Here is a 57,671-nt window from a genome sequence, read left to right on the forward strand (position 1 = left end):
TTTGTACTCTCAATAATTTCTTATCAGTAAAACAGGGATTAAAGAAAGAATCGTTGCCCAATAGTTTTTGTACTCTCAATAATTTCTTATCAGTAAAACACATGTTGATTCACTTCATCGCAGAATTTTGTTTTTGTACTCTCAATAATTTCTTATCAGTAAAACAATAAGGAAGTAGGTTGGATGTACGAACTCGCTTTTATACTCCCAATAATTTTCAAAAAAGCCATCCCCACTAAATTCTTAAATATAGTCATCTTTCTAGCATAATTATTTGTATCTGAAGCAACAGCCAAATTGGCTTCTTCAGATACTTTTTGTTATTTAATTTAAGAGTTTTCTCAGTTGTACCAACAAATTGATAACTTATAATTTTCAAGTCCTACATATAATGGTAAAATAGAATAGATTGAAATTAATTGGAGGAATAATGAATCGATGAAAAAAAGATTGCTATTATTTATTGGTTTGGCAAGTATACTTACATTGACAGGATGTGCAAAATGGATTGATCGTGGTGAATCCATCACAGCGGTAGGCTCATCAGCTTTACAACCATTAGTAGAGACAGCGAGTGAGGAATATCAAAGCCAAAATCCAGGAAGATTTATTAATGTCCAAGGTGGCGGAAGCGGAACAGGTCTGAGTCAAGTCCAATCTGGCGCGGTAGACATTGGTAATTCTGATTTATTTGCAGAAGAGAAAAAGGGCATCAAAGCGGAAGACTTAATTGATCATAAAGTTGCTGTTGTTGGGATTACACCAATCGTTAACAAAAATGTCGGTGTCAAAGATATCTCAATGGAAAATTTAAAGAAAATCTTTTTAGGTGAAGTAACAAACTGGAAAGAACTTGGCGGGAAAGATCAAAAAATTGTTATTTTGAACAGAGCGGCCGGTAGTGGTACGCGTGCGACTTTTGAAAAGTGGGTCTTGGGAGATAAAACAGCCATTCGTGCGCAAGAACAAGATTCCAGCGGCATGGTTCGTTCCATTGTTTCTGATACACCAGGAGCGATTAGTTATACCGCATTTTCATATGTTACTGATGAAGTAGCTACGTTAAGTATTGATGGTGTTCAGCCAACAGATGAAAATGTAATGAACAATAAATGGATTATTTGGTCTTATGAACACATGTACACTCGTAAAAATCCAAGTGATTTAACCAAAGAGTTTTTAGACTTTATGTTGTCAGATGATATCCAAGAACGTGTGATTGGTCAATTAGGGTATATTCCTGTTTCGAAAATGGAAATTGAACGGGATTGGCAAGGAAATGTCATTAAATAATTCTCTTAACACAAAATTTACAAACTTAACATAAAATTTACATGTTATTAAAAACAAATTGATGTAAAAAAGGTACACTATTTTTATCTGTAAAAGTTGGATTGTTTGAGGAGGAAATATTCTTGGAAGATGTACAGAAAAAATTATTAACAAAATCGAAAAGAGCCAAGATGGAGCAACGAGGAAAATTTATTAGTTTCCTATGTATTGCCTTAATTGTAGCAGTGGTTGTTTCAATTTTCTATTTTGTTGCAAGTAAAGGACTTGCTACATTCTTTAAAGATAAGATTAACGTGTTTGATTTCTTATTTGGAACAAACTGGAACCCAAGTGATATCGGCGCAGACGGTAAACCCATGGTTGGGGCTTTACCAATGATTGCGGGTTCCTTTATTGTAACGTTTTTGTCAGCGATTGTTGCGACGCCATTTGCGATTGGAGCGGCTGTTTTTATGACAGAAATTTCACCTAAAAAAGGAGCGAAATTTTTACAACCAGTTATTGAATTACTTGTAGGGATTCCCTCTGTTGTTTATGGATTTATTGGTTTATCTGTCATTGTTCCTTTTGTCCGTTCAATCTTTGGCGGAACAGGCTTCGGTATTTTAGCTGGTACATTTGTACTATTTGTTATGATTTTACCAACGGTCACTACAATGACCGTGGATGCGCTAAAAGCTGTGCCTAGACATTATCGTGAAGCGTCGTTGGCGCTTGGTGCTACGCGTTGGCAAACGATTTATAAAGTTGTCTTGCGGGCAGCTGTGCCTGGTATTTTAACTGCGGTTGTCTTTGGTATGGCTCGTGCGTTTGGTGAAGCCTTAGCAATCCAAATGGTAATCGGAAATGCAGCTGTGATGCCAACTAGTTTGACAACACCAGCTTCGACACTAACAAGTATTTTGACAATGGGGATTGGGAATACGATTATGGGAACAGTTGAAAACAACGTTCTTTGGTCTTTAGCCTTGATTCTATTGTTGATGTCTTTACTATTCAACATTGTTATCCGAATTATCGGTAAGAGAGGAGCCTTAAAATAATGAATGCAAAAAAAGCAGATAAAATCGCAACAGGTATCTTATATGCCGTATCTGGCGTCATTGTTTTAATTTTGGCGGCCTTACTGATTTACATTTTAGCTAGAGGAATTCCACATATTTCGTGGGAATTTTTAACACAACCATCCAGAGCCTATCAAGTTGGTGGTGGGATTGGTATTCAGCTTTTCAATTCACTATATTTACTATTGATTACAATGATTATTAGTATTCCAATTTCATTAGGTGCTGGAATTTACTTATCGGAATATGCGAAAAAGAATTGGTTAACTGATTTAATTCGTACCTCGATTGAAATTTTAAGTTCATTGCCTTCCGTTGTTGTGGGGCTGTTCGGCTTCTTGATTTTCGTTGTACAAATCGGATATGGCTTTTCAATCTTATCAGGTGCGTTAGCATTAACATTTTTTAACTTACCATTATTGACTAGAAATGTTGAGGAATCTTTGAAAGCCATTCATTATACACAGCGTGAAGCGGGGTTAGCCTTAGGTCTTTCACGTTGGGAAACAGTAAAAAAAGTTATTTTGCCAGAAGCGTTACCAGGAATTTTGACAGGGGTTATTTTGAGTTCTGGTCGGATTTTCGGTGAAGCCGCTGCGTTAATTTATACAGCAGGACAAAGCGCACCTGCCTTAGATTTCAGTAATTGGAATCCGTTGAGCGTTTCAAGTCCAATTAGTATTTTCCGTCAAGCGGAAACGTTGGCTGTGCATATTTGGAAAATTAATACTGAAGGTACGATGCCAGATGGCGCTGCGGTCTCAGCAGGTGCCTCCGCTGTGTTAATTTTAGTAGTTTTACTTTTCAATTTCGGCGCTCGTTTTATCGGCAACCGTCTTTATAAGAGAATGACATCAGCTTAATGTTAGGGGAATTAGCATGAAAGAATACAATTTAAATGATACCCATTTACTTCAACTAGATAGCCAAAAAGACCCAATTGCGTTACACACGGAAGACTTACATGTCTTTTACGGGGACAATGAGGCTATCAAAGGTGTTGATTTACAATTTGAAAAGAACAAAATAACCGCCTTAATTGGACCTTCTGGTTGCGGTAAATCCACGTATTTACGTTCGCTAAATCGTATGAACGATGGCATTGCCAATACACGTGTTACTGGAAAAATCATGTATAAAGATGTCGATGTCAATACGAAAGAAGTGGACGTCTACGAAATGAGAAAACGCATTGGCATGGTTTTTCAGCGGCCCAATCCATTTAGTAAATCTATCTATGAAAATATCACATTCGCATTGAAACAGCATGGTGAAAAGGATAAGAAAAAATTAGATGAAATCGTTGAAACAAGTTTGAAGCAAGCCGCACTTTGGGATCAAGTGAAAGATAACTTAAACAAAAGCGCCTTGGCTCTTTCTGGTGGGCAACAACAACGTTTGTGTATCGCTCGGGCAATTGCGATGAAACCAGATATTCTATTGTTAGATGAACCGGCAAGCGCGTTAGATCCGATTTCAACAGGAACGGTTGAAGAAACGTTAGTGAATTTAAAAGATGATTACACGATCATCATTGTGACACATAACATGCAACAAGCGGCGCGGATTAGTGACTATACAGCTTTCTTCTATATGGGCAAAGTCATTGAATACGACCATACAAGAAAAATCTTTACACGACCAAAAATTCAAGCAACGGAAGACTACGTTTCAGGACATTTTGGTTAGGAGGAGCAAGATGGGCAAAGAAATTATTTCATCAAAAGATTTACATTTATATTACGGGAAAAAAGAAGCATTGAAAGGCATTGATTTAACTTTTAATCAAGGAGAATTAACTGCCATGATTGGTCCTTCTGGTTGCGGGAAATCAACGTATTTACGTTGCTTGAATCGTATGAATGATTTAATCCCAGACGTAACTATTACTGGAAGTGTTGTCTATAAAGGAAAAGATATTTATGGACCGAAAACAGATAACGTTGAATTACGTAAAGAAATTGGCATGGTTTTCCAACAGCCTAATCCATTTCCATTTTCAGTTTATGAAAATGTGATTTATGGCTTGCGCCTAAAAGGAGTCAAAGACAAGCAAGTCTTAGATGAAGCAGTTGAAACCAGTTTGAAAGCTGCTGCCGTTTGGGAGGATGTCAAAGATAAACTTCACAAAAGTGCACTTTCACTTTCTGGTGGACAACAACAGCGGGTTTGTATCGCTCGTGTGTTAGCTGTGGAACCAGATATTATTTTATTAGATGAACCAACTAGCGCCTTGGACCCAGTTTCTAGTGGTAAAATTGAAAACATGCTGTTAACATTAAAAGAGAAATATACCATGATTATGGTGACACATAATATGTCACAAGCATCACGGATTTCTGATAAAACGGCCTTCTTTTTACAAGGTGATTTAATTGAATTTAATGACACGAAAAAAGTATTTTTAAATCCAAAAGAAAAACAAACAGAAGATTACATTTCTGGTAAATTTGGTTAAAAGGGGGAAAAAGAATGTTACGGACACAATTTGAAGAAGAACTATTGAATCTGCACAATCAATTTTATGAAATGGGTATGATGGTTAGTAGTGCCGTCCATAAATCCGTGAAGGCATATATTAATCATGATAAAAAATTAGCTCAAGAAGTGATTGATCGCGATATTGAAATCAATGATATGGAAGTCAAACTTGAGAAAAAGAGTTTTGAAATGATTGCGTTACAACAACCAGTGACAACAGACTTACGTATGATTATCACTGTTATGAAAGCTAGTTCGGATTTAGAAAGAATGGCGGACCATGCCGTTTCAATTGCTAAATCAACGATTCGCTTAAAAGGAGAAACACGTATTCCTGAAATTGAAAAAGAAATTTCAGATATGTCTGATTATGTGAAAAAAATGGTGGATAATGTTTTAATCGCCTATGTTAAAACGGATCAAAAAGATGCACGAATGATTGCACAAATGGATGATCGTACTAATGAATATTTCGATAGTATTTACAAACATGCCGTAGAAGCAATGAAAGCTAATCCAGAAACGGTTATTAGCGGAACTGATTATCTACATGTGGCACAATACTTGGAAAGAATTGGCGACTATGTCACAAATATTTGTGAGTGGATTGTTTACTTGGCAACTGGTAAAATTACCGAATTGAATAGTAATCGTGACGAACAATTTTAAGATAAACAAATAAAAAAAACTAGGAGACGGCCTTTTTTAGACCAATTCCTAGTTTTTTTAACGTAAAATGAACTGATTTTATAAAACTAGTCCTTACTAATGAGAAGAAATCGTTCTTAAGTCCTATGACAAATGATCAAAAACAAGGCATAATAATGCATGTAAGGAAAACACTATTGAGTGAAAAATTTGCTAAGGAGGCAATATCCATGAAAGAAAGAGAACGCGTATTAGAATTAGTGAAAAAAGGTATTCTAACGTCAGAAGAAGCGTTAATTTTATTAGAAAATATGGCAACTGAAAAAGATGAAAAACAAATCGAAAAAGCTGCTGAAAAAGTCGATACACAAAATATTGGAACAACAAATAAAGAAGATCAAGTCGCAGATTTAATGGATGCATTAGAAAAAGGCGAATCAGAAGGACCTACTGTTGATTCGTTTGAAGAAAATACACAGGACAGTGCAGAAAAAGATCGTGAAAACTTAGAAAGAATTCTTGATGAGTTAGCAACAAAAGCCAATCGCGCTTCGGCTGAATTGGACGAAGTCAACGCAGAAATTGCCGGCATCAAAGAAGAAATTAAAGAAGTCGCAGAAGAAATTGGAACATTAGATACAAAAGAAGAATTAGATGCATTAACAGAAGATGAACAAGTCCAACGAAAAGACTTGCACGTTTTACTTGCACAATTAGAAGAAAAATTAGCGACTCAAAGTACTGAAAAAACAGCATTGGAAGAAGAACTAAAAAACATTCGCAAAGAACAATGGAAGGGTCAATGGAATGATACAAAAGAAAAAGTTTCTTCTCAATTCTCTGAAGAGTGGAAAGATCAAGCCACAGACACCTTTAACCAAGTCGGCGGCAAAGTTGCCGAAGTTGGCGGCCAAGTGGGAGAATTCTTGAAAAAAACATTTAATTCTTTCAGTGATACCATGAATGATAATGTGGAATGGAAAGACATTAAAATGAAAGTTCCTGGTGTGGCAACAACTAAGTTTGAACATGAGTTTAACTATCCAAATCCACAAGCAAGTTTAATTGATGTCAAGGTAGCAAATGGTACCGTGGTTTTCAAAACTTGGGATCAAGAAGATGTGAAAGTCGAAGCAAAAATCAAATTATATGGTAAAATGGCAGGAGATTCACCAATGGAAGCTTTCTTAGAACGAAGTGACATTGATGTGGATGATGAAACGATTTCTTTCCAAGTGCCAAACAAACGGGTGAAAGCAGATTTAACGTTCTATTTACCAAAACGCACTTACGATCATGTATCTGTTAAATTATTAAACGGAAATGTCTTAGTAGAAGAGTTAACAGCGAAAGATGTTTACACAAAATCAACGAATGGGACGATTACGTTTAAAAAAATTGATGCAACTATGTTAGAAATTGAAGGCGTGAATGGTGAAATTAAAGTCCTAGAAGGAACAATTTTAGATAACATTATTGAAACAGTCAATGGTGATGTGTCTATTTCCGCGGCACCAGAAAGTCTAAGTGTTTCTCTGATTAATGGAGATATCCGCATTACAGCTAAAGAAAAAACGCTTCGCCGTGTTGAAGCAAGCTCTGCAAATGGGAATATCAAGTTGGCCTTGCCAAATGACTTAGGCGTTGAAGGGCAAGTGAAAACTAATTTAGGTAGTATTAACAGCCGTTTAACAGATATTGAAGTTGTTCGTGAAAAGAAAGATCGCGGCAATCAACAATTACATTTTAGACGTGTACTGGAAGAATCAATGGCTCAAATTAATGCTTCTACAACAACGGGAAGTATTTTCCTAAAAGATACGGATAAATAATTAATAATTTTAAGCTAGATGGGCTGACGAATCAGCCTTTCTAGTGTAAAATTTAGTAGACGAGGTGAAAACATATGAAAAGAAAACTAACAAAATCTCCGAATAACGTGGTTTTAACAGGAAGCTTAGCTGGGATTGCTGATTGGCTAGGAATTGACCCAACAATTATTCGTGTCGTTTATGTCTTGCTCAGCTTTTTCTCAGCAGGATTTCCAGGCATTCTCTTATACATTGCCTTAGCAGTCTTGATCCCTTCTGGAAGAACAGGAAGTGATCGCGGCTACGGCCATCAAAATCCTTATAATAGAAATGTTCGCAATGAAAATCCTTATGCTGCCAATAAAAAGCAACGTAAAGAAGCGGAAAAAATTGATGATGACGAATGGAGTGACTTTTAATGACATATTTTCAGCGATTGGTTGTTAATACACTGACATTCATTTCTTTATCAGTTGTTTTTCCTGGCATGATTCATGTGAGAGGCATAATGCCTGCAATTATTGCCGCCTTTGTTCTCTCAATCCTAAATATGTTGGTGAAACCAGTCTTAACAATCTTGTCGCTCCCATTTACTTTATTAACGTTTGGTCTATTTAGCTTTGTTGTCAATGCAGCGATTTTACAAATGACCTCGTTTTTTGTGGGGGAAATGAACTTTGGCTTCTCAAGTTTTTGGGCAGCGGTGCTAATGGCTGTAATTATGTCAATTGTCAATACGATCGTTACGGATCACAATTTATCTAAATATGAATAAAAAAGCCTGAAGAACGTAGCATAAAATGCGTTCTTCAGGCTTTTTCGATGGTTAAATTTTCTAGGTGACATTCTGGATGGCGGCTGATATAGCCATATAAAATGTTTAAAAAATCAACTTGTTGCTTCGAGTAATGCTCAATTGTTTTCGGTGTTTTTTTGGGCATAATTTTTTTTGCTAGTTCAAGCGGTGAATATTTTTGAAACGTTTGTTTAGTTACAACACGTGTTGCTACCACCAAGCCTTGGTAAATTAAATAGTATTTGATTTTTTTCTGACAAGGTAACCACATCAGTTGCCAATCTCGTTGGTTAGCTTGACTAATTCGTTGATTTTGGTTTGCAAAGCGCGTCAAAAAGAGCCAATCTTCTTTGAGTTTTGCTGCTTTTTCGAAGGCTTGTTTTTCAGCAGCTTCTTGCATTTGTTGAGCAATTCGTTTGATTGGTTCTCGTCCTTGATTATGGAAAAAGTCGAACAATTCTTGTTGAAATAGTTCGGTCGGAATGGCACTCTCTTTTTGAAAGGTTTGATGCCAATAGTTGGTTGGGACGAGATCGTAGATACTATCCAAAATTATTTTTAAACGGTTTAATTTTCGACGAATCGAATAAGGACCAAAACAGTTCTCTTTAGTGGGCATATTTAAGAGTTTAATCTCTAATTGCCGCTCATTAACGGCTACTGATACATAAGAATATTGTTCATAAGCATTCATTTGGCGATTATAGCGCGGCCGGTACTGTTGAATCAGTTGACATTCTAGGAGGAGCGCATCCAATTCTGTGTCAGTATGGAGAACATCGAAGTCTATAATTTGTTTGACTAAGCGCATCGTCTTTCGAGAATGTTGATGACTATTAATAAAATAGCTCGACACGCGATTTTTCAATTTTTTGGCTTTGCCCACATAAATAATTGTGTCGGTTGCGTCTTTCATTAAATAAACACCAGGCGTTAACGCTAATTGATGGGCTTTTTCCTTTAAATATTCTTTCATAAGTTTCCTCTTTTCTTAAAAGGATCGGCTTCAAGTATACAAAGTTTTCTGAAATAGTCAAGTAACAGAAATAGCATAGATAATTTCACTGAAAAATAGTTTCATTTTTTTGAAATATGATAATTCTAGGAATTATCTAGTGAATAGCTAGAAACTTGTATTTTTAAATGATAAAATATAACAAGTAGCAGAAAGGACTGACATTCGATATGACAGAAGTGGTAAAGATTTATCAACTGGTAGAAAATCTTTCTTTAGAAGTAGTCTACGGAGATGAAGAAAGCTTAAATAGAACAATTAAAACTGGTGAAATTTCCCGGCCAGGCTTAGAATTAACTGGGTATTTTAATTATTATTCCCATGATCGTTTACAATTATTTGGGAGCAAAGAAATTACCTTTGCGGAACGAATGATGCCTGAAGAGCGTTTATTAGTGATGCGCCGTTTATGTGCGAAAGATACTCCAGCCTTTATAGTATCCAGAGGACTAGAAATCCCCGAAGAATTGATTACAGCAGCAAAAGAAAATGGGGTTTCTGTATTACGTTCACCGATTTCAACTTCCCGTTTACTAGGGGAACTATCCAGTTATTTAGATGGCCGTTTAGCTGTTCGGACAAGTGTCCATGGGGTTTTAGTTGATGTTTATGGACTTGGTGTTTTGATTCAAGGAGATAGCGGTATTGGTAAAAGTGAAACAGCTTTAGAGCTTATTAAACGTGGCCATCGGCTAATCGCAGACGATCGTGTCGATGTTTATCAGCAAGATGAATTAACCGTGGTGGGAGAGCCACCAAAAATTTTGCAGCATTTAATTGAAATTCGTGGTATCGGGATTATTGACGTCATGAACCTGTTTGGAGCTAGTGCGGTCCGCGGCTTTATGCAAGTTCAATTGGTCGTTTATTTAGAGGCATGGGAAAAAGACAAGAAATATGATCGCCTCGGTAGTGATGATGCAATGGTTGAAATAGCTAACGTTGATGTCCCTCAGATTCGCATTCCTGTTAAGACTGGCCGAAATGTGGCCATTATCATTGAAGTAGCAGCAATGAACTTCCGCGCGAAAACAATGGGCTATGATGCAACAAAAACGTTTGAAGAGCGCTTAACCCGTTTAATTGAAGAAAATTCAGGAGAATAGAAGGAGAAGATGTGATGATGTTAGCTCAAGTGAATTCAATTGCATTTCGCCTTTTCGGTATTCCCGTCTATTGGTATGCAATTATTATTGTTTCAGGGATTGCTTTAGCTGTTTGGCTAAGTAGTCGTGAAGCCGTTCGTGTTGGTTTAAAAGAAGATGATGTCTTTGACTTTATGCTCTGGGGATTACCTGCAGCAATTGTTGGCGCGCGCTTGTATTACGTCGCTTTTCAATGGCAAGATTATGTAGACAATCCGATTGAAATTTTCTTTACTCGAAATGGTGGCTTAGCGATTTATGGTGGTCTTATTGGTGGGGGACTGGCGCTGTTTTTCTTTACGCGTCATCGTTTCATTTCTACATGGACTTTTTTAGATATTGCCGCACCAAGTGTGATTTTAGCGCAAGCAATTGGTCGCTGGGGCAACTTTATGAATCATGAAGCCTATGGGCCAGCGACCACCAGACAATTTTTAGAAAATCTCCATTTACCAACGTTTATCATTGATAACATGAATATCAACGGAACGTATCATCAGCCAACATTTTTATATGAATCTGTCTGGAATGTTTTAGGCTTTATCGTTTTATTGTTATTACGCAAAAAGCCACACTTTTTAAAAGAAGGCGAAGTCTTTTTAGGTTATATAATATGGTATTCTTTCGGCCGTTTCTTCATCGAAGGCTTACGGATGGACAGTTTGTATGCGTTTAGTAACATTCGTGTCTCACAATTGTTGTCTTTAGTGATGTTCGTGGCAGCAATTGTTATTGTGATTGTTCGTAGAAGGAATCCCAATTTGAAATTTTACAATCGGGAGAAACAAAAGAAAAAAATAACAACTTCTTAATCCAACTTGATCGAAGAATATGGTAAACTAGAGAAGTAACGTTGTTTAGCGAAAGGAGAGTTTCACCGATGAAACAAAAAGTCGCTGTTTTAGGTCCAGGCTCCTGGGGGACAGCTTTAGCTCAAGTATTAGCCGAAAATGGACACGAGGTCTGTATTTGGGGAAATAAACCAGAGCAAATCGATGAAATAAATACAAAACATACCAACAAACATTATTTACCAGAATTAATCTTACCTACTTCAATTCAGGCAACCACTGATTTAGCCACTGCTTTAGTAGATGTTGATGCGGTACTGTTTGTGGTACCAACTAAAGCCATTCGTTCAGTAGCACAAGAAGTGGCCCAACATTTAAAAACAAAACCAATTATTATTCATGCAAGTAAAGGGCTCGAACAAGGTACACATAAGCGGATTTCAGAAGTGATAGCGGAAGAGATTCCAGCAGAAAAACGGCAAGGAATTGTGGTTTTATCTGGTCCAAGCCATGCAGAAGAAGTCGCTGTTCATGACATTACAACCATTACAGCAGCAAGCGAAAATTTAGCAGACGCTGTGTATGTGCAAGAGTTGTTTATGAATGATTACTTTAGAATTTATACGAATGATGATGTGATTGGTGTAGAAACAGGGGCGGCCTTAAAAAATATTATTGCTTTGGGCGCCGGAGCGATTCATGGCTTAGGCTTTGGTGATAATGCCAAAGCGGCAATTATGACTCGTGGTTTAGCAGAAATTAGTCGTTTAGGGGTTGCGATGGGAGCAAACCCATTAACATTTATTGGTTTAAGTGGTGTTGGGGATTTAATTGTTACTTGTACAAGTGTCCATTCTCGAAATTGGCGTGCGGGTAATTTATTAGGAAAAGGTCATAAGTTAGATGAAGTCTTAGAAAACATGGGCATGATTGTGGAAGGTGTTTCAACAACTAAAGCAGCCTATGAATTGGCACAACAACTAGAAGTCGAAATGCCAATCACAGAAACAATCTACAATGTCTTGTACAATGACGAAGATGTACAACAAGCAGCAAAAGAAATCATGTTGCGCGATGGCAAAACCGAAAACGAATTTACACTTGATTTTTAGGAGGAAAAAAGATGAAAGTTAAAAAGGCAGTTATTCCAGCAGCTGGGTTAGGAACACGTTTCTTGCCGGCTACTAAAGCGATGGCAAAAGAAATGTTACCGATTGTTGATAAACCAACGATTCAATTTATTGTAGAAGAAGCACTAGCTTCAGGAATCGAAGATATTTTAATTGTGACAGGTAAAGCCAAACGTCCGATTGAAGATCATTTCGATTCAAATGTTGAATTAGAAAATAATTTAAAAGAAAAAAATAAAACCGATTTATTGAAATTAGTCGAAGAAACAACGGATGTTAATTTACATTTTATTCGTCAATCCCATCCGAAAGGCTTAGGACACGCTGTTTTACAAGCGAAAGCATTTGTTGGCAATGAACCTTTTGTCGTGATGTTAGGCGACGATTTAATGGAAGATAAAGTGCCATTAACGAAACAATTAATGGATGATTACGAACAAACACATGCTTCGACAATTGCGGTAATGAAAGTACCCCATGAAGATACTTCAAAATATGGTATTATCAATCCAGAAAAAGAAATCGAAAAAGGACTATACAATGTCGAGAACTTTGTTGAAAAACCAAAACCTGAGGAAGCACCAAGTGATTTAGCGATTATCGGCCGTTATTTATTAACCCCTGAAATTTTTGATGTACTTGAAAATCAAAAACCAGGCGCTGGTAACGAAATTCAGTTAACAGATGCGATTGACACTTTAAATAAAACACAACGCGTTTTTGCTCGTGAGTTTAAAGGAGAACGTTACGACGTTGGCGATAAATTTGGGTTTATGAAAACAAGCATTGAATATGGTTTGACTCATCCAGAAGTAAAAGATAATTTACGAGAATACATTATTAATTTAGGTGCTCAATTAGCGAAAAAAGAGCAACCAAAAGAAAAATAAATAAAAATAAGCGTAAAATTTCAATTCGTTAGAAGGAAATTTTACGCTTATTTTCTTAAAGAAAAGGGCATGAGAATTTTATAAAATAAATTGTCATTCTTAGCTTTATGAGTTGTGAAAAATATAAGTTGGTGTTATCCTAAGATTATAAATAAAATTTCAGAGGGGAGTAATGATATGTCAGGTGGGGAAATTGCTGCCTTAATTGCAGCGGTAGCATTTGTTGTTTTAGTCATCTTTTTAGTACTTGTGTTATATAAAGTTTCTCAAGTTGTTTCAAAAATTGAAGATACAATTGATGAAACAAATACAACAATCAAAGTCGTGACTAGCGATGTGAATGTATTGAGTCGCCAAGTGGAAGGCTTGCTTGTTAAAAGTAATGAACTATTGACAGATGTGAATCAAAAAGTAGCAACGATTGATCCGTTGTTTACGGCCGTTGCTGATTTAAGCGAAAGTGTCTCTGAATTGAACACCTCAAGTAAACATTTGATTACGAAGGTAGGAACCGTAGGGAAAGGCACAGCGAAAGCTGGTTTAGTGAGTAAAGTAGGCGGTTCTGCTTTTAGAGCAATGCGTTCAAAAAATAAAAAAACAAATAACTAATTGGAGGAGATTTTTATGGCTAAAAAAGGCGGATTTTTCTTAGGAGCAGTAATTGGTGGAACAGCAGCAGCCGTTGCCGCATTATTACTTGCACCAAAATCAGGTAAAGAATTACGTGATGATTTATCAAATCAAACAGATGATTTAAAAAACAAAGCGCAAGATTACACAGATTATGCTGTTCAAAAAGGAACAGAATTAACAGAAATCGCAAAACAAAAAGCCGGCGTTTTATCAGATCAAGCCTCTGATTTGGCAGGTTCTGTCAAAGAAAAAACAAAAGATTCATTAGATAAGGCACAAGGTGTTTCTGGCGACATGCTTGATAACTTTAAAAAACAAACAGGTGATTTATCTGATCAATTTAAAAAAGCAGCTGACGATGCTCAAGATCACGCGGAAGATTTAGGTGAAATCGCCGAAGATGCAGCAGAAGATATCTATATTGACGTTAAAGATTCTGCGGCAGCGGCCAAAGAAACTGTTTCTGCTGGTGTCGGTGAAGCAAAAGAAGCCACCAAAGATGTTCCTGAAAAAGCTGCAGAAGCAAAAGAAGATGTTAAAGATGCAGCGAAAGACGTAAAAAAAGAATTTAAAGGGTAATAAGCGTTTAGTTCATGAAAGCTAGCAACATATCGCGCTGCTTTTGTTCAGCGGCTTGCCTTAAAATTTAGAAATGAGGCCATCAGTCCGGTTGACTGATAGCCTCATTTTATTTTTATGCTATTGAATAATTTGCAATTCTTTAGTTGTCTTAGTGAATGGTTCGGAACCTGTTTTGGTTACGTGTAAACAATCTTCAATACGAACGCCTACTTTTCCAGGAATGTAAATACCGGGCTCAATAGAGAAACACATACCTTCTTCAATGACTAAATCATTGCCATGAACCAGCGATGGGTATTCATGGACAGTGGTTCCAATGCCATGGCCTAAGCGATGGTTAAAGTATTCACCATAACCAGCTTTTGTGATTACACCTCGAGCAATATCATCTAATTCGCCTGCTGTAACACCAGGTTTCACCGCTTCAGTTGCTGCTAATTGTGCTTCTAAAACAATTCCATAAATTTCTTTTTGGAAATCAGAAGGTTCCAAGTAGCTGACTGTTCGTGTGGCATCACTACAATAGCCATTATGAACGACACCTAAATCAAATAGCACTAAGTCATGGGGCTCAATTTTTGTTTCGCCAGGTACCCCGTGAGGACTAGCTCCGTTTTTTCCTGTTAAGACTAACGTATCAAAACTCATTGAGCGAATACCTTGACGTTTTAATTGATACTCGATTTCTGCAACAATTTCTTGTTCCGCAACGCCTGCTTGAATTGCTTTGAAGCCAATCTCAAAAGCGACATCCGCCCAACTACCAGCTTCTAGTAAACGTTGAATTTCAGGTTCTGTTTTAATTAATTGAAGTTTTTCAATTAAAGGCGTAACATCATGCGAAAAATCGCTAGCTGGGAAATAGGTTTTCAATTGATCGAAACGAGCTAAAGAAAGAGCTTGTTTTTCTAAAGCAAAGCGTGGCGTGCCTTGTGTTCGTTTATTTAACAATGCCGCAATTTTTTCCCAAGGATTTTCGCTATCTAAATAACCATAAACGGGATAAGTCCAACTACTATTTTCGGCATCTTCGACTTCTAATGCAGGTGTAAATAAAAATGATTGGTCGTCCGCAGCGATAAACAAAGCTAACACGCGTTCATGAGGTTCGCTTTCGTAACCGGAAAAGTAAGCGATATGACCAGGATCACTAATATAAGTGAAGTCAATCTTTTCTTGGTGCATCCAATTTTTTAAATCGGCAATTTTTTCTTGATTCATAAAACATCCTTCTTTCTTTTATTCTGAAGTGAATCACAGTACTATCATAACATGAAATGACAAAAAGTTCCTTTTGAAATGGAAAGTAAATTTTCATGAAAAAACGATAAAACGGTTGCAAAAATAGAAGAATTTTGATATTCTAGGCTAGGAAAGAAATGTAAACAGTGTTTTCAGAAAATGAGAACAAATTCATATTTATAGGAGAAGAAACATGGAAAAACAAACAATTACAATTTATGATGTTGCTAGAGAGGCAAATGTATCTATGGCTACTGTTTCTCGTGTTGTCAATGGTAATCCCAATGTAAAACCAGCAACGCGTAAAAAAGTCTTAGAAGTGATTGATCGCTTAGATTACCGTCCTAACGCAGTCGCACGTGGTTTAGCAAGTAAAAAAACGACAACAGTGGGTGTCATTATTCCAGATGTTAGTAATGCATTTTTTGCTTCATTAGCACGTGGCATTGACGACGTGGCTACAATGTATAAATATAATATCATTTTAGCTAATTCAGATGGAGACGATCAAAAAGAAGTTACTGTATTAAACAATTTACTTGCAAAGCAAGTAGATGGGATTATCTTTATGGGTCATCGCATTACAGATGATATTCGTGGTGAATTTTCACGTTCAAAAACACCTGTTGTCTTAGCAGGTTCAATTGATCCAGACGAACAAGTTGGTAGCGTTAATATTGATTACACAGAAGCAACGAAAGATGCAACAGCGACTCTAGCGAAAAATGGGAACAAAAAAATTGCTTTTGTTAGTGGTGCATTAATCGATCCAATTAATGGTCAAAACCGAATGAAAGGCTACAAAGAAGCCTTAGCGGAAAATGGCTTGTCTTATAATGAAGGCTTAGTTTTTGAATCTGAATATAAATTTAAAGCAGGGATTAATTTGGCTGAGCGTGTCCGTAATAGTGGGGCAACTGCTGCCTTTGTTACAGATGATGAGCTAGCGATTGGTTTATTAGATGGGATGCTAGATGCTGGTGTGAAAGTTCCAGAAGAATTTGAAATCATTACAAGCAATAACTCATTGCTTACAGAAGTCTCTCGTCCACGTCTATCAAGTATTACACAACCTTTATATGATATCGGTGCCGTGTCAATGCGTTTATTAACAAAACTAATGAACAAAGAAGAAATTGAAGAAAAAACAGTTGTTTTACCTTATGGAATTGATCAAAAAGGTTCAACAAAATAAGAGAAAATTCTACTAGAAATGCAAAAAAGTACAAGAAGAAATCATGAAAATGATTTCTTCTTGTACTTTTTTTTAATGAATTACTTCCTTGCATTCTGCTATTAATACACAGTAAGATCGAAAATTAAAATAAGATTAAGTTGATTAGAAAATCGGTCGGTAAAGCATTACTTATGGTATCTTTAGATTAAAAAAAGAGGTGTTTCTGTGAAGGTAAAGGAATTAACTGTCGAGTATGGTAATAGAACAATTATAGAAAATTTATCTATGCAAGCTGAATTTGGTGAAATAATTGGCTTAGTTGCTCCTAATGGAACTGGAAAAACCACGTTTTTTAAAGCTATATCTGGTTTAATCCCTAGAAAAAATGGAAATATTAGTTTAAATAAGATTGATTACAATAGTAGAGGTGCAACGTATTTAAAAGAACTATTTTTTCTTGAAAGTAGTAAAAATTTATATGATTATTTGACGCCGAAAGAACATCTTGAATATATTAAAGCCGCTTGGAAAAGTAATAGCGATATAGAGCATATTTTTGAACAATTAAAGATGAAAGAATATCAAAATAGAACAATAAAAAAATTATCGCTCGGAATGAAACAACATGTATTATTAGCGATGTATTTAGCAAGTGATGCAACAATACTTTTGTTAGATGAACCTTTTAATGGCTTGGATCCTACTAGTGTTAGTTTATTCATAATGTGCTTAAAAGAAATAGTTTCTAAAGATAAAATAGTTATTTTATCTTCTCATGATTTGTATAATGTTGAACACACATGTACACGTATTTTATTTATGAAAAATAAAAAGTTGGTTGAGAATGATCAACGTAACCTTTCTTTACGTGAACAATATGATAACTTATATTTAAGAGGAGAAGAGAGAAATGCTTAAGATAGAAACGATAAAAATATTGAAAGAGAAGAGTCTGTGGTTTGTGTTTGTAGCCTTTATTTTAATGTTAATTTATCCGTTACTAGCTCAACCCCAACAACTTTCTTTTAAAGAAATGCAATATGAAAACCGAATCAAAAATAACGAACAAGCGAAAGAAAAAATGAAAAATGAACCTGCAGCAAAAGAAACTTTAAATGAGATAGAAGATGAAAGTGAGCAATTAAGGAAAGCAATTAATGCCATCAAAATTGGTGATGAATGGGCTTTATTAGAAGCTGAGAAAAAATTGGAAGAAAGTAATTTAAACGCAATGTTAAAAGGAACGTTGTACAGTATACCAATTATTGAGCAACAAAAAAGAGTCAAAGAATTGCAATATTTATCTGAAAACAGGATCAAACAAGTGGATTCTTCTGAAGTTGCTAAAATGCCTGCTTTGAATTACCTAGGTTTTCTTTTATCGATGGATTTTCCATATACATTATTATTAATTATCCCTAGTTTAATGATTATAGCGCTCGCAACTTTAGAAAAAAGAAAAAATACTGTTTCTTTATGGAACGGCCTTCCCTTAAAACTATGGAAAAAATATTCTATTAAAATAAGTAGTATTTTGTTTACAGTCGGATTGGTTTCTTATCTGTCAATCTTTCTTTCTGTAATCAGTGCATTTTTCAAAAATGGTCTGGGAAACCCTGATTATCCAGTCGCGATTATTGAAAAGGGACAAAGTGTTACAATCATTTCTCTTTCTAACTATTTGTCGAGAAGCCTAATTATGTTTGGTATGCTGTTATTAGCATTGACAGTATTCAGTTTCTTGCTTTCACTGTTTACTGGAAATTTGATTGTTCATAGCTTGCTAATTGTTGGTGTGGTATTATCTTCAGGATTTAGCATGCTTTCCAATAAATTTTTCTTTACATCTTATATGAATTTTCCCAAAATTATTAATGGAGGAAATGGGTATGAGCCGATGGATGAGATAGGTCTCACATTTGATTTTTCTTTAAAGATGATAGTTGTCTATGTATTAATAAGTTTAATAGTATCTGCTATTGTTTTGAGAAACAGAAAGGGATTATTTTAGTTAAAATAGGTTGATTGCTGCATATTATTTCATTAAATGTAGGAGCTATTTTTGAATAGCTCGAGCTAGTATCGATGGTAAAGAATAAGAGAAACAATAAAAGTAGAGACGTAATTCATCAATTGATGGATTACGTCTCTACTTTTTTACATAATTTTGGTTACAAGCTTAACTTACCAAATTCTTTAGTTGTTCTTTTTATTATCGTTGTTTTTATTGTTGTTGTTGTTATTATTTGTAGTGGCACGTGGAGCAAGATTTCCCCAGTAAGAAGCGTAATTGCTGTCTGTTCCACCGATCCCAAATTTATAGGTACTTTGTGGTGCACCATCTTTGGCATAGTATGAAGTCGTTGTTTTGCCAGGTGTATTGAACTTGGCACCATTATAGGTAATTGAGCCAGGTTTTTCACCAGTAAATTCAGAAACTTTTGATTTAATAACACTTGGGTCTAATTCAAATTTTTGACCAATGCCAAACAATTCTGGATTCGCATAGTACAGCGCGTTGGCTAAGTTCGCCATATAATTCCCATTATTGTCGCCGCTGGTCATCGTCATTGGCGCTGGTAGATCATGTCCTGCCCAAGAACTTAGTGTCACAGTTGGGGTAGAGACAATCAGCCATGAATCTTTATAGTCATCAGTTGTCCCAGTTTTTCCGACCCAATCAGCACTAGCTAAATGAGGATTCAAGCCAGCTAACGTTGGTTTGAATTTTGTTGTATTCGCAGAATCCACCACTGAGCGCAACAAGTCATTCATAATAGAAGCGGTCGCCGGTGAATAAACTTGCGTTCCTTCATCTTTGTGTTCGTAGACTACATGTCCGCTATTGTCTGTAATTTTTTCAATCATGTAGGCTTTTTGATATTTACCTTTGTTAGCAAGTGCTTGGAAACCGTTTGTTTGAGTTACAACATTTGTTTCTACTGGACCCAATGGCGCAGATTCGTAAGCCCAAGCATCTGAAGCTGGATAGTTCATTTTACTTAAGTAGTGATTGTAAGAAAAATTATCATCACCTTTTTTCTTTTTCAATTCTTCATTTACATGATACACAGGGATGTTAAAAGACCAGTTTAACGCATTTCGAACGGTTACAAATTGATTTAAATCCACAGTTGTTGAGTTAGCAAAAGGAGTACCATCTGAATAAGTAGTCGTGTAGTTGGCCAAACGACTTTCAGAACCAATGATTCCTTGATCAATCGCAGGACCATAGACAGAAATTGGTTTAATCGTAGAACCAACTTGACGATCGGCATTAAAGGCATGGTTGTTTTGATTAATATCGAAGTTTCTGCCGCCGATAAAACCGAGGATACGACCAGTAGCGTTATCCATTAAAATATTCCCAGTTTCAATCATTGTATTCCCATTGACATCTGCAGTTCCATCATCAAGCAAATAACCATAATTTGCGACAGCGGTTTGCATCGTGTTGTAAATATTCTGATCAATGGTCGATTGGATTGTATAGCCTTGTGACTGGATTTCGCGACGTGCTTGTTCTTCATATTGATCTAAACCAACTTGATCTAAATCATCACGATTAACTTTAGCTTTTTTCATATCTAAATCCATGACAATCTCAACTGCTTTATCTAACACCGTATAGTATAGATAGCCTTCTGTATTGACATTGGCCTGTTCAGTTGGTAAAAAGTCTTTTTTCAAGTCGTAAGCTTTGGCTTCTTCATATTCCTTTTGCGAAATAGCTTTTTCTCGGTACATACTGAAAAGAACAAAATCTTTTCTCTTCATTCCTAAAGACAAATCGTCTTTCAAGGCACCAGTGTTAGTATAGGGCGTGTAAACAATGGGACTTTGGGGAAGTCCTGCGATAAAGGCCGCTTGAGGAAGATTCAAGTCCTTGGCACTTTTACCAAAGAGTCCTTTGGCTGCTTCTTCCACGCCTGCAATATTTTCACCTTTGTTATTACGACCAAAAGGGGAGACATTTAGATAAGTTGTCACGATTTCGTCCTTAGAAAAGTATTTTTCAATGCGTAAAGCTAATAAAATTTCGTTGGCTTTCCGTTTAAAAGTCGTTTCGTCAGTTAAAATCTGTTGCTTGACCAATTGCTGAGTCAATGTTGAACCACCAGAAGAACCGCCGATACCTGTTGCATCAGAAATCAACGCTCGAACTAGCGCTTTTGGTACTACCCCATGATGTTCTTCAAAATATTCATCTTCTGTTGAAATAATGGCTTTTTTTAGCAATGGAGACATTTGATCGCCATTAATTCGTGTCCGAATTAAATCTGATTTGATGTTAGCAATCGGAGTACCATCTGCGTAAGTCATTTTTGACACTTCGGTAATATCACTGATTTCTTTTTGCAATTCTTCCTTCGTTGGGGGCTGTGTATCTTCAACTAGAAAAGCAAAATAGCCCATTCCGATACCTAAGCCAAGAGAGCCACCTAAGACAATCAGAATAACCCCAAAAACAACTAATGACTGAAAAACGCGAATAATGACATTTAAAATAAGTAAAAAGACATTGCCGCCAGAAGAGGTCGTTGGTTTTTGCTTATTGTTACTTGAATTATTTTTCAAAAGCTTCACCTCAATAAAATGATACATTCTGTGTTATTATAGCAAAAAAAAGCTTCTATGAATAGTTTCTACACCAATTGCCATTTTTTGTTGAAAAAACTTAAGAGAAAATAGGTAAATCTCATTTTTTGACTTTTCAAGTGTGACAGAATCGGTTACTATGAATAGGGGAATTTGATCTATTATTATGTTTTACTATAGGAGGAAAATCATGAATTCAGCTTTTTTTGAAGAATTAAAAGCCCGTGGGTTGGTCTACCAAGTCACAGATGAAGAAGCCTTACAAAAACAATTAAATGAAGAATCTGTTAAATTATATATCGGCTTTGATCCAACGGCAGACAGTTTACACATCGGGCATCTACTGCCAATTCTTATGTTACGTCGTTTCCAACAAAATGGTCATGTGCCTATTGCTTTAGTTGGTGGCGGAACAGGCATGATTGGTGATCCATCATTCAAAGATGCAGAACGTAGTTTAAACACACTTGATACAGTGAAAGCTTGGTCTGAAAGTATTAAGGGCCAGTTGTCACGTTTTATCGATTTTGAAGATGAAAAAAATCCAGCGATTCTAGCAAATAACTATGATTGGCTTGGAGAGCTTTCGTTAATTGATTTCTTACGTGATGTTGGAAAAAACTTTACAATTAACTATATGATGAGTAAAGAAAGCGTGAAACGCCGAATCGAAACAGGAATTTCTTATACTGAATTTGCGTATCAATTATTACAAGCATATGATTTCTTGAAATTGTACGAAACAGAAGGTTGTTTATTGCAATTAGGTGGCAGTGATCAATGGGGAAACATTACTTCAGGGATTGAATTATTACGCCGAGAACAAGAAGTTCAAGGATTTGGCTTAACTATGCCTTTAATTACAAAAGCAGATGGTACCAAATTTGGTAAAACAGAAGGAAACGCAGTTTGGCTAGATGCGGAAAAAACTTCGCCATATGAATTTTATCAATTCTGGATTAACACAGATGATCGTGATGTCGTGAAATTCTTGAAATACTTTACTTTCTTAACATTGGATGAAATTGCAACAATTGAAGAAGAATTTACAGCGAACCCAGGGCAACGTGCTGCGCAAAAAGCGTTAGCCAAAGAAGTGACTACTTTAGTCCACGGTGAAGCAGCCTATCATCAAGCGGTTAAAATTTCAGAAGCTTTATTCAGCGGGGATATCCAAAGCTTAACAGCAGAAGAAATTAAACAAGGCTTTAAAGATGTACCAACGTACGAGGTGCAACCAGAGGATCAATTAAGTTTAGTTGACTTATTAGTTACCTCAAAAATAGAACCATCCAAACGTCAAGCCCGTGAAGATGTACAAAATGGAGCGATTTACGTCAATGGAGAACGTCGACAAGATTTAGCAGCTGAATTGACAGAAACTGATAAAATCGAAGGACAATTTACTGTGATTCGTCGCGGGAAGAAAAAATATTTCTTGTTAAAATACTAAAAAAATGAAAGCTTGGGACGAAGGTCGTTTAGACAACAGGTTCCAAGCTTTCGCTTTTAAAAAAGATAAATTGGGATTAATTCTGTTACAAAAAACTCTTTTTTACTATTGGGCATATTCAATTACAGATAACTTGTGCTATGCTAGAATAAAAAGTGCAGTCGCTATAAGGAGTAGGTTATGAAATCAATTGTCGAAAAGTTAAACTTAACGAAGTATCAGCACCCAGTTATTTTAAATAGACCACAGGCAGAGTATCTATCTGAATTTGCTTCAGCCGCGCAGCAATTACCCTCAGAACCAGTTGAGCTGATTTTTGCATTTGTGAAAACGATGGCGGAATTTCAAGAGATTGTTTCAATGGTGATTGAAGGTCAACATTTAGTAGAAAATGGGTTGTTATATGTGGCTTATCCGAAAAAAGGCAATAAAATCTATCCAACCTTTGTCCACCGAGATGAAATTTTTCCAACATTACAAGTAAACGAGGCAGATGGGTATATTAAAGGCTCAACCTTAAAATTTAATCGCATGGTTAGTTTAGATGAGACTTTTACGGTTGTCGGCATGAAGAATGTTCTTAAAAAGCAGCGAAGAATCAGACCAGTTCTGCTGTTGGGGATTATGTTCAATATTTACCAGAAATTGAAGCGTTGGTACAAACAGAACCAGCTGCTGCAGCGACATTCGCTGCATTAACGCCTGGTTATCAAAAAGAGTGGGCGCGGTATGTATTTAGTGCAAAGCGAGCGGAGACACGGAAAAAGCGGCAAACTGAAATGTTAGTCATTTTAAAAGAAGGCTATAAAACCAAAGCGCTTTATCAGCAAAGGAAGAAATAATGGCGCAGTCAATTGAAACAGTTACAGCATATATCGAAACAGTTGAACCAAACTGGCGAATTGCTTATCAGCAAGTATTAGATGTCGTTTCGCAAAATTTGCCAGCAGGATTTGAATTAACAATGCAATATGGCATGCCAACCTTTGTTGTACCGCTTTCAGTATTTCCAGAAGGCTATCTCAACCGTAGTGATGAACCGTTACCATTTATCAGTTTAGGCGCTACTAAAAGGCAAGTAGCTTTATATCACATGGGATTAATGGGAAATGAAGACGTCCGAAGTTGGTTTCAAGAAGCCTATCAGGAACAAGTGTCAACAAAGCTAAACATGGGGAAAAGTTGTCTTCGCTTCACTAATCCTAAGCGAATACCCTATGAACTAATTGGCGAATTAGTAACAAAAATCACGCTTGAAGAATGGCTGCAACAGTATCAACACTACCAAAAGAAAAAGAAGAATTATTAGGAGGAACCACATGTTATTAGGATCACACGTTAGTATGAGTGGCAAGAAAATGCTATTAGGCTCTGCCGAGGAAGCGGCTAGTTATGGCTCAACAACCTTTATGATTTATACAGGTGCGCCACAAAACACGCGCCGGAAACCGATTGAAGAAATGAATATTGAAGCTGGGCAAGCGTTTATGAAGGAACACAATTTGAGTAATATCGTCGTTCATGCCCCGTATATTATTAATTTAGGCAATACAATCAAAACGGAAAATTTCGGTTTTGCCGTAGACTTTTTGCGACAAGAAATTGAGCGAGCACAAGCGTTGGGAGCAACGCAAATCACGTTACACCCAGGTGCGCATGTTGGCGCAGGTTCAGAAGCCGGCATCAAACAAATTGTTAAAGGTCTAAATGAAGTCTTGTGGAAAGAGCAAATCCCTCAAATCGCTTTAGAAACAATGGCTGGTAAAGGAACCGAAATCGGCCGTACGTTTGATGAACTAGCTGCAATTATTGACGGAGTTACGCTAAATGATAAACTTTCTGTCACTCTGGATACTTGCCACATTAATGATGCAGGTTATAATGTAAAAGATGATTTTGATGGCGTATTAGTTGAATTTGATAAAATTATCGGATTGGATCGTTTAAAAGTTATTCATGTGAATGATTCTAAAAATCCTATGGGCTCACATAAAGATCGTCATGCCAATATTGGTTTTGGCACTATTGGTTTTGAAGCTTTAAACGGTGTGGTTCACCATGAAAAATTAACTGCTTTACCAAAAATTTTAGAAACACCTTATGTCGGAGAAGACAAAAAAAATAAAAAGGCCCCTTACGGTTTTGAAATTGCGATGTTAAAAAATCAAACATTTGATCCAGAATTATTAGAAAAAATTCAAGGACAAAACTAAAGCAACAATCGCTCTTAAAGGTCCTATTGACATTTAAGAGCGTATATTTTTGACTTTTAATCACTATTTTGCAAAAAAATCAGACTTTTTTCATTATTTAAGAGAAATCCCGCAAAAAGAACTTTTCTTTTTTTGCTATTTCTAGTAAAATAATTCATTGAGAGCAAAACTATACGGAGAGGAGAGAGTTTCAATGGCAACAGGTTGGGTAGTATTAATCGCAGTAATCGCTTTATTAGTAGGCGCTGCAGGGGGCTTTTTCCTTGCACGCAAATATATGCAAGATTATTTCAAAAAAAATCCTCCCGTTAATGAGGATATGTTACGCATGATGATGGCATCAATGGGTCAAAAACCGTCAGAGAAAAAGGTTAGACAAATGATGCAACAAATGAAAAACCAAGGAAAATAGTAAAGGTTATTCAGGTAATCATGAATAAGTGTAAAAACGGGCTGATTTTCAGTCCGTTTTTTTGTTGTTTTGCGGGAGAATAGGATAATCTAGGAGGAAAAGAGCGAAACGTTTAATCAAAAACAACAATAACGAAGAAACCTTCTAGCTCGAAAGTAGTCTTCGTAGAACAACAAAGTAAAGGAGGGACAACTGAATGTCCATATTCAAAAAATTAGGCTGGTTTTTTAAGCAAGAGAAAAAAAGTTATATTATTGGGGTTTTCTCATTAATGATGATCGCTCTTGTTCAATTAGTCCCGCCCAAAGTTATTGGCGTCGTTGTAGATGAAATCGTTAACAAAGAAATTCGCTTAACGAAAATTATCGTATGGGTTGCACTCTTGATTGGTGCTGGGCTTGCCCAATATCTTTTTCGCTATATTTGGCGGATGCATATTTGGGGGAGTGCCGCTCGTTTGGAAAAAGAGCTACGGACTCAATTATTTCATCATTTCACAAAAATGGATAGCATCTTTTATCAGAAATATCGGACAGGTGACTTGATGGCGCATGCAACCAATGATTTAAATGCCATCCAAAATGTGGCTGGAGCTGGGATTTTAACATTTGCTGACTCTGTGATTACGGGAGGAACAACGATTATCGCAATGGTTCTATTTGTCGATTGGCGCTTAACATTAATTGCTTTATTACCGCTGCCTTTATTAGCGGTCACCTCACGAGTTCTAGGTTCTAAGTTGCATGATGCCTTTCGAGATTCACAAGCTGCTTTTTCAGCGATTAATGATAAAACACAAGAAAGTATTACTGGAATTAAAGTCATTAAAACATTTGGGCAAGAACAAGAAGATCTTGCTGATTTTACAGAGAAAATTGATGATGCTATCGTCAAAAATAAACGAACGAACTTTTTAGATGCACTATTTGATCCGTTTATTACGCTGATTATTGGTGTTTCTTATGTTTTGACAATTATTATTGGTGGTCGTTTCATCATGGAAGGAACGATTAGTTTAGGTCAGTTGGTCTCTTTCATTGCCTATATTGGGATGCTAGTTTGGCCAATGTTTGCGATTGGGCGCTTATTTAATGTGTTAGAACGTGGGAATGCTAGTTACGATCGTGTGAACGAATTATTACATGAAAAAACGCATATTATCGAACGAAAAGATGCCATCAAAACAATGGCCCAAGGGACAATTTCAATGAAGATTGATTCTTTTTCTTATCCAAAAGAAGAGACGGTGGCGTTGGAAAATATCCAATTTTCGTTGCAAGAAGGAGAAACCTTGGGGATTGTTGGCAAAACAGGCGCTGGAAAAACCACTATTTTGAAATTGTTGATGCGTGAATATGACCAATACCAAGGAACGATTTTCTTTGGAAAACATAACATTAAAAATTACACATTAGATGCATTGATGGGTGCAATGGGGTACGTGCCACAGGACCATTTTCTCTTTTCCATGACGGTACGAGATAACATTCGTTTTGCTAAACCACACTTGGAACAAGCAGCAGTTGAACAAGCGGCAGCATTAGCATTTATTAACCAAGAAATTAAAGCATTCCCTGAAGGCTATGACACAATGGTTGGGGAACGTGGCGTTTCGCTTTCTGGCGGACAAAAACAACGGATTTCTATTGCACGGGCCTTGATTGTTGAACCAGAATTGTTAATTTTAGACGATGCCTTATCTGCAGTCGATGCGAAGACTGAAGAGGCGATTTTATCAAATCTAAAAGAAACGCGCCAAGAAAAAACCACTATCATTACAGCGCATCGTTTAAGTAGTGTCATGCATGCCAAAGAAATCTTAGTGTTGGATGAAGGGAAAATTATTGAACGGGGGACGCATCAAGAGTTACTGGCTCAGAAGGGTTGGTATCAGCGGATGTGGGAAAAACAGCAATTAGAAGCGAAAATTGAAGGGAGTGAGAGTTAATGGAAGAAAAGTATCAATCCGAATGGTCCAGAGAGTTACCGCTGAAAGAACAATTAACGATTGTTCAGCGTTTGTTTCGTTTTGCCAAACCGTTTCGACGCATGTTTTACACAGCTATTCTCTTTGCATTTGGCTTATCAATTATCAATATTCTTTTGCCTAGAGTCATTCAAGTTTTTATGGATAATTATTTAACGCCTAAAACTGCTACAATGCAAGTGATTCTAACTTTTGCTGCTATTTATTTTTTTGGTGTCATTGTCAAAAGTATTGTTTGGTTTTTCCAATGGTATTTGTATTCGATGGCTTCTTTAAAAACGTATCAATATATACGAGTGAAATTATTTGAAAAATTACACACTTTAGGTATGCGTTATTTTGATCAAACACCAGCGGGTTCGACGGTGTCTCGTGTTACAAATGACACAGAAACATTGTTTGAATTCTGGTATGTATTCTTAATGGTGATTACAGGAATTTTTGCCGTAATCTCGTCATTTTTTGCAATGTTTCAACTCAGTCCAGAAATTTCATTTTATTGTCTAATTTTCTTGCCAATTTTATTAGTTGTAATTTGGTATTACCAAAAATTTAGTTCAAAATTATATCGCAGTATGCGGGAAAAATTAAGTCAATTAAACACCAAACTAAATGAATACATCTCTGGTATGCAAATCATTCAACAATTTCGCCAAGAAAAGCGTTTGGAAAAAGAATTTGAGGAAACCAATGATGATTATTTAAAAACACGAGTAGCAATGATTCGTATGAATTCATTATTATTAAGTCCCATCATTAATTTGTTGTATACATTGGCGATTGCATTGGCCTTAACTATGTTTGGCATCGATGCTTTACATTCACCTGTTGAAGCGGGGATGATTTATGCTTTTGTAACGTATGTCCAAGCTTTTTTTAATCCGATGACACAAATGATGGACTTCCTAAGTATCTTTACAGATGGGATTGTCGCAGGTAGTCGTATTTTAAAAATTATGGATACGGAAGAATTAACGCCGCAACAATCAGTAGGAGCGAATGGGGAAATTATTCGCGGGAAAATTGAATTTCGCAATGTTACTTTTTCTTATGACGGCAAAAACGAAGTATTGAAAAATATTAGCTTTGTCGCAAATCCCGGGGAAACCGTCGCTTTAGTCGGTCATACAGGAAGTGGTAAAAGTTCAATTATTAATGTACTCATGCGTTTCTATGAATTTTATGAAGGGCAGATTTTAATTGATGATCGTGACATTCGTGATTTTCCCATGACAGAATTACGGGAAAAGATGGGCTTGGTATTACAGGACGCTTTCATGTTTTATGGAGATATTGCTGGAAATATCCGTTTACTGAATCCCAATATTACAGATGAACAAATTAAACAGGCAGCGGAATTTGTTCAGGCGGATAAATTTATTCACACGTTACCCAATACCTATCATGCGAAAGTCATTGAACGAGGAGCGAGTTATTCTAGCGGACAACGTCAATTAATTTCGTTTGCACGAACGATTGTGACTGATCCCAAAATTTTAGTTTTAGATGAAGCAACCGCTAATATTGATACAGAAACAGAAGGATTGATTCAAGAAGGATTAGCCAAAATGCGTCAAGGGAGAACGACAATTGCGATTGCGCATCGCCTTTCGACGATTCGTGACGCAAACTTGATTTTAGTTTTAGACAAAGGGCAGATTGTAGAACGAGGAACGCACGAAACGTTACTGGCAGAAGGTGGCCTTTATGCGGATATGTATCAGTTACAAAGTACGGAAGTTTAACGTAACAACTGAAAGAGTTAAATAACCTAAACAAAGGCATTTAGTGTTAGGAAATTCCTAATTCTAGGTGTCTTTGTAGCTCTTTAAATTGCAAAAAAGAATAGAAATGGTATGATATGAAGAGAGAAAAACAAACGAGGAAGTTAGGTGGAACTGTGAAGCCAGTTATAGTCAAAAATGTGCGAATAGGTGAAGGGAATCCCAAAATTGTGGTGCCCATTGTTGCTCCAACAGCCGAGGATATTTTGGCCGAAGCAACGGCGAGCCAAACACTAGATTGTGATTTGGTAGAATGGCGTTTAGACTATTATGAAAATGTCGCTGATTTTTCCGATGTATGTAATCTTTCACAACAAGTAATGGAACGGTTGGGGCAAAAACCGTTATTGTTAACTTTTCGTACACAAAAAGAAGGCGGCGAAATGGCTTTTTCCGAGGAAAATTATTTTGCTTTGTATCATGAATTAGTGAAAAAGGGTGCGTTGGATTTATTAGATATTGAATTATTTGCGAATCCGCTGGCGGCAGATACGTTAATTCACGAAGCTAAAAAGGCGGGGATTAAAATTGTTCTCTGTAATCACGACTTTCAGAAAACACCGTCGCAAGAGGAGATTGTCGCGCGGTTACGCCAAATGCAAATGCGTCAGGCGGATATTTGTAAAATAGCTGTGATGCCACAAGATGCGACAGATGTACTTACGTTACTTTCAGCAACCAATGAAATGTACACCCATTATGCATCCGTCCCAATCGTTACTATGTCAATGGGACAGTTAGGGATGATTAGTCGCGTAACAGGTCAACTGTTCGGGTCGGCACTAACTTTTGGCTCAGCCCAGCAAGCGTCTGCACCAGGCCAACTATCCGTACAAGTATTAAGAAATTATTTAAAGATATTCGAACAAAACAAGTGATTCAGAAGGTGAAAAAAGTGGCAAAGAAAAAAACACAACAAAAAACGAATGCGATGCGCATGGTAGAACAACATAAAGTACCATATAAAGAATATGAATTCGCTTGGAGTGAAGATCATTTAAGTGCAGAAAGTGTCGCTGAAAGTTTAGGTATTGAAAAAGGACGAATTTTTAAAACCTTGGTTACAGTAGGTAATAAAACAGGTCCAGTGGTGGCTGTCATTCCTGGTAATCAAGAATTAGATTTGAAAAAATTAGCGAAAGCTAGTGGCAACAAAAAGGTAGAAATGCTTCACTTAAAAGATTTAGAAGCAACCACAGGCTATATTCGTGGTGGCTGTTCACCAATTGGGATGAAAAAACAATTTCCCACCTATTTGGCTGAAGAAGCTCAACAATATTCTGCAATTATTGTTTCTGCAGGCAAACGTGGCATGCAAATTGAATTAGCGCCGGAAGCAATCCTTTCGCTAACCAATGGACAATTTGCGGAAATAACGACAGAAGAATAAGTGGGCTATAAGAAGAAGTCGAGACAGAACCGTTTATCTGTTTTTAAACGTGGAGCAAAAATCTCTAGTGTTTTTTGCTCCACGTGTTTAATTATCAAATTAATAAAGGAAAAGCATTAAGTAAACAGTGCTACTTTTTATTGGGATAAAATTTTTGTAATGCTTGCCGTGCGAGCATATCGGCCGCTTTGTTTTGACTTTCAGGTAGCCATTTGATTAAGAGCAATGGGAAATTCTTTTCTAGTTGTTGATATTCTGCTAAATAAGGCTGGTACTTTTCATTTTTAGCATAGTTTTTTTCAATTGTTTGAACAACAATTTTACTATCTGAGTGGAGAAGAACGGTTTGTTGATTGTCTTCATTGGTAATCGCTTGTTTTAAAGCTTCAATCAGCACTTTAAATTCAGCTTCGTGATTACTAACAATACCTAAAGGCACATGCAATTGTTGCCGCGATTGGTCGGTGAGGTAAACGATACCGCCGCCAGATTCACCTGGATTGCCTTTAGTTGCAGCATCTACATAAATTCTTAACATAAAATTACTCCTAATTTCTTTTTGTTCTTAAAAAAAGTATGTTACTATTATAACATATTTAAATTTAGCGGCGTTGATCCAGAAGTAGTGAGGGCACTTTATGAAAAAACAGAAATTTTATTGGCAGCCAGAATTAGCATCAACAATTATTTACTGGTCTTGCACATTTTGTATATTATTTATTAGTTTAATTTTAGCATTGGAAAATAATGGTCCTTACTTGATTAGTAATCTGGTGATGGTTCCATTTTTTGTGTTTGCTTATCTAGGAATTGCGCGGTCTTTTAACCTGACAGAAACATCTTTAATTGTTAGAGATGTTTTATGGTTTCGTAAAAAAGCACTTCCGCTTTCTCAGATAGAAAAAGTAACCTACAATGAAAAAAGCATCGAAATTTTTTCCTCAGAATTTAAGGAAGGCTCAAAAGTCTTTTTAATGAAAAAGAAAACGATTCCGTTATTTCTTGAGGCACTTAAGGTAAAAAAGCCTGAATTGAAGGTAGCAGAAGATCATTCTTTGGGCCTTCATAAAAAAGAAGAAAAAAACAAGAGTGAGTCATAAGTCGAAACGACTGGTGACCCACTCTCAAAATCTTAAAATAATCAGCTGAAACAAACGCTACGTTTACTTACTTTTTGGAGCAAAGCGTTGTTGGTTCAGCTTTTTTAGTTATCTATTTTTTTGACATGTGCTGCTTGTAGCCCACGATTGCCTTCCATTATCTCGAACTCTACAGATTGATTCTCATCAAGTGATTTGAATCCGTCACCTTCTATAGCAGTGAAGTGGACAAAAATCTCATCTTCTTCGTTGTAAACGATAAAACCATAACCTTTTCTGTTATCGAACCATTTGACAATTCCTTTTTGCATCCAATTCACGCTCCTTTTAGATTTGTAAAGACACTTTCATTATACGAGAAAAGGCTACCAAACGTCAATGGTTGGGTTGTTTAAAAAAGGTTATTCTAGCCATTCTATTCAATACAAGCTATAATTTAAAAGAAACAATGTGTCACAAAGACGATAAAGAATTGAAAAGGGGTCCGTTATGAAGACAGATATTAACATTGCACAAGCAGCAACATTAAAACCTATTCAAGAGATTGCCGAAACAATCGGTCTTTCAGAAGATTCGCTCGAACTTTATGGAAAATACAAAGCGAAAATAGATTTTCCAACGCTTCAATCCTTAGAAGCGAAGCCAGAAGGTAAATTAATCCTCGTTACGTCGATTAATCCAACACCAGCAGGAGAAGGAAAATCAACCGTGACCATTGGTTTAGGAGATGCATTAAATCAAATCAATAAAAAAACAGTTATTGCCCTAAGAGAACCATCATTAGGTCCTGTGATGGGGATTAAAGGTGGCGCAACAGGTGGCGGTTACGCACAAGTATTACCAATGGAAGAAATCAATTTGCATTTTACTGGTGATATGCATGCGATTACGACAGCCAATAATGCCTTAGCTGCGTTACTAGATAATCATTTACAGCAAGGAAATGAATTAAAGATTGATTCTCGGCGGGTGATTTGGAAACGGGCAGTGGATCTAAATGATCGTGCGCTCAGACAGGTCGTTGTTGGTTTAGGCGGTCCTTTCCAAGGTGTACCAAGAGAAGACGGTTTCGATATTACTGTGGCGAGCGAAATTATGGCGATTCTTTGTTTAGCGCAAAATTTAACGGACTTAAAAGAACGCTTAAGTCGGATTATTGTCGCCTATAATGACCAAAGAGAGCCGGTGACGGTTAAAGATTTAAACGTGGCAGGTGCCCTGACTTTATTATTAAAAGACGCCTTAAAACCTAATTTAGTTCAAACGATTGAAGGAACTCCAGCTTTTGTTCACGGTGGTCCTTTTGCCAATATCGCTCATGGATGTAACAGTATTTTAGCGACAAAAACGGCTTTGCATCTAGGGGATTATGTCGTAACAGAAGCAGGTTTTGGTGGCGACTTAGGTGGCGAAAAATTTTTAGATATTAAAGTACCTTCTTTAGGAAAAGCACCAGATGCCGTTGTGATTGTGGCAACGATTCGCGCGCTGAAAATGCATGGCGGTTTGGCGAAAGATCAGTTAGCAGAAGAAAATTTACCAGCGTTACAAAAAGGCTTTGCCAACTTAGAAAAACATATTCAAAACATGCAACGTTATGATGTACCAGTAGTTGTTGCAATTAATGAGTTTACACAGGATACAGAGAAGGAAATTCAACTGTTGAAAGAAGCCTGCCAAACGTTAGGCGTGCCCGTCGAGTTAACAAGTGTTTGGGCGCAAGGTGGCGCAGGTGGCACGAATCTAGCGAAAACAGTAGTAGCAGAGATTGAAGCCAATACAAAACAGTTTCAACCTTTATATAACCCTCGCCAAACAATTGAAGAAAAAATTCAAGCCATTGTACAAACGATTTACGGCGGGGAACAGGCGATTTTTTCTCCGAAAGCACAAAAACAAATCGCAGATTTTACAAAAAATGGTTGGGATCAATTACCAATTTGCATGGCGAAGACACAGTATTCACTTTCTGACGATCCTCAAAAACTAGGACGGCCAGAAGGATTTACGATTACGATTCGTGAGCTAGTTCCAAAAATCGGTGCAGGGTTTATCGTGGCGTTAACGGGTGACATTTTAACGATGCCTGGCTTGCCGAAAGTTCCTGCTGCGTTAAATATGGATGTGGACGAAACGGGTCAAGCGAGCGGTCTCTTTTAAAGCCGCTCTTTCCTGAGACCTATTTTTAGTATATACTTGAAAGTAGCTCAATAAAAAATAATGACGGAAATTTATTGCGTAGTTTACTATAAGGAGCAACGACTATGGGGGAACGAGCAGATACATTTTTAGCACACTTTAATCGCATTGAAAAGTGGATGAGAGAGAGACTGAACAATCCTGTCAACATGGGATTCAGTGAAATGACAAGACGTCTTTCCCGAAAAGAAAAAGGACAGATTGCTCAATTTGAAGAGGATTTGCTTCAAATGGCTCAGTTAAGAAATGCCATCGTTCATGAGCGAATTGCTGATGATTTTGTAATTGCAGAGCCAAACGAATGGGCAGTTCAACGAATTGAAACGATTGAACAAGCTTTAACAAAACCAGAAAAAGTAGTGCCTAAATTTGCGAAACGTGTTACAGCTTTTGAAATCACCACTTCTTTAGAAACGTTATTAACGATTATTGCAAAAAAACAATATTCCCAATTTCCGATTTATGAAAAAGGTGTATTTAAAGGATTAATCACGGTTCGAGGGATTGGTGTATGGTTTGCCATTGAGAGCACCAAAGGCGAAGTTCACATTGCCAACCGAACGGTGCGAGAATTGTTGGCATCAAATTATAAACGCAGCAACTATCAATTTGTTTCAATTGAAGCAACCGTTTTTGAAGTTGAACAAATGTTTCGGGAGCAGCCACGCTTAGAAGCTGTGCTTATTAGTAAAAGTGGCCATCCTAATGGTGAGTTAGTAGGCATTGTTCGACCAAGAGATTTAGCAAGTATTCATAGAGAAAAGGAATGACGCGATTGTTAGTAGTATATTTTTTAATCAGTGCCTTATTAGTAGGGCTTGACCAATGGAGCAAATATTTGACGGTCCAAAACATTTCTTTGGGTGAAACAAAAGAATTCATTCCTGGATTTTTGTCGCTGACCCATTTAAGAAATACCGGAGCCGCTTGGAGCTTATTAGAAGGAAAGATGATATTCTTTTATGTCATCACAGTAATTGTTAGTGTCGTGATTATTTATTTATTAATTAAGAATTATAAAAAAAGTATCTGGTATTCTGTAGGTTTATCTTTTGTCTTAGCAGGTGCCATTGGAAATTTTATTGATCGTGTACGTTTAGGCTACGTGGTGGACATGCTCCAAACGGATTTTATGAATTTTCCTATTTTTAATGTTGCAGATAGTACGTTAGTGGTCGGCGTTATTTGTATATTTATTTATTTGATTTTAGATGAAAAAGCAGCAAAGGAAGGCAAAAATGGAACAAATTAACGTAACGATTCAAACAGAAAAAGGCCGGATTGACAAAGTATTAAGTGAACATTTACCCAATCATTCTCGCTCGCAAATTCAACAATGGTTAAAAGAAAAACACGTAACAGTTAACGGTGAAACGGTCCGCGCAAATTACAAAGTTACAGCAGGCGATGAAATTGTGGTAACAATTCCTGAACCAGAAGTTCTAGATATGGTAGCAGAGGATATTCCTTTGACCATTGTTTATGAAGACAATGATGTGATTGTCGTCAACAAACCTCAAGGCATGGTTGTTCATCCTTCGGCAGGGCACCCCAATGGTACATTAGTGAACGCGTTACTTCATCATGCGGATCACTTATCGGCGATAAATGATGTGGTGCGACCGGGAATTGTTCATCGAATTGATAAAGATACTTCGGGGCTATTGATGGTGGCTAAAAATGATCAAGCCCATGAATCATTAGCGAAACAGCTAAAAGAAAAAACATCGTTACGTAAATACGTTGCCTTGGTCCACGGTGTTATTCCTCACGATAAGGGAGAAATAAATGCACCTATTGGTCGTTCCAAGGTTGACCGCAAAATGCAAGCGGTCATTGAAGGCGGTAAAGAAGCAGTCACGCACTTTACTGTTTTAGAGCGTTTTGATGCATTTACCTTAGTTGAATTACAACTAGAAACAGGCCGGACACATCAAATCCGTGTTCACATGAAATATATCGGTTATCCATTAGCTGGAGATCCGTTATATGGACCGAAAAAAACATTGCCTGGCAATGGGCAATTTTTACATGCGAAGTTATTAGGCTTTACACATCCTACTACAGGTGAACAATTAGTTTTTGAAGCACCTTTACCAGAAGTTTTTGAAAAAACTTTACACCAATTAAGAAATAATCATTGATTTTTTTCTGAAGAAGAGGTAAACTCTTTTTTAAGAAGAAAAATAACTAAATAACTGTAACCTTTAAGTTTAGTCCCGTGAGGCTAAGAAGGAATCATGCAAAAGAACACTAGGTGCGCTTAGTTAGTAAGTTGTGTGGGCTACATGGTACCCTTGTACCTTTTTAAACTGTAACCAACATCCTCCTATCCTCATACGGGTAGGAGGATTTTTTGTTGGAAAAAATAACAGGACAATTTCAATAAAAACCCACTTATTTTTCAGCTGCTCAATTGAAGGAAGAATCGCTGACCCCAAGACAGCGAGGGCGTAGATAAAAAAGAAATGAGGAGGAAATTATTATGCCAAAGAAAGAAGTTGTTGACGCAGTCACAATGAAACGAGCGCTTACTCGAATCTCGTATGAAATTATTGAAAGAAACAAAGGAATTCAAGACATTGTTTTAGTAGGAATTAAAACGCGTGGGATATACATTGCACAACGTCTAGCCGAACGCTTAAAACAATTGGAAGATATTGACGTGCCAGTTGGTGAATTAGATATTACTTTGTATCGTGATGATGTGAAAGATATGGAGGAACCTGAATTACATTCTTCTGACGTACCAGTCTCAATTGAAGGTAAAGAAGTTATTTTAGTGGATGATGTCTTGTACACTGGCCGGACCATTCGTGCTGCGATGGACGCTGTTATGGATTTAGGCCGTCCGAGAAAAATCTCTTTAGCAGTCTTAGTAGATCGTGGGCATCGGGAATTACCGATTCGTGCCGATTATGTAGGAAAAAATATTCCAACATCAAAAACTGAGGAAATTATTGTGGAAATGGAAGAGCGTGACGGCGCAGATCGTATTATGATCAGTAAAGGAAACGAATAAAAAGGAGTGAACAACGTTGTCAGAAAAAGAATTTCGAAATGAGGATGCAGTCTTAGATATTAAAGACAGACCGCAAGCTTTTCACTGGGTTGGCCTAAGTTTACAACATTTATTTACGATGTTTGGCGCAACGGTTTTAGTACCAATCTTAGTGGGAATTGACCCAGGGATTGCGTTAGTCAGTTCAGGATTAGGAACAATGGTCTATCTGATTACTACAAAAGGAAAAATCCCCGCCTATCTTGGCAGTAGCTTTGCTTTTATTGCAGCGATGCAGATGTTAATGAAGAGTGATGGTTATCCAGCCATTGCTCAAGGTGCTATGACAACCGGCTTGGTATACCTAATCGTTTCATTAATCATTAAAAAAATTGGTTCTGACTGGTTGGATAAAATTTTACCGCCTATCGTTGTAGGACCTGTCGTGATGGTTATCGGTTTAGGCTTGGCAGCTAATGCCGCAAATAACGCAATGTATAACAACAACGTTTATGATTTTAAATATATTGCCGTAGCCTTAATTACTTTAGGCTTAACCATTTTTTACAACATGTTTTTCAAAGGCTTCTTAGGATTAATTCCAATTCTTTTGGGAATTGTTAGTGGGTATCTAGTCGCTTTAGCTTTCGGAATTATTGACTTAACCCCTATTAAAGAAGCTGCTTGGTTTGCTTTACCGAATTTTGAAGTACCTTTTGTTCAATATGAACCGAAATTGTATTTAAATGCCATTACAACAATGGCACCAATTGCCTTTGTAACAATGACAGAACATATTGGTCATTTAATGGTCTTGAATAAATTAACCAAGCGCAACTTTTTCCAAGACCCAGGCTTATCTAAAACTTTAATGGGAGATGGCTTAGCGCAAATTGTAGCAGGTTTTGTTGGTGGACCGCCAGTTACAAGTTATGGTGAAAATATCGGCGTGTTGGCAATTACAAGAGTACACAGTGTCTTCGTGATTGGTGGAGCCGCGGTGTTCGCTGTAGCTTTAGGCTTTGTTGGAAAATTAAGTGCCTTGATTCTAAGTATCCCAGGACCAGTTATTTCAGGAATTAGTTTCGTCTTGTTCGGTGTGATTGCCGCAAGTGGTTTGAAAATCTTAATCGATAATAAGATTAATTTTGATAAGAAAAAGAATTTATTGATTGCTTCAGTAATTTTAGTCATCGGCATTGGTGGCTTAGTCTTCAAAGTAGGAACTTTTGAATTGTCTTCAATGGCATTAGCAACTGTCTTAGGAATTGTTTTGAATTTAATTTTACCGGAAAACGCACGTAGCGAAGAACAGTAGGAGGACTGGACGAATGATTATTACATCTGAACGAATTAGTTTAAAACATCTTTTAACTGCTGAGGCTTTAACCGACCGTGAAGTCATGGGGTTAATCCGTCGCGCAGGAGAATTTAAACAGGGGGCAAAATGGCACCCAGAAGAACGTCAATATTTTGCAACAAACTTGTTTTTTGAAAATAGTACTCGAACACATAAAAGTTTTGAGGTAGCTGAGAAAAAATTAGGCTTAGAAGTGATTGAGTTTGAAGCAAGTAGAAGTTCTGTTCAAAAAGGAGAAACGTTATACGACACAGTACTAACGATGTCGGCAATTGGTGTAGATGTAGCAGTCATTCGTCATGGTAAAGAAAATTATTACGATGAATTGATTCAAAGTAAAACGATTCAATGTTCTATTATTAACGGTGGGGACGGGAGTGGACAACACCCTACACAATGTTTATTGGATCTGATGACCATTTATGAAGAATTTGGTGGATTTGAAGGCTTGAAAGTGGCGATTGTGGGAGATATTACACATTCTCGCGTTGCTAAATCAAATATGCAGTTATTAAACCGTTTAGGCGCTGAAATTTATTTTTCAGGTCCAGAAGAGTGGTACGATCATCAGTTTGATGTCTATGGACAATATGTGCCGCTAGATGAAATTGTTGAAAAAGTCGATGTGATGATGTTGCTTCGCGTGCAACACGAACGTCATGATGGTAAGGAAAGTTTTTCAAAAGAAGGCTATCATTTGGAATATGGGTTAACCAACGAACGGGCAACTCGTTTACAGAAACACGCAATTATTATGCATCCAGCGCCAGTCAATCGGGATGTTGAACTGGCAGATGAATTAGTGGAAAGTCTGCAATCAAGAATCGTCGCGCAAATGAGTAACGGAGTCTTTATGCGCATGGCAATTTTAGAAGCAATTTTACATGGAAAGGCCTAGGTGGAGAAATGAAGACGTTAATTAAGAATGGAAAAATCATCAAAAAAGAGAATCAATTGATTGAGGCAGCACTTTGGCTAGAAAATGGTGTGATTCACGCAATCGGGGAATCGTTTGACGAAGCAGATTTTGAACAAGTTTTTGATGCGAAAGGGCAACTAATCACGCCAGGCTTGGTGGATGTGCATGTTCACTTTAGAGAACCAGGCTTTACGTATAAAGAAACGATTAAAACGGGTAGTAAAGCTGCTGCTCGCGGTGGTTTTACTACGGTTTGTGCAATGCCCAATCTGAATCCAGTACCAGATACGGCTGAAAAATTAAGTGAAGTTTACGATTTAATTCAAAAAGATGCAGTCGTGAAAGTTTTACAATATGCCCCCATTACAGAAGAGCTACGGAGTGAAGTTTTAACCAATCAGAAGGCCTTAAAAGAAGCGGGCGCCTTTGCATTTACAAATGATGGTGTTGGTGTCCAAACGGCAGGAACGATGTACTTAGCCATGAAAGAAGCGGCTGCATTAAATATGGCACTTGTTGCGCACACGGAAGATGAATCTTTATTATTTGGTGGTGTGATGCATGAAGGAGAAGTTTCTAAGAAATTAGGCCTACCAGGGATTTTAAGTGCAACGGAAGCTTCACAAATTGCACGGGATATTACTTTAGCAAAAGAAACAGGCGTTCATTATCATGTTTGTCATGTTTCAACAGAAGAAAGCGTGCGCGTTATTCGAGATGCTAAAAAAGCAGGGATTCACGTAACAGCCGAAGTTTCGCCGCACCATTTAATTTTAGTCGATGAGGATATTCCTGCTGACGAAGGGTTTTGGAAAATGAACCCACCATTACGTGGTTTAGCAGATCGACAAGCATTGATTGACGGCTTGTTAGATGGCACGATTGACTGTATTGCTACCGACCATGCGCCCCATGGTTTAGAAGAAAAACAACAATCATTTTTAAACGCACCTTTTGGCATTGTCGGTAGTGAAACGGCCTTCCAATTGATTTATACGAACTTTGTCGAAACAGGCATTTTCACATTAGAACAAGTAATTGATTGGATGGCAGTGAAACCGGCAGAAATTTTCGGATTAAACGCAGGAACACTAACAATTGGTGCACCAGCAGATATTGCAGTTTTTGACTTAGCAACAGCTGCACCAATTGATGCAGAAGCATTTGAATCAATGGCTGTCAATACACCATTTACAGGGTGGACAGTCAAAGGAAAGACACTTATGACATTTGTTGACGGAGCATTAGCTTGGTCGGAGGAGGCGCAGTAGGTTTGAAAAGGTTATTGATTTTAGAAGACGGAACAGTATTTGAAGGAAAAGCGTTTGGTGCAGAAGGCAATGTAGTAGGAGAAGTTGTTTTTACTACTGGCATGACAGGTTACCAAGAAGCAATTACTGACCAAAGTTTTAATGGACAAATGATTACTTTTACGTATCCATTAGTTGGAAATTACGGGGTCAACCGAGATGATTATGAATCCATTGCACCAACCTGTAAAGGTGTCATTGTTAAAGAGCATGCGCGGGTTGCTTCAAATTGGCGTCAACAAATGACCTTGGATGAATTTTTAAAGCGCAAAGGGATTCCGGGAATTTCAGGAATTGATACGCGTGCGCTGACTCGTAAGTTACGATCAGCTGGAACAATGAAAGGGAGCATCATTGATGCCGTGGATGATTTGCCGCATGCGTTTGATCAATTAAAAGCGACAGTCATGCCGAAAAATCAAGTGGCACAAGTCTCCACCACTAAGCCTTATCCGAGTCCGGGTGTTGGGCGTAATGTGGTCGTCGTTGATTTTGGGTTGAAACATAGTATTTTGCGAGAATTATCAAAACGGCAATGCAACTTAACCGTGTTGCCTTATAATACAACGGCCGAAGAGATTTTAGAATTAAGTCCCGATGGTGTCATGTTGACAAATGGGCCTGGAGATCCCAAAGATGTGCCTGAAGCTATTGAAATGATTCAAGCAATCCAAGGAAAAGTTCCAATTTTCGGCATCTGCTTAGGTCATCAGTTATTTTCATTAGCAAATGGTGCGGATACGTATAAGATGAAGTTTGGACATCGCGGTTTGAATCATCCTGTACGAGAAATTGCAACAGGACGCATTGATTTCACTTCACAAAACCACGGATATGCCGTGGACGAAGCAACAATTGATCCAGAAAAATTACTTGTGACCCACGTGGAAGTCAATGATGGAACGGTTGAAGGCGTGCGTCATCGGGATTATCCAGCTTTTACTGTGCAATATCACCCAGATGCGGCTCCAGGACCGCACGATGGTCTTCATTTATTTGACGAATTTATGGAATTAATGGATGCATGGAAGGAGCAAAACTAATGCCAAAACGAACGGACATCAAGAAAATCATGGTGATTGGTTCAGGACCAATCATTATTGGACAAGCAGCAGAATTTGACTATGCAGGCACACAAGCCTGTTTAGCGCTAAAAGAAGAAGGGTATGAAGTTGTCTTAGTAAACTCAAATCCAGCGACTATCATGACCGATAAGGAAATCGCGGATCATGTTTATATCGAACCGATTACTTTAGAATTTGTTTCAAGAATTTTGCGAAAAGAACGTCCTGATGCTCTTCTACCAACATTAGGTGGTCAAACTGGATTAAATATGGCGATGGAATTATCGGAATCAGGAATTTTAGATGAGCTAAATGTAGAATTGCTAGGAACAAAGCTCAGTGCGATTGACCAAGCGGAAGACCGTGATTTATTTAAACAATTGATGGAAGAATTAGAACAACCGATTCCAGAAAGTGAAATTGTCAATACGGTGGAACAAGCCGTGGCTTTTGCCAAACGAATTGGCTATCCAATTATCGTTCGTCCCGCATTTACTTTAGGTGGAACAGGCGGCGGCATGTGTGATACGGAAGAAGAACTCCGCCAAATTGCTGAAAACGGTCTGAAATTATCACCAGTTACACAATGTTTAATTGAAAAAAGTATTGCTGGTTTTAAAGAAATTGAATATGAAGTGATGCGTGATTCGGCTGATAATGCGATTGTGGTTTGTAACATGGAAAACTTTGATCCTGTCGGCATTCACACTGGGGATTCGATTGTTTTTGCTCCGAGTCAAACCTTATCAGATTATGAATACCAAATGTTGCGAGATGCGTCTTTGAAAATTATTCGTGCATTAAAAATTGAAGGTGGCTGTAATGTTCAATTAGCTTTGGACCCGCATAGCTTTAATTATTATGTGATTGAAGTGAATCCTCGTGTTTCTCGCTCATCTGCACTTGCTAGTAAAGCCACAGGGTATCCCATTGCGAAGTTAGCTGCAAAAATTGCTGTTGGTTTAACATTAGATGAAATGAAAAATCCAGTTACTGGAACCACTTATGCCGAATTTGAACCAGCTTTGGACTATGTTGTTTCCAAAATTCCTCGATGGCCTTTTGACAAATTTGAAAAAGGTGCTCGAGAACTAGGAACGCAAATGAAAGCAACCGGGGAAGTCATGGCAATTGGCCGCAATATTGAAGAATCCTTATTAAAAGCAGTTCGTTCTTTAGAAATTGGTGCTTATCACAACGAGTTAGCAGAACTAAGTCATGTCAGTGATTTGGAATTAACGAAGAAAATGGTCCATGCGCAAGATGATCGATTGTTCTACTTATCAGAAGCCATTCGCAGAGGATATAGCATCGAAGAATTACAAAGTTTAACGAAAATTGATTTATTCTTCTTGGATAAACTTTTACACATTATCGAAATTGAAACAGCCCTTGAAAGTCACGTGGACAACGTAGCTGTTTTGAAAGAAGCCAAACAAAATGGTTTTTCTGATCGGAAAATCGCAGCACTTTGGGGACAAACAGAACAAGCCATCGCTGACTTCCGCAGAGCCAATCAAATTGTGCCCGTCTATAAAATGGTGGATACGTGTGCTGCAGAGTTTGAATCACACACGCCTTATTTTTATAGCACGTATGAAGTGGAAAACGAAAGCAATGTTTCGAAAAAGCCTTCTGTACTAGTATTAGGTTCTGGTCCCATTCGCATTGGTCAAGGGGTCGAGTTTGATTATGCAACGGTTCATTCTGTCAAAGCGATCCAAGCGGCTGGTTATGAAGCAATTATTATGAATAGTAATCCTGAAACAGTTTCAACAGATTTCTCTGTTTCTGATAAATTATACTTTGAGCCATTAACTTTAGAAGACGTCATGAATGTGATTGATTTAGAAAATCCGATTGGCGTGATCGTCCAATTTGGTGGACAAACAGCGATTAATTTAGCTGAGCCGCTCACAAAACAAGGCGTTAAAATTCTTGGAACAACGATTGAAGATTTAGATCGTGCGGAAAATCGTGATTTATTTGAACAAGCTTTGCAAGAGTTAGCGATTCCTCAACCACCAGGAGATACGGCCACAAGTGCAGAAGAAGCAGTCGTGATTGCTGATCGTATCGGCTATCCCGTTTTAGTTCGTCCAAGTTATGTTTTAGGTGGTCGTGCAATGGAAATTGTCGAAAATCAAAAGGATTTGGAAGATTATATGCGACATGCAGTCAAAGCTTCTCCAGAACATCCTGTCTTGGTTGATAGCTATTTATTGGGACAAGAATGTGAAGTTGATGCCATTTGTGATGGTGAAACAGTACTAATTCCAGGGATTATGGAACATATTGAACGAGCTGGCGTGCATTCTGGTGATTCAATGGCGGTTTATCCACCGCAGTATCTTTCTCAAGAAATTCAAGCAACAATTGCCGATTATACAAAAAAACTGGCACTTGGTTTAAACTGTGTAGGTATGATGAATATTCAATTTGTTATTCATGAAAATCGTGTTTATGTGATTGAAGTGAATCCTCGTGCGAGTCGAACAGTTCCTTTCTTAAGTAAAATCACAGGGATTCCGATGGCCCAAGTTGCTACAAAAGCGATTCTTGGTGAGAAACTGACTGACCTAGGATATCAAGATGGATTATATCCTGAAAGTAAACAAGTTCATGTGAAAGCCCCTGTATTCTCCTTTACGAAACTACAAAAAGTAGATACGTACTTAGGGCCTGAAATGAAATCAACTGGGGAAGTTATGGGTAGTGATTATTATTTAGAAAAAGCCTTGTATAAAGCCTTTGAAGCATCTGGCTTGCATTTGCCAAGTTATGGGGCTGTACTTTTCACCATTGCTGATGAAACAAAAGAAGAGGCGTTAGAAATTGCTAAGCGTTTTTCAGCAATTGGCTATAGTTTAGTCGCAACGGAAGGAACCGCTGACTTTTTAGCGAAGCATCAGTTGCCTGTTAAGAAAGTGACGAAAATTTCTAATCCTGAAGGGGAAACCGTGCTGGATGTCATTCGCAATGGGAATGCGCAAGTGGTAATCAATACCATGGATAAAAATCGTTCCAGTGCCAACCAAGATGGATTTTCAATCCGTCGGGAAGCAGTCGAACATGGGATTCCATTGTTTACCTCACTTGACACAGCAAATGCGATTTTAAAAGTTTTAGAATCAAGAGCCTTTACGACAGAAACCATTTAAGCAAAAATCTGGAACAATCGTCTGAGGAGGACTGTTCCAGATTCTTTTACGAAGAAATAGAAAATCATTTATAGGGGAATCAGAGAATAAAGGAGTGAAGGATACTGATGCAGAGAAAGCAAGAAATGATGACCATTGTAGCTCAAAAACAGTTAGCGCCACGGATTTATCAGTTAGACTTACAAGGCGAGTTAGTGAAAGAGATGACACGACCTGGACAGTTTGTGCATATCAAGGTTCCGCGTGCAGATTTACTTTTGCGGCGACCGATTAGCATCAACCAAATTGATCATTCGAACGAAACCTGTCGTTTGATTTATCGAGTCGAAGGCGCTGGAACGGAAGTGTTTGCCACCATGAAGGCTGGTGAACAATTAGATATTTTAGGTCCTTTAGGAAACGGCTTTGATATAACTACCGTAGCAGCTGGTCAAACTGCTTTTATCGTTGGCGGAGGAATCGGGATTCCCCCATTGTATGAATTATCAAAACAACTCAATGAAAAAGGCGTGAAAGTGATTCATTTTCTTGGTTATGCATCAAAAGAGGTTGCTTATTACCAACAAGAATTTATGGCATTAGGAGAAACACATTTTGCCACAGATGACGGCTCGTTTGGCGCTCATGGCAACGTGGGCCGTTTATTGTCAGAAGCGTTAGCAAAAGGACGGATCCCTGATGCAGTGTATGCTTGTGGTGCGAATGGTATGTTAAAAGCAATTGATTCTTTATTTCCAACACATCCACACGTTTACCTTTCTTTAGAAGAACGGATGGCCTGTGGAATTGGGGCTTGCTATGCCTGCGTTTGCCATAAAAAAGGAGACACTACTGGAGCAAAAAGTGTCAAGGTCTGTGATGAAGGTCCGATTTTTAAAGCAAGTGAGGTTATCTTATGATGAAAAATCCTTTAGCCGTTTCAATTCCAGGTTTAACATTAAAAAATCCAATTATTCCCGCCAGTGGTTGCTTTGGGTTCGGGGAAGAATATGCTAACTATTATGACCTTGATCAATTAGGTTCAATTATGATTAAGGCAACAACGCCCCAAGCACGATATGGAAATCCCACGCCACGTGTAGCTGAAACACCTAGTGGTATGCTAAATGCCATTGGATTGCAGAATCCAGGTTTAGAAGTGGTTATGCAAGAAAAATTACCGAAATTAGAAAAATACCCTAACTTACCGATTATCGCAAATGTTGCAGGTGCTTGCGAAGAGGACTATGTGGCTGTTTGCGCAAAAATTGGGCAAGCGCCTAACGTCAAAGCAATTGAACTGAATATTTCCTGTCCCAATGTGAAACATGGCGGCATAGCTTTTGGTACAGATCCAGAGGTTGCTTTTCAATTAACACAAGCAGTCAAAAAAGTCGCCTCTGTTCCGATTTATGTTAAACTATCACCAAACGTAACGGACATTGTGCCGATCGCCCAAGCAATTGAAGCAGGGGGCGCAGACGGTTTTTCTATGATTAATACATTGCTAGGGATGCGCATTGATTTAAAAACGAGAAAACCTATTTTAGCCAATCAAACTGGCGGACTATCTGGCCCAGCCATTAAACCTGTTGCTATTCGCTTAATCCGACAAGTCGCCAGTGTTTCTCAGTTGCCAATTATTGGAATGGGCGGTGTTCAAACAGTGGATGATGTCTTGGAAATGTTCATGGCAGGTGCTAGCGCTGTCGGTGTTGGTACGGCCAACTTTACAGATCCATATATTTGTCCGAAGTTGATTGACGGATTACCTAAGCGAATGGAAGAGTTAGGTATTGAATCGTTGGAACAATTAATTAAAGAAGTGAGAGAGGGGCAGCAAAATGCACGATAGACCAATTATTGCGTTAGATTTTCCCACGCAAAAAGAAGTGGCTGTTTTTTTAGAAAAATTTCCTAAGGAAGAAGCCTTGTTTGTTAAAGTGGGGATGGAACTTTTTTACGCAGAAGGACCAGCGATTGTTCGCTGGCTTAAAGAACAAGGACACGATGTTTTCTTGGATTTAAAATTACATGATATTCCGAATACTGTGGAAAAAGCGATGACAAATTTAGCAAAATTAGGCGTTGCCATTACTAATGTCCATGCAGCAGGGGGCGTTCGAATGATGCAAGCAGCTAAGGAAGGTCTAATCAAAGGGACTCAGCCAGGCGCTAAGGTTCCTGAGTTAATTGCTGTAACCCAGTTGACTTCTACTAGTGAAGAAGAGATGCACCATGATCAATTAATCAACGTTCCTTTAGAGACAAGTGTCATTCATTATGCTAAATGTGCGGAAAAAGCGGGTCTGGATGGTGTGGTTTGTTCAGCATTAGAAGCACGTGGTATTCAAGAAGCAACCAAGCAGACGTTTATTTGCTTAACACCTGGTATTCGTCCAGCAGGAAGTGCAGTAGGTGACCAACAACGGGTCGTTACGCCGCAACATGCTCGCGAAATTGGGTCCACATATATCGTTGTTGGCCGACCTATTACCCAAGCAGAAAATCCTTATGAAGCCTATCAAGAAATCAAAAAAGACTGGAGCGAAAAGTAACATGACAAAAGTAGCAAAAAAGATTGCCAAAGATTTATTAGATATTGAAGCGGTATTTTTAAACCCTAATGAGCCGTTTACCTGGGCAAGTGGCATAAAAAGCCCGATTTATTGTGATAACCGTATCACGATGAGTTATCCTGCTGTGCGTAAAGAAATTGCAGAAGGCTTAGCGGCAAAAATTAAAGAGACTTTCCCAGAAGTCGAAGTGATTGCTGGGACAGCTACCGCAGGGATTCCACATGCGGCATGGGTAGCCGATATTTTAGGATTACCAATGGTTTATATCCGCAGTAAAGCCAAAGATCACGGCAAAGGGAATCAAATTGAAGGCCGAATTTCTGAAGGACAAAAAATGGTAGTTATCGAGGATTTAATTTCAACAGGCGGTAGCGTGTTAGAAGCGGCAGAAGCGGCGGAACGTGAAGGAGCAACGGTTTTAGGCGTTGCGGCAATCTTCACTTATGAGTTACCCAAAGGAACGGCAAATTTTGCAGATAAACAGATGACGTTACTAACGTTAACCAATTATTCAACTTTAATTGATGCTGCATTAGAAGCAAATTATATCGAAGAAAAAGATGTTACCTTATTACAAGAATGGAAAAAAGATCCTGAAAACTGGGGCAAATAACCGTTGAACTAAAGAAGGTTCTTGTCGTCTGATTTTTAGTGTCATTTTCAGTAACCAGATTTAACGGTAGGAGAACTTAGGTCATTTGCCGAGGAGCGTAATGATCTAAGTTCTTTTGTTTGACGTAGAAAAGATGTTAGGATAGAGTTTTAACATGAGTTTTACCTGATTACTATGTGGAAATGAAGGAAGAGTGTATGAAAAAAATAAAAAATATGGACGTTGAATGGAGCTATACAGGCAACGATGGACCAGAACATTGGCATACGCTATGTGACTGGTTTGCAGAAGGTGCTAAGTTTGCTTATCAATCGCCAATTGCTTTAGAAAAAGAAAGTGCTGAGACAGTAAATTCTCAGATTACGTTTCATTATAAAAAAGAAGAATTCACTGAAAAAGAATTCAAAAATACGTTTCATTTTGTACCACCAAATACGGAAAGTTACGTAATGTTTGAAAATGTTGCGTATCATTTAACCGATATCCATTTTCATATGCCTAGCGAACATTTGCTATCGGGAAAGCAGTATCCGCTAGAATTCCATTTGGTTCATATGAACGATGCTGGCGAAAATTTAGTTGTCGGTTGCCTGTTTACCATCACAGAGGAAGAAAATCGTTTTTCAGAAGCGAATCATCCGATGGACTGGGAAAACGGCACGCACCAACAATGGTTTAATCCGTCAATCTTTTTACCAGAGGAGCGTCTACACTACCATTATGTAGGCTCGTTAACAACACCGCCAACTAAGGGTCCAGTGAAATGGTTTGTATTTGATACCATTCAAAAAATGGATCAAGCCTTTTTAAATAAGATTAAGGAAGGTATGTTGGCCTTTAACAATCGGCCCCTTCAGCCGTTGAATGGGCGTAAGATTTATTTTTCAAATGATTAGTGTGTGGAGGAAAAAGGGTTGAATATTCAACAAATGAAGTATGTTGCTGCCATAGCTAACAATGGGAGTTTTCGGGAAGCAGCCAAAAAACTATTTATTACACAACCTAGCTTGTCAAATAGTATTCGAGAATTAGAAGAAGAACTAGGGATTTCCCTCTTTTTACGTACCAATAAGGGCGCTTTTTTAACAGAAGAAGGAATGGTTTTTTTAGAACAAGCAGAGAAAGTTTTAGTTCAAATGGAGTTATTGGAAAATCGCTATCGCGAGACAGTGACCAGCGAACGATTCTCCATCTCTTCGCAACATTACGATTTTTTAGGTGAGGTAATTGCCAAAGTTCTTAAAAAGTATGGGGATCAATATAAAGATTTTCGTGTCTTTGAAACCACGACCTTAAAAGTAATTGAAGATGTCAAAGGATTTCACAGTGAGCTGGGGATTATTTATTTAAATGAACAAAATAGTGTCAGTATTGAACGGTATTTAGAACAAGCTAATCTAGCCTACGAGGTAATTAGTACTTTTAATACACACATTTTTTTAGGAAATCATCATCCTTTAGCCAAGCAAAAAGAAATTCATTTAGAGGAATTAGTTCCCTATCCACAAGTTCGCTTTAATCAAGAAGGAAGCAATTTTTCCTATTTTTCTGAAGATTTAGTTGAAATTCCTGAACAGGAATCGGTCATTCATACTACGGATCGTGGAACCTTGATGAATTTGTTGGTAGAAACCAATGCTTATGCTTCTGGTTCAGGAGTCGTAACGGGTTTTACGAAGAAAGAAATTCGGTTAGTGCCATTGGCGCCAGCTTTGGAAAATCGTATTTGTTTACTCTTTCCCAAAAATCGGGAAATCAGTCCAATTGGTCGCTACTTTATCAAAGAATTAAAAGCGTTGTTTAAAAAAGAGGTAGATACCAAAACATTTAGCACTAAGGAATAAAAAGAAGAGGTCGGGACAGAAGTGTTTAACTCCGAGAAATAAGAAGGAATTTCCGAAAATTGTTCTATAATTTTTGGAGAATTTCGGCTTATTTCCGAAGGATTTGCTTCTGTTCCCGCCGTTTATTAGTTTTTGAGCGTGGAGCAAAAATCCAAAGTGATTTTTGTCCCACGCTCTTCTTTTTTGGCTCATTTTGAAACAGTAGAAATGGTTTCTCTTTCAATTAATGTGACAGGCACTTGAATGTCTTCTATGATTTGAAGGTCTTGTTGCATCGTTTGTAATAACACTTCACCAGCTAGTTTTCCCATTTCTTTAAAGTCTTGCGCCATGGTTGTTAATGGCGGTTCGACAAATGCTGCTGCTTGAATATCGTCAAAACCAATAATCGATAATTCTTCTGGCACATGAATACCTAGGTTTTTACAGTTTCGTAAACAATGTAACGCGCTGAAGTCATTATCGCAGACCACGGCTGTGAGTTGGTGCGCCTCAAAATACTGTTTAAAGTTGTGTTCATCTAAGAGATTGGTTTCCGTGATTGCTGTATGAAACGCCAGATTGGCTTCTTTTAAAGCTTGGAGATAACCTAAATAACGTTGCCGAACGGATTGTAGGGCTGGACTTCCTGAAAGGATATATCCAATTTTTGTATGTCCTAAGCCAATTAAGCGTTCGGTTGCTGTTTTACCACCAGCAAAGTTGTCTGATTGAATGGTTGCAAAAGGTAAATCATGGATCTTTTTATCCAAGACAACGACTGGAAAATTCATCAAAGCCAACTCGAACAGTAAGTCGAGATAGTCATTACTAGTAGCAGCATAATAGACAAGCCCGGCAAACTCATTCACAATGTCCGCAGCATTTTTCTCTCTCAAAAAATTAGGCGAGGTCATAAAGACTTCTAAACCAGCTGCTTGAATAGTAGGGGCCAAACCGCTATAGAAATTTCCTACTGATAAATCGTCTGCAAAAGGCAATAAAAAAAGAACTTTATTTAAAGAGGTATGAAGAGGATGCTTTGGTGCTTGAACAAAACTTCCTTTTCCTTGGTGACGTTGGATTACGCCTTGCGTTTCCAACTCAGTTAGCGCTCGTTTGGACGTAATTCTACTGACGTTAAACTGAGCCGATAATTCTTTTTCGGTAGGCACTTGCGCTCCAACAGGCAATCGCCCTGAATCAATTTCATTTTGTAAATAATCAATAATTTGTTGATATAATGGTTGCTTCATTCATTTCACCTCACAATAAGATATATCTTATTTATAGTTTACCATAAATTAATTGGTTTTAAAATGAAAAAAATGATCGAAATCACTAGACAAAGTGAAATGTAAACGCTATAATTCAATTGTTAAATGATATATCAAATTTAAGAGGTGACGAGAATGGTTTATACAGAAGTTCCAAAATCCGTAGCAACATTTATGGAGACAATTACAGAAAAATGCGGTGAAGCACATCAAGATTGGGCAAAAAACTTTCAGGCGGCCTTTGCCAATACTTTACTAACAACAGTGAAACGTCAAGAAGATGGTACTACCTTTTTATTAACAGGCGATATTCCAGCAATGTGGTTGAGAGACTCAACAGCACAAGTTCGTCCCTATTTAGTGATTGCGAAAGAAGACGAAGACCTTGCTCAAATGATTGCTGGTTTGGTTAAACGCCAGTTTCGTTATATTTGCATTGATCCTTATGCCAATGCGTTTAATGAAACAGATAATCATGCAGGCCATCAAACTGATAAGACAGAAATGAATGGCTGGATTTGGGAACGGAAATATGAAATTGATTCATTATGTTACCCGGTCCAATTAGCCTATTTACTTTATAAAAATACTGGGATGACCGAACAATTTAATTCAGATTTTGTGGAAGGCGTCAAAAAAATTCTCAACGTTTTTACAACAGAACAAGATCACGCACAGTCACCTTATTTATTTGAACGAGATACGTGGCGTCAAGAAGATACGTTGGTTGAAGCAGGGAAAGGAACACCAGTTGGCAAAACAGGGATGACATGGTCAGGCTTCCGTCCTAGTGATGATGCCTGCCAATATGGTTACTTAGTTCCTTCTAATATGTTTGCAGTCGTAATTTTAGGCTATATTCAAGAAATTTTCTCTGATGTTTTAGAAGATGCTACGATTGGGGCGATTGCTAAAAAATTACAAGAAGAGATTGAAGAAGGCATCCAAACATTTGGACGAACAAAAAATCAAAATAACGAAACGATTTACGCGTATGAAGTGGATGGCTTAGGCAATGCAAGCGTGATGGATGACAGTAATGTTCCCAATTTAGTAGCAGCCCCTTATCTGGGTTATTGTTCAACAGAGGATGAACAATATTTAACAACGCGTCAAACCTTATTAAGTAAAGAAAATCCTTACTTCTATGAAGGCAAATACGCGAAAGGGATTGGTAGCTCGCATACACCAGAAAATTACGTGTGGCCGATTGCTTTAGCAATGGAAGGAATGACAACCAAAGATAAAGCAGAAAAAGAACGAATTTTAGATTTATTAGTTGCCACAGATGCGGGGACTCATTTGATGCATGAAGGTTTTGACGTAGATAATCCTGAAAATTATACAAGAGAATGGTTTTCATGGGCTAATATGATGTTTTGTGAATTAGTTATGGATTATTTTGACATCCGAGTGGAAAAATAGGAGGAAAAGTAATGACAAAGAAAAAAGTCTATATTGTTTCCCATAGTCATTGGGATCGTGAATGGTATCTGCCTTATGAAGAACATCATATGCGCTTAATTGAATTAGTGGATAATGTATTAGATTTAATTGAAAATGATCCAGAGTTTAACAGTTTCCATTTAGATGGACAAACGATTATCTTAGACGACTATTTACAAGTTCGCCCAGAGAAAAAAGAAGCCGTGAAAAAAGCTGTCCAAGCAGGCAAACTAAAAATCGGACCATTTTATATTTTACAAGATGACTTTTTAATTAGCTCTGAATCCAATGTTCGAAACATGCTGATTGGGCATTTAGAAAGTCAAAAATGGGGAGCACCAGTTCAATTAGGTTACTTCCCGGATACATTTGGGAATATGGGTCAAACGCCTCAAATGATGCAATTAGCAAATCTGCCTGCGGCTGCCTTTGGACGCGGGGTGAAACCGATTGGCTTTGATAACCAAGTCTTAGAAAGCGACTATAGCTCACAATATTCTGAAATGTGGTGGGAAGGTCCTGATCAAACGAAAATTTTCGGCTTGCTTTTTGCTAACTGGTATAGTAATGGGAACGAAATTCCTTCAGAAAAAGAAGCGGCAATCGCTTTTTGGAAACAAAAATTGGCTGATGTGGAACGTTACGCTTCCACAAACCATTTATTGATGATGAATGGGGTCGACCACCAACCTGTACAAAGAGATATTACTAAGGCCATCGCTTTAGCCAATGAACTATTCCCAGAATATGAATTTATTCATTCCAATTTCGATGACTATTTGAAAGCTGTTCAAGAGGAGTTACCAGAAGATTTAGGAACAGTAACAGGTGAATTAACGAGTCAAGAAACGGATGGCTGGTACACATTAGCCAATACTTCTTCTGCTCGCGTCTATTTAAAACAGTGGAACACAAAAGTCCAACGCCAATTAGAAAATATCGCAGAACCTTTAGCAGCAATGGCTTACGAAGTAACTGGCGACTACCCACATGACCAATTTGATTATGCTTGGAAAACATTGCTTCAAAACCATCCGCACGATAGTATTTGTGGCTGTTCTGTCGACGAGGTTCACCGAGGCATGATGACTCGCTTTGAAAATGCCAATGATGTCGGGCATTTCTTAGCAGATGAAGCAACACGACAATTAACAGAAGCAATTGATACAAGTGTTTTCCCAGAAAAAGCGCACCCGTTTGTTTTATTTAATACTAGTGGCTATCAGAAAACGGAGGTTGTCACTGTGGAAGTGGAGATTGAACGATTGCCATTTTATACAGGAAAACCTGAAGATCTTTATCATGAATTAAAACAAAAAGCCACCCCAGATTATCAAGTGATTGATCCAACTGGAAAAGCCGTTGCAAGCCGTATTGTCAAAGAAGATGTTCGTTTTGGTTACGATTTACCTAAAGATGCTTTCCGTCAACCGTACATGGCCAAATACTTAACGGTCGAATTATCTGTCAAAGAAATGGCGCCATTCTCTTGGGATAGCTTTGCATTGATTCAAGGAGAAACGAAAGCTTTTGAAGGAAGTCTTTTGGCTCAACCAGCAACAAATGAAATGGAAAACGAATTTATTCAAGTGAAAATTGAAAACAATGGTAGCTTAACCATTGCTGACAAAAAAACAGGAGAAACATTTTCAAAATTGTTAACATTTGAAGATACTGGCGACATTGGGAATGAATATATCTTTTTCAAACCGACCGAAGACCAAGGAATTACAACCGAAAATGTAACGGCTGAAATCACGAATAAAGAAAATTCCCCTGTAAAAGCAAGTTATCAAATTAAACAAACCGTCATGTTACCAGTTGCGGCAGATGAACGATTAGAAGAAGAACAAAAGGCTGTTCGTGAGTTTAGAGAACGCCTTGCACAACGTTCAACGACGCTTCGCCCGTTCGAAATAACGACAATGGTTACAATGATCAAAGAAAGTAACCAATTGTTCTTTGAAACAACCATTAATAATCAAATCAAAGATCATCGTTTACGCGTGCTTTTCCCAACTGGCATGGTCACAGAAACACACGAAGCGGATAGTATTTATGAAGTCGTGACACGACCAAATCAAGTAAGCGACACATGGGAAAATCCAACAAACCCGCAGCACCAACAAGCGTTTGTGAATGTTCATGACCAAAACAAAGGCGTGACTATCTTCAATGAAGGCTTAAATGAGTATGAAGTCTTAGCAGATGGAACCATTGCGGTCACATTAATTCGTTGTGTTGGCGAACTAGGTGATTGGGGCTATTTTGCGACACCAGAAGCACAATGCCAAGGAGAATATACCTTTAAATATGGTTTGTCATTGCATGGAAAACCAGAAGAACGCTTTGCTACGTATCAACAAGCCTATAGTGCACAAATTCCTTTTACTGCAGCTACTACTGCGCGTCATGAAGGTAAACTAGCACCGAACCATGTCTACTTGACAACGGCAGAAGGACCAATTGGTTGGACAGCCGTTAAACGTCAAGAGCAAACAAATCATTTAGTCGTTCGTGGCTTTAATCTAACAGCGCAAAATATTCCTTGTGAACTTCACAAAGAGACACAACCAGCGACTTGTTTAACAAATGTATTAGAAGAACCGTTGACACCAGCGATAGAAGTTGATGCACCATTACGTCCGTTTGAAATTCGGACATGGCGTTTCGAAAAATAAATAAATAGGAGAACTTTGTTGAAAAGGACAAAGTTCTCCTATTTTCTTTTCTGTCGTTTTTTTGAGATATTTATAATAAAAATCTAGCGAAACAATGAGAAAATCATTCATTTTACGGTCAATTTGTGCTACTATAACGTCAACTGAAGGAGTGAAGCTAAATGGATTTAACCAATCGTTTTAATCGTCAAGTAAATAAAATTGCTGTTTCTTTAATTCGTCAATTTGACGAACAAGTCTCAGGAATTGAAGGTATTTTAAAATTAACGCTAGGAGAGCCGGATTTTAACACACCTGAGCATGTCAAAAAAGCAGCCAAAGAAGCAATTGATGCGAATTTTTCTCATTATACAGGGATGTCTGGTTTATTAGATGTCCGTGAAGCAGCCGCTTATTTTATGAAAGAAAAGTACCATTTGACTTACCAGCCTGCGACAGAAATTTTAGTAACAGTTGGAGCAACAGAAGCGATTTCAGCTTCGTTATTAGCAATTTTAGAACAAGGTGACAAAGTGCTATTGCCAGCACCTATTTACCCAGGGTATGAACCAATTATTACATTGGCGGGGGCGGAACCGGTATATTTGGATACACGAGACAACGATTTTGTCTTGACCCCTGAAATGATTGAAGCGGCAATGGCCGAGCATGGGGAACAAGTCAAAGCAATTATTTTAAATTATCCTAGCAACCCAACTGGTGTCACCTATAACCTCCAAGAGTTGCAAGCAATTGCTGATGTTCTAAAAAAATACGACATTTTTGTGATTAGTGATGAAATTTATAGTGAGTTAACTTATGATGAGAGTCATGTTTCGATTGCTGAAATGTTACGTGACCAAACGATTTTAATTAACGGTTTGTCGAAATCACATGCCATGACAGGCTGGCGGATTGGCTTTATTTTTGCACCAGCGATTTTAACAGCGGAGATCATTAAAGTTCATCAGTATTTAGTTACTGCGGCTGCAACTGTGTCTCAAAAAGCGGCTGTTCGTGCCCTAATCGAAGGAATGCATGATGCTGAAATTATGAAAGAAGAGTATCGGAAACGGCGCGATTTTGTTTATGAACAGATGACTCAATTGGGGTTTGAGGTTGCGCGTCCAAATGGGGCCTTTTATATTTTTGCTAAGATTCCTACTGGTTATGAACAAGATTCTATGAAATTTTGTATTGATTTAGCGCAAAAAGAAGCAGTAGCGTTGATTCCAGGTATTTCTTTTGGCCCAGAAGCAGAAGGATACGTCCGAATTAGTTATGCGTCCGATATGGATAAATTAACAACGGCCATGGAACGAATTGCACATTACATGGCGACACAACGCGTAACGCACTAGCCTTTATAGATTCTTTACACACCTTTACCTTTTATTTACATTTAATTGAAACAGAATTAACAGAGTCTTGGTAGACTAAACTTGTAACTAATTGAAAAGGAAGTGCAAAGATGAAAAAACGTGTAATTGCAGCAACTATGCTGAGTCTAGGGTTATTATTAACTGGGTGCGGAGCTCAAGGAGGCACAACTGAAAAATCCAGCGAAGCGGATAGTAACAAACCAGTTAAAATTGTCGCTGTTGGTTCCACCGCTTTACAACCGTTAGTAGATGCTGCGAAAGATCAATTTACACAAGAACATCCTAATTATACAGTTTCTGTCCAAGGTGGCGGCAGCGGAACAGGACTTTCGCAAGTTGCAGATGGCGCAGTGACCATTGGAAATTCCGATGTGTTTGCCGAAGAGAAAGATGGCGTGGATGCCTCTAAATTAGTCGATCATCGGGTGGCCGTGGTCGGTATGGGACCAGTGGTCAACAAAGAAGTCGGCGTGAAGAATTTAACGAAGCAACAATTGATTGATGTCTTTACTGGCAAAGTCAAAAACTGGAAAGAAGTGGGCGGCAAAGATCAAGAAATCGTCGTAATAAACCGCGCAAACGGAAGTGGCACCCGAGCAACATTTGAAAAATGGGGCTTAGATGGAGCTAAACCAGTTCAATCACAAGAACAAGATTCTTCGGGAACAGTTCGTAAAATTGTTGAACAAACACCAGGAGCAATCAGCTATTTAGCTTTTTCTTATATGGATGATTCCACTGTTGCCTTAAGCATTGATGGTGTTGAACCAAAAGAAGAACACGTGAAAGACAATTCATGGAAAATCTGGTCTTATGAACATATGTATACAAAAGGGGAGCCTAATAAAGAAGTAAAAGCCTTCTTAGACTATATGGTCACCGATGATGTTCAAAAAACAATTGTCAAAGACTTAGGTTATTTAGCCATCACAGACATGCAAGTAGAACGTGATGTAAATGGAAAAGTAACTGAAAAATAAACAAAAAAACTCAGCCAATAAACAGGATTGGCTGAGTTTTTTTAGGCTTCTTTTTTTGTTAAAGGCAAGGTGATTGTAAAAGTGGTCCCTAAGCCTAAGTGACTATCAATGGCGATTTTACCGCCTAATAATTCTGTGTAATTTTGGACAATAGCTAGACCTAGACCGGTGCCACCAGAATGACGGCTACGTGCTTTATCGACACGATAGAACCGTTCAAAGATCCGTTCTTGGTCTTTTTGACTAATGCCAATGCCAGTATCTTGAACAGATAAACGTAAT

The 57,671-nt window shown here is 37.8% G+C and carries 55 protein-coding genes, 1 pseudogene and 1 CRISPR repeat array (1 of these 57 only partly in view); of the genes and pseudogenes, 49 read left to right on the plus strand and 7 right to left on the minus strand.

Features of this window, described 5'->3' with window-relative positions; translation table 11 throughout:
- A CRISPR array of direct repeats spans positions 1-166; the repeat unit is 34 nt; unit sequence TTTGTACTCTCAATAATTTCTTATCAGTAAAACA.
- Between the two features lie 272 nt (positions 167-438).
- The 9 genes from HMPREF2810_RS05980 to HMPREF2810_RS06020 all read left to right on the plus strand — a co-directional run bounded on the left by HMPREF2810_RS05980 (position 439) and on the right by HMPREF2810_RS06020 (position 8,072).
- Entirely contained in the window at positions 439-1,293 is an 855-nt protein-coding gene (locus tag HMPREF2810_RS05980; RefSeq protein WP_002357298.1) for a phosphate ABC transporter substrate-binding protein PstS, read from the plus strand.
- Between the two features lie 122 nt (positions 1,294-1,415).
- Positions 1,416-2,336: a phosphate ABC transporter permease subunit PstC gene (pstC, locus tag HMPREF2810_RS05985; RefSeq protein WP_002357299.1), complete on the plus strand. Its 921-nt coding sequence runs from the start codon at positions 1,416-1,418 to the stop codon at positions 2,334-2,336.
- Positions 2,336-3,220, plus strand: coding sequence for a phosphate ABC transporter permease PstA (gene pstA, locus HMPREF2810_RS05990; RefSeq protein WP_002357300.1), 885 nt, complete (start codon positions 2,336-2,338; stop codon positions 3,218-3,220). The genes pstC and pstA overlap by 1 nt, the downstream gene beginning before the upstream one ends.
- Positions 3,221-3,236: 16 nt before the next feature.
- Positions 3,237-4,046 carry a phosphate ABC transporter ATP-binding protein PstB gene (gene pstB, locus HMPREF2810_RS05995; RefSeq protein ID WP_002420128.1) on the plus strand — a complete coding sequence of 270 codons (810 nt, stop codon included), beginning with the start codon at positions 3,237-3,239 and terminating at the stop codon, positions 4,044-4,046.
- Between the two features lie 10 nt (positions 4,047-4,056).
- On the plus strand, positions 4,057-4,815 hold the full coding sequence (pstB, locus tag HMPREF2810_RS06000; RefSeq protein WP_002357303.1) for a phosphate ABC transporter ATP-binding protein PstB: 759 nt from the start codon (positions 4,057-4,059) through the stop codon (positions 4,813-4,815).
- Positions 4,816-4,829: 14 nt separating this feature from the next.
- Positions 4,830-5,507, plus strand: coding sequence for a phosphate signaling complex protein PhoU (gene phoU, locus HMPREF2810_RS06005; protein ID WP_002357304.1), 678 nt, complete (start codon positions 4,830-4,832; stop codon positions 5,505-5,507).
- A 209-nt stretch (positions 5,508-5,716) separates the two neighbouring features.
- On the plus strand, positions 5,717-7,318 hold the full coding sequence (gene liaX / locus HMPREF2810_RS06010) for a daptomycin-sensing surface protein LiaX (RefSeq protein WP_002360155.1): 1,602 nt from the start codon (positions 5,717-5,719) through the stop codon (positions 7,316-7,318).
- Between the two features lie 74 nt (positions 7,319-7,392).
- Positions 7,393-7,716: a PspC domain-containing protein gene (locus tag HMPREF2810_RS06015; protein ID WP_002357306.1), complete on the plus strand. Its 324-nt coding sequence runs from the start codon at positions 7,393-7,395 to the stop codon at positions 7,714-7,716.
- Entirely contained in the window at positions 7,716-8,072 is a 357-nt protein-coding gene (locus tag HMPREF2810_RS06020) for a phage holin family protein (protein WP_002357307.1), read from the plus strand. Before HMPREF2810_RS06015 ends, HMPREF2810_RS06020 begins: the two co-directional genes overlap by 1 nt.
- A 34-nt stretch (positions 8,073-8,106) precedes the next feature.
- Here the strand turns inward: HMPREF2810_RS06020 and HMPREF2810_RS06025 are convergent, their stop codons facing one another.
- Positions 8,107-9,069 (minus strand): GIY-YIG nuclease family protein, encoded by a 963-nt coding sequence (locus HMPREF2810_RS06025; RefSeq protein WP_010715258.1) that lies wholly within the window; start codon positions 9,067-9,069, stop codon positions 8,107-8,109.
- 209 nt (positions 9,070-9,278) lie between these two features.
- On the opposite strand from HMPREF2810_RS06025, the gene hprK reads away from it, so the two are divergent.
- The 6 genes from hprK to HMPREF2810_RS06055 all read left to right on the plus strand — a co-directional run bounded on the left by hprK (position 9,279) and on the right by HMPREF2810_RS06055 (position 14,276).
- On the plus strand, positions 9,279-10,214 hold the full coding sequence (gene hprK / locus HMPREF2810_RS06030; protein ID WP_002357309.1) for an HPr(Ser) kinase/phosphatase: 936 nt from the start codon (positions 9,279-9,281) through the stop codon (positions 10,212-10,214).
- A gap of 17 nt (positions 10,215-10,231) precedes the next feature.
- Complete coding sequence (lgt, locus tag HMPREF2810_RS06035; RefSeq protein WP_002408908.1) at positions 10,232-11,065, plus strand: prolipoprotein diacylglyceryl transferase; 834 nt, start codon at positions 10,232-10,234, stop codon at positions 11,063-11,065.
- A gap of 68 nt (positions 11,066-11,133) precedes the next feature.
- Positions 11,134-12,156, plus strand: a complete 1,023-nt coding sequence (locus HMPREF2810_RS06040) for an NAD(P)H-dependent glycerol-3-phosphate dehydrogenase (RefSeq protein ID WP_002357312.1) — start codon at positions 11,134-11,136, stop codon at positions 12,154-12,156.
- 11 nt (positions 12,157-12,167) lie between these two features.
- Positions 12,168-13,064, plus strand: coding sequence for a UTP--glucose-1-phosphate uridylyltransferase GalU (gene galU / locus HMPREF2810_RS06045; RefSeq protein ID WP_002357314.1), 897 nt, complete (start codon positions 12,168-12,170; stop codon positions 13,062-13,064).
- 177 nt (positions 13,065-13,241) lie between these two features.
- Positions 13,242-13,673 (plus strand): DUF948 domain-containing protein, encoded by a 432-nt coding sequence (locus HMPREF2810_RS06050; protein ID WP_002357316.1) that lies wholly within the window; start codon positions 13,242-13,244, stop codon positions 13,671-13,673.
- A 15-nt stretch (positions 13,674-13,688) separates the two neighbouring features.
- Positions 13,689-14,276, plus strand: a complete 588-nt coding sequence (locus tag HMPREF2810_RS06055) for a YtxH domain-containing protein (RefSeq protein WP_010715256.1) — start codon at positions 13,689-13,691, stop codon at positions 14,274-14,276.
- Between the two features lie 120 nt (positions 14,277-14,396).
- On the opposite strand, the gene HMPREF2810_RS06060 is transcribed toward HMPREF2810_RS06055, so the two are convergent.
- A complete protein-coding gene (locus HMPREF2810_RS06060; protein WP_002408910.1) occupies positions 14,397-15,500 on the minus strand; it encodes an aminopeptidase P family protein in 1,104 nt (367 codons plus the stop codon).
- Between the two features lie 214 nt (positions 15,501-15,714).
- Here HMPREF2810_RS06060 and ccpA point away from each other — a divergent pair, with 214 nt between their 5' ends.
- The 3 genes from ccpA to HMPREF2810_RS06075 all read left to right on the plus strand — a co-directional run bounded on the left by ccpA (position 15,715) and on the right by HMPREF2810_RS06075 (position 18,709).
- Complete coding sequence (gene ccpA / locus HMPREF2810_RS06065) at positions 15,715-16,716, plus strand: catabolite control protein A (protein ID WP_002357319.1); 1,002 nt, start codon at positions 15,715-15,717, stop codon at positions 16,714-16,716.
- 207 nt (positions 16,717-16,923) lie between these two features.
- Positions 16,924-17,616, plus strand: a complete 693-nt coding sequence (locus tag HMPREF2810_RS06070; RefSeq protein WP_002420131.1) for an ABC transporter ATP-binding protein — start codon at positions 16,924-16,926, stop codon at positions 17,614-17,616.
- Positions 17,609-18,709 carry an ABC transporter permease gene (locus HMPREF2810_RS06075; protein ID WP_002420132.1) on the plus strand — a complete coding sequence of 367 codons (1,101 nt, stop codon included), beginning with the start codon at positions 17,609-17,611 and terminating at the stop codon, positions 18,707-18,709. Before HMPREF2810_RS06070 ends, HMPREF2810_RS06075 begins: the two co-directional genes overlap by 8 nt.
- 185 nt (positions 18,710-18,894) lie before the next feature.
- On the opposite strand, the gene HMPREF2810_RS06080 is transcribed toward HMPREF2810_RS06075, so the two are convergent.
- Entirely contained in the window at positions 18,895-21,303 is a 2,409-nt protein-coding gene (locus HMPREF2810_RS06080) for a transglycosylase domain-containing protein (protein ID WP_016614645.1), read from the minus strand.
- 184 nt (positions 21,304-21,487) lie between these two features.
- On the opposite strand from HMPREF2810_RS06080, the gene tyrS reads away from it, so the two are divergent.
- The 10 genes and pseudogenes from tyrS to ybaK all read left to right on the plus strand — a co-directional run bounded on the left by tyrS (position 21,488) and on the right by ybaK (position 30,536).
- Entirely contained in the window at positions 21,488-22,750 is a 1,263-nt protein-coding gene (gene tyrS, locus HMPREF2810_RS06085) for a tyrosine--tRNA ligase (protein ID WP_002357324.1), read from the plus strand.
- A gap of 4 nt (positions 22,751-22,754) precedes the next feature.
- Complete coding sequence (locus HMPREF2810_RS16220) at positions 22,755-22,934, plus strand: hypothetical protein (RefSeq protein ID WP_002365741.1); 180 nt, start codon at positions 22,755-22,757, stop codon at positions 22,932-22,934.
- A pseudogene (locus HMPREF2810_RS06095) lies at positions 22,931-23,592 on the plus strand (YdeI/OmpD-associated family protein). Before HMPREF2810_RS16220 ends, HMPREF2810_RS06095 begins: the two are co-directional and overlap by 4 nt.
- The gene (locus tag HMPREF2810_RS06100; RefSeq protein WP_010715253.1) at positions 23,592-24,059 is read left to right on the plus strand and encodes a DUF1801 domain-containing protein; all 468 of its coding nucleotides are present in this window, start codon (positions 23,592-23,594) and stop codon (positions 24,057-24,059) included. Before HMPREF2810_RS06095 ends, HMPREF2810_RS06100 begins: the two are co-directional and overlap by 1 nt.
- 10 nt (positions 24,060-24,069) lie before the next feature.
- Positions 24,070-24,963, plus strand: a complete 894-nt coding sequence (locus HMPREF2810_RS06105; RefSeq protein WP_010715252.1) for a deoxyribonuclease IV — start codon at positions 24,070-24,072, stop codon at positions 24,961-24,963.
- 193 nt (positions 24,964-25,156) lie between these two features.
- Positions 25,157-25,375 carry a YneF family protein gene (locus HMPREF2810_RS06115; protein WP_002357397.1) on the plus strand — a complete coding sequence of 73 codons (219 nt, stop codon included), beginning with the start codon at positions 25,157-25,159 and terminating at the stop codon, positions 25,373-25,375.
- A 196-nt stretch (positions 25,376-25,571) separates the two neighbouring features.
- Positions 25,572-27,323: an ABC transporter ATP-binding protein gene (locus HMPREF2810_RS06120; RefSeq protein ID WP_010715251.1), complete on the plus strand. Its 1,752-nt coding sequence runs from the start codon at positions 25,572-25,574 to the stop codon at positions 27,321-27,323.
- Positions 27,323-29,107, plus strand: coding sequence for an ABC transporter ATP-binding protein (locus HMPREF2810_RS06125; RefSeq protein ID WP_002374713.1), 1,785 nt, complete (start codon positions 27,323-27,325; stop codon positions 29,105-29,107). The genes HMPREF2810_RS06120 and HMPREF2810_RS06125 overlap by 1 nt, the downstream gene beginning before the upstream one ends.
- Before the next feature lie 155 nt (positions 29,108-29,262).
- The gene (aroD, locus tag HMPREF2810_RS06130) at positions 29,263-30,024 is read left to right on the plus strand and encodes a type I 3-dehydroquinate dehydratase (protein WP_010715250.1); all 762 of its coding nucleotides are present in this window, start codon (positions 29,263-29,265) and stop codon (positions 30,022-30,024) included.
- Entirely contained in the window at positions 30,021-30,536 is a 516-nt protein-coding gene (gene ybaK / locus HMPREF2810_RS06135) for a Cys-tRNA(Pro) deacylase (RefSeq protein ID WP_002420138.1), read from the plus strand. The genes aroD and ybaK overlap by 4 nt, the downstream gene beginning before the upstream one ends.
- A 130-nt stretch (positions 30,537-30,666) precedes the next feature.
- Here ybaK and HMPREF2810_RS06140 read toward each other — a convergent pair whose 3' ends face one another.
- A complete protein-coding gene (locus HMPREF2810_RS06140) occupies positions 30,667-31,074 on the minus strand; it encodes a ribonuclease HI family protein (RefSeq protein WP_002379500.1) in 408 nt (135 codons plus the stop codon).
- Positions 31,075-31,174: 100 nt separating this feature from the next.
- Here HMPREF2810_RS06140 and HMPREF2810_RS06145 point away from each other — a divergent pair, with 100 nt between their 5' ends.
- Positions 31,175-31,636 carry an EbsA family protein gene (locus HMPREF2810_RS06145; protein ID WP_002366775.1) on the plus strand — a complete coding sequence of 154 codons (462 nt, stop codon included), beginning with the start codon at positions 31,175-31,177 and terminating at the stop codon, positions 31,634-31,636.
- 104 nt (positions 31,637-31,740) lie between these two features.
- Here the strand turns inward: HMPREF2810_RS06145 and HMPREF2810_RS06150 are convergent, their stop codons facing one another.
- On the minus strand, positions 31,741-31,947 hold the full coding sequence (locus HMPREF2810_RS06150) for a cold-shock protein (protein WP_002357404.1): 207 nt from the start codon (positions 31,945-31,947) through the stop codon (positions 31,741-31,743).
- A gap of 178 nt (positions 31,948-32,125) precedes the next feature.
- On the opposite strand from HMPREF2810_RS06150, the gene HMPREF2810_RS06155 reads away from it, so the two are divergent.
- From HMPREF2810_RS06155 to HMPREF2810_RS06230, 16 genes are all read left to right on the plus strand, one after another.
- Positions 32,126-33,796: a formate--tetrahydrofolate ligase gene (locus HMPREF2810_RS06155; protein WP_010715249.1), complete on the plus strand. Its 1,671-nt coding sequence runs from the start codon at positions 32,126-32,128 to the stop codon at positions 33,794-33,796.
- 104 nt (positions 33,797-33,900) lie between these two features.
- Positions 33,901-34,605 carry a CBS domain-containing protein gene (locus HMPREF2810_RS06160; protein ID WP_002360173.1) on the plus strand — a complete coding sequence of 235 codons (705 nt, stop codon included), beginning with the start codon at positions 33,901-33,903 and terminating at the stop codon, positions 34,603-34,605.
- 5 nt (positions 34,606-34,610) lie between these two features.
- On the plus strand, positions 34,611-35,087 hold the full coding sequence (lspA, locus tag HMPREF2810_RS06165) for a signal peptidase II (RefSeq protein ID WP_002360174.1): 477 nt from the start codon (positions 34,611-34,613) through the stop codon (positions 35,085-35,087).
- A complete protein-coding gene (locus HMPREF2810_RS06170) occupies positions 35,074-35,979 on the plus strand; it encodes an RluA family pseudouridine synthase (RefSeq protein ID WP_002371061.1) in 906 nt (301 codons plus the stop codon). The genes lspA and HMPREF2810_RS06170 overlap by 14 nt, the downstream gene beginning before the upstream one ends.
- A 338-nt stretch (positions 35,980-36,317) precedes the next feature.
- Positions 36,318-36,857: a bifunctional pyr operon transcriptional regulator/uracil phosphoribosyltransferase PyrR gene (pyrR, locus tag HMPREF2810_RS06175; protein WP_301280621.1), complete on the plus strand. Its 540-nt coding sequence runs from the start codon at positions 36,318-36,320 to the stop codon at positions 36,855-36,857.
- A gap of 16 nt (positions 36,858-36,873) precedes the next feature.
- Entirely contained in the window at positions 36,874-38,154 is a 1,281-nt protein-coding gene (locus HMPREF2810_RS06180) for a solute carrier family 23 protein (RefSeq protein ID WP_002357410.1), read from the plus strand.
- Between the two features lie 13 nt (positions 38,155-38,167).
- On the plus strand, positions 38,168-39,094 hold the full coding sequence (locus HMPREF2810_RS06185) for an aspartate carbamoyltransferase catalytic subunit (protein ID WP_002357411.1): 927 nt from the start codon (positions 38,168-38,170) through the stop codon (positions 39,092-39,094).
- An 8-nt stretch (positions 39,095-39,102) separates the two neighbouring features.
- Positions 39,103-40,386 carry a dihydroorotase gene (locus HMPREF2810_RS06190; protein WP_010715248.1) on the plus strand — a complete coding sequence of 428 codons (1,284 nt, stop codon included), beginning with the start codon at positions 39,103-39,105 and terminating at the stop codon, positions 40,384-40,386.
- A gap of 2 nt (positions 40,387-40,388) precedes the next feature.
- The gene (locus HMPREF2810_RS06195) at positions 40,389-41,468 is read left to right on the plus strand and encodes a carbamoyl phosphate synthase small subunit (RefSeq protein WP_025188428.1); all 1,080 of its coding nucleotides are present in this window, start codon (positions 40,389-40,391) and stop codon (positions 41,466-41,468) included.
- On the plus strand, positions 41,468-44,650 hold the full coding sequence (gene carB / locus HMPREF2810_RS06200) for a carbamoyl-phosphate synthase large subunit (RefSeq protein ID WP_002369310.1): 3,183 nt from the start codon (positions 41,468-41,470) through the stop codon (positions 44,648-44,650). Before HMPREF2810_RS06195 ends, carB begins: the two co-directional genes overlap by 1 nt.
- Before the next feature lie 107 nt (positions 44,651-44,757).
- Complete coding sequence (locus tag HMPREF2810_RS06205; RefSeq protein ID WP_002365731.1) at positions 44,758-45,549, plus strand: dihydroorotate dehydrogenase electron transfer subunit; 792 nt, start codon at positions 44,758-44,760, stop codon at positions 45,547-45,549.
- Complete coding sequence (locus HMPREF2810_RS06210; protein WP_002369312.1) at positions 45,546-46,484, plus strand: dihydroorotate dehydrogenase; 939 nt, start codon at positions 45,546-45,548, stop codon at positions 46,482-46,484. Before HMPREF2810_RS06205 ends, HMPREF2810_RS06210 begins: the two co-directional genes overlap by 4 nt.
- Positions 46,474-47,187 (plus strand): orotidine-5'-phosphate decarboxylase, encoded by a 714-nt coding sequence (pyrF, locus tag HMPREF2810_RS06215; protein ID WP_002369313.1) that lies wholly within the window; start codon positions 46,474-46,476, stop codon positions 47,185-47,187. The genes HMPREF2810_RS06210 and pyrF overlap by 11 nt, the downstream gene beginning before the upstream one ends.
- Position 47,188: 1 nt before the next feature.
- Complete coding sequence (gene pyrE, locus HMPREF2810_RS06220; RefSeq protein WP_002357418.1) at positions 47,189-47,821, plus strand: orotate phosphoribosyltransferase; 633 nt, start codon at positions 47,189-47,191, stop codon at positions 47,819-47,821.
- A gap of 182 nt (positions 47,822-48,003) precedes the next feature.
- Complete coding sequence (locus HMPREF2810_RS06225) at positions 48,004-48,717, plus strand: carbonic anhydrase (RefSeq protein WP_002382382.1); 714 nt, start codon at positions 48,004-48,006, stop codon at positions 48,715-48,717.
- A gap of 18 nt (positions 48,718-48,735) precedes the next feature.
- The gene (locus HMPREF2810_RS06230; protein WP_002361904.1) at positions 48,736-49,665 is read left to right on the plus strand and encodes a LysR family transcriptional regulator; all 930 of its coding nucleotides are present in this window, start codon (positions 48,736-48,738) and stop codon (positions 49,663-49,665) included.
- Positions 49,666-49,853: 188 nt separating this feature from the next.
- On the opposite strand, the gene HMPREF2810_RS06235 is transcribed toward HMPREF2810_RS06230, so the two are convergent.
- Entirely contained in the window at positions 49,854-50,900 is a 1,047-nt protein-coding gene (locus tag HMPREF2810_RS06235) for a GntR family transcriptional regulator (RefSeq protein WP_002374726.1), read from the minus strand.
- A gap of 156 nt (positions 50,901-51,056) precedes the next feature.
- Here HMPREF2810_RS06235 and HMPREF2810_RS06240 point away from each other — a divergent pair, with 156 nt between their 5' ends.
- The 4 genes from HMPREF2810_RS06240 (at position 51,057) to HMPREF2810_RS06255 (ending at position 57,389) form a co-directional block, all read left to right on the plus strand.
- Complete coding sequence (locus HMPREF2810_RS06240) at positions 51,057-52,346, plus strand: glycoside hydrolase family 125 protein (RefSeq protein WP_002369315.1); 1,290 nt, start codon at positions 51,057-51,059, stop codon at positions 52,344-52,346.
- 11 nt (positions 52,347-52,357) lie between these two features.
- Positions 52,358-55,048, plus strand: a complete 2,691-nt coding sequence (locus HMPREF2810_RS06245; protein WP_002369316.1) for an alpha-mannosidase — start codon at positions 52,358-52,360, stop codon at positions 55,046-55,048.
- A gap of 161 nt (positions 55,049-55,209) precedes the next feature.
- Positions 55,210-56,388: a pyridoxal phosphate-dependent aminotransferase gene (locus HMPREF2810_RS06250; protein ID WP_048942127.1), complete on the plus strand. Its 1,179-nt coding sequence runs from the start codon at positions 55,210-55,212 to the stop codon at positions 56,386-56,388.
- A 110-nt stretch (positions 56,389-56,498) separates the two neighbouring features.
- The gene (locus HMPREF2810_RS06255) at positions 56,499-57,389 is read left to right on the plus strand and encodes a phosphate ABC transporter substrate-binding protein PstS family protein (RefSeq protein WP_002357425.1); all 891 of its coding nucleotides are present in this window, start codon (positions 56,499-56,501) and stop codon (positions 57,387-57,389) included.
- Between the two features lie 41 nt (positions 57,390-57,430).
- Here HMPREF2810_RS06255 and pnpS read toward each other — a convergent pair whose 3' ends face one another.
- Positions 57,431-57,671, minus strand: the end of a protein-coding gene (pnpS, locus tag HMPREF2810_RS06260) for a two-component system histidine kinase PnpS (protein ID WP_002390658.1). The gene runs 1,535 nt beyond the window's last position; only the last 241 of its 1,776 coding nucleotides appear in the window; the start codon falls outside the window, past its right edge; it ends in the stop codon at positions 57,431-57,433.

The sequence above is a fragment of the Enterococcus sp. HMSC078F03 genome (assembly GCF_001811595.1).
GTDB lineage: Bacteria > Bacillota > Bacilli > Lactobacillales > Enterococcaceae > Enterococcus > Enterococcus faecalis.

Coding starts and splice junctions, on each gene's coding strand:
- HMPREF2810_RS06255 (WP_002357425.1), top strand. CDS start 56,499: ATGAAAAAACGTGTAATTGCAGCAACTATGCTGAGTCTAGGGTTATTA.
- phoU (WP_002357304.1), top strand. CDS start 4,830: ATGTTACGGACACAATTTGAAGAAGAACTATTGAATCTGCACAATCAA.
- HMPREF2810_RS06055 (WP_010715256.1), top strand. CDS start 13,689: ATGGCTAAAAAAGGCGGATTTTTCTTAGGAGCAGTAATTGGTGGAACA.
- HMPREF2810_RS06235 (WP_002374726.1), bottom strand. CDS start 50,900: ATGAAGCAACCATTATATCAACAAATTATTGATTATTTACAAAATGAA.
- pstB (WP_002420128.1), top strand. CDS start 3,237: ATGAAAGAATACAATTTAAATGATACCCATTTACTTCAACTAGATAGC.
- HMPREF2810_RS06125 (WP_002374713.1), top strand. CDS start 27,323: ATGGAAGAAAAGTATCAATCCGAATGGTCCAGAGAGTTACCGCTGAAA.
- HMPREF2810_RS06210 (WP_002369312.1), top strand. CDS start 45,546: ATGATGAAAAATCCTTTAGCCGTTTCAATTCCAGGTTTAACATTAAAA.
- tyrS (WP_002357324.1), top strand. CDS start 21,488: ATGAATTCAGCTTTTTTTGAAGAATTAAAAGCCCGTGGGTTGGTCTAC.
- HMPREF2810_RS06015 (WP_002357306.1), top strand. CDS start 7,393: ATGAAAAGAAAACTAACAAAATCTCCGAATAACGTGGTTTTAACAGGA.
- pyrF (WP_002369313.1), top strand. CDS start 46,474: ATGCACGATAGACCAATTATTGCGTTAGATTTTCCCACGCAAAAAGAA.
- HMPREF2810_RS06140 (WP_002379500.1), bottom strand. CDS start 31,074: ATGTTAAGAATTTATGTAGATGCTGCAACTAAAGGCAATCCAGGTGAA.
- HMPREF2810_RS05980 (WP_002357298.1), top strand. CDS start 439: ATGAAAAAAAGATTGCTATTATTTATTGGTTTGGCAAGTATACTTACA.
- galU (WP_002357314.1), top strand. CDS start 12,168: ATGAAAGTTAAAAAGGCAGTTATTCCAGCAGCTGGGTTAGGAACACGT.
- hprK (WP_002357309.1), top strand. CDS start 9,279: ATGACAGAAGTGGTAAAGATTTATCAACTGGTAGAAAATCTTTCTTTA.
- pyrE (WP_002357418.1), top strand. CDS start 47,189: ATGACAAAAGTAGCAAAAAAGATTGCCAAAGATTTATTAGATATTGAA.
- HMPREF2810_RS06060 (WP_002408910.1), bottom strand. CDS start 15,500: ATGAATCAAGAAAAAATTGCCGATTTAAAAAATTGGATGCACCAAGAA.
- HMPREF2810_RS06250 (WP_048942127.1), top strand. CDS start 55,210: ATGGATTTAACCAATCGTTTTAATCGTCAAGTAAATAAAATTGCTGTT.
- pstB (WP_002357303.1), top strand. CDS start 4,057: ATGGGCAAAGAAATTATTTCATCAAAAGATTTACATTTATATTACGGG.
- HMPREF2810_RS06155 (WP_010715249.1), top strand. CDS start 32,126: ATGAAGACAGATATTAACATTGCACAAGCAGCAACATTAAAACCTATT.
- HMPREF2810_RS16220 (WP_002365741.1), top strand. CDS start 22,755: ATGAAAGCTTGGGACGAAGGTCGTTTAGACAACAGGTTCCAAGCTTTC.
- HMPREF2810_RS06050 (WP_002357316.1), top strand. CDS start 13,242: ATGTCAGGTGGGGAAATTGCTGCCTTAATTGCAGCGGTAGCATTTGTT.
- HMPREF2810_RS06245 (WP_002369316.1), top strand. CDS start 52,358: ATGACAAAGAAAAAAGTCTATATTGTTTCCCATAGTCATTGGGATCGT.
- HMPREF2810_RS06040 (WP_002357312.1), top strand. CDS start 11,134: ATGAAACAAAAAGTCGCTGTTTTAGGTCCAGGCTCCTGGGGGACAGCT.
- HMPREF2810_RS06080 (WP_016614645.1), bottom strand. CDS start 21,303: ATGTATCATTTTATTGAGGTGAAGCTTTTGAAAAATAATTCAAGTAAC.
- HMPREF2810_RS06190 (WP_010715248.1), top strand. CDS start 39,103: ATGAAGACGTTAATTAAGAATGGAAAAATCATCAAAAAAGAGAATCAA.
- pstA (WP_002357300.1), top strand. CDS start 2,336: ATGAATGCAAAAAAAGCAGATAAAATCGCAACAGGTATCTTATATGCC.
- HMPREF2810_RS06100 (WP_010715253.1), top strand. CDS start 23,592: ATGGCGCAGTCAATTGAAACAGTTACAGCATATATCGAAACAGTTGAA.
- HMPREF2810_RS06115 (WP_002357397.1), top strand. CDS start 25,157: ATGGCAACAGGTTGGGTAGTATTAATCGCAGTAATCGCTTTATTAGTA.
- HMPREF2810_RS06020 (WP_002357307.1), top strand. CDS start 7,716: ATGACATATTTTCAGCGATTGGTTGTTAATACACTGACATTCATTTCT.
- HMPREF2810_RS06170 (WP_002371061.1), top strand. CDS start 35,074: ATGGAACAAATTAACGTAACGATTCAAACAGAAAAAGGCCGGATTGAC.
- HMPREF2810_RS06105 (WP_010715252.1), top strand. CDS start 24,070: ATGTTATTAGGATCACACGTTAGTATGAGTGGCAAGAAAATGCTATTA.
- HMPREF2810_RS06205 (WP_002365731.1), top strand. CDS start 44,758: ATGCAGAGAAAGCAAGAAATGATGACCATTGTAGCTCAAAAACAGTTA.
- HMPREF2810_RS06160 (WP_002360173.1), top strand. CDS start 33,901: ATGGGGGAACGAGCAGATACATTTTTAGCACACTTTAATCGCATTGAA.
- lgt (WP_002408908.1), top strand. CDS start 10,232: ATGTTAGCTCAAGTGAATTCAATTGCATTTCGCCTTTTCGGTATTCCC.
- HMPREF2810_RS06075 (WP_002420132.1), top strand. CDS start 17,609: ATGCTTAAGATAGAAACGATAAAAATATTGAAAGAGAAGAGTCTGTGG.
- HMPREF2810_RS06225 (WP_002382382.1), top strand. CDS start 48,004: ATGAAGGAAGAGTGTATGAAAAAAATAAAAAATATGGACGTTGAATGG.
- HMPREF2810_RS06145 (WP_002366775.1), top strand. CDS start 31,175: ATGAAAAAACAGAAATTTTATTGGCAGCCAGAATTAGCATCAACAATT.
- liaX (WP_002360155.1), top strand. CDS start 5,717: ATGAAAGAAAGAGAACGCGTATTAGAATTAGTGAAAAAAGGTATTCTA.
- HMPREF2810_RS06240 (WP_002369315.1), top strand. CDS start 51,057: ATGGTTTATACAGAAGTTCCAAAATCCGTAGCAACATTTATGGAGACA.
- HMPREF2810_RS06120 (WP_010715251.1), top strand. CDS start 25,572: ATGTCCATATTCAAAAAATTAGGCTGGTTTTTTAAGCAAGAGAAAAAA.
- ccpA (WP_002357319.1), top strand. CDS start 15,715: ATGGAAAAACAAACAATTACAATTTATGATGTTGCTAGAGAGGCAAAT.
- HMPREF2810_RS06150 (WP_002357404.1), bottom strand. CDS start 31,947: ATGCAAAAAGGAATTGTCAAATGGTTCGATAACAGAAAAGGTTATGGT.
- HMPREF2810_RS06185 (WP_002357411.1), top strand. CDS start 38,168: ATGATTATTACATCTGAACGAATTAGTTTAAAACATCTTTTAACTGCT.
- HMPREF2810_RS06025 (WP_010715258.1), bottom strand. CDS start 9,069: ATGAAAGAATATTTAAAGGAAAAAGCCCATCAATTAGCGTTAACGCCT.
- carB (WP_002369310.1), top strand. CDS start 41,468: ATGCCAAAACGAACGGACATCAAGAAAATCATGGTGATTGGTTCAGGA.